Here is a 57,671-nt window from a genome sequence, read left to right on the forward strand (position 1 = left end):
TTTGCCTTGAGTAACCTTAGCAATCACATCAACAGTAAGTTGGGATTGAGAATCCATAATGATCATCCTTAGTAACCTCTAAAAGCTCACAGTGGCAATCAGAGAACTACTAAAAGTTAGATCCGTCAATTTCCCTTGGTAATTATTAAAAACGACAAAGTCGCTTGGTAGTTAAGGTACGACAAAGTCCCTTGGTGATCACATTTAGGTTCTTCGAGTAGCTAACTCATTTTTGGACAAAAATTCGTTAGATCTAAAGCTCTGGAAATGACAATTACCCATTAGATAAAGTATGGAAAGCCGAGATGTGGCAACGCCTTACTAAAACTCGGCTAACTGCCACGAAATCCAAGCAAAGCCACCGTAATCACTATACCCAATCAAGCCAAAAGCGCCAAAGGTTAGCTGTCGCTCTTAATCCATTTGTTAGGCTAAGAATTTGAAGCACATACCAAAATAGATGTTAATAGTTCTGTGAATTTAACATTCAATTTTAAATACTCAACAAATAAACTAGCCAGAACACTAATCAGAAATGAGCTAAATAATGTTAAGCCAATAGAAAACAAGGGGTATTTCTTAATAAAAGTTTCAACTCTCGACAAGAGTGGCTTACGGATCTTTTTAAGTTCCTTCTCCAAGCCTGAAACAAACCCTTCAGGTATGTTTTTTCCATTGATGAACGACTTACACTCATTACAAATACATGGACTCTCAGTGTTGTAGATGATATCAAATTTGTCCCCATTCATATCGAATAGACACCCTCTTGTATCAACATGAACAATATTGTAGGCCTCCTCACTACATACAGAATCAAGAGCAAAACTAAGTGCTACAACTTCATAAATATTCTTAATAATAAAGTTTTCTAGCGAGATGCTGTTATTCAGTAAAAGTTGGTCGACACCAGATATAGATAAGCACACTGCATTAGGGTTCAATCTATGTAGATAAAAGCCATCATCATACCGATAGTTCATAATAGCAAATGTAATATCGTTATTTTTTGGTGAACCAACCATACTACTGACTTCTTTGACAGAGTACTCTACATCCAAAAAACCATCATTTTTTTTTGCCTCAGGTAGCTTTTCTTTAGATTCAATACCAACGACTTCAAAATACTTGGACTTAAGCCCAAGTAACTTCTTTTTGTCTATTTCATGTCTAGGATGACCAAGAAATAGCAGTTTAATTCTAACCTTTTCCAACTTTATACCTTATTGTTAAATGAATGCTTTTAGCCTGACATTCGTATAGTGCGCATGCGCGTATATTTGGCAAAAAGCGCATTTAATAAATCTGTTTTCAAGCCCTACCAAAGTAAAGCTATTGATTTATAAGCACTCTACCAGAGTCGTACTAAATAAACGAGAACGAAAATTTGCAAAGTGAGCATTGATATTAATGTGTTATCGAATGTAATCAGTAACGTCATTTATCGATTAGTAAAAGTAGGTCTACTGGCTTGTTACCTAATCTGTGCAGCTTATCGCCTGAAACTGATAAAGGGGCAGAAATCAGTTTCAAATCCCAACAAGTAAAGCTAAATCGAAGAGATAGATGAACAGGTGTAGATGCGGCAGTGACCGTCCGTGACATGGCCGTTCTATGACATCCATGTCATTACGGCATTTGTGAATCCATTCACATCAGACGTCACGGCCGAGGCTATAGGGATATACTGGTGTCGTGTCACTGAAGTAGCTGCACATACCTCGCTGGAGGCGATAAGCAGCAATGAAGATACAAGATTCAACAACACACCCAACACCAATTCAGATAAAAGTTAACACATAGAAAATGTAATCAGCCTTCATTCGAAGGTTAGCTAACTTTGCGGCAGAAATTAGTCAGAAATTCGGATATTAAGTTACTGACGAAGCCAAATCGCAGAGATACTATTCTTGTAAATCAGCAAGTGAAGGTGCGGCTGCGAGCTTCCAAAACAAGGTGAGGTATCGCGTAGTGATACTCTTCGAGCGAGAGGCTGGGATGCCGAACTGGCACTTTAACAGGGAAGCTATTTGTTTTGGTAGAGACCACATGGCAGAAAATGTTCCAGACATTTTTCTGCATTTCCTCCATCCCTGGAGGTCAGACGTGCTTGCGGCGTTTCGTAGAACCTTCTCTAAGAAATAGTGCACATCCCCCGCTGGGAAGCGATAAATATCAATGAAGGTATGGTCTTAAATAACCTAACCAATACCAAATCAGCCAAATGCACCAGATCAGAAAAAGTAATCAAGCTTCATTTGAAGCTAGCTGATTCTGTGGTGCAGACTTTGTTATCAGTGAATATTATTCTTGTCTATAGATACCTTGCAGACTTTTTATCATGACTCCAATAATGGCAACGACAATCGGAACACCTGCGATACTCGTCAGCACTGAAAAAAGGGCTGGGACACTCTTTACAAACTCCATGGGGAAACCTTAGCTCATTAAATACCAAGGGATAAGATTGCATGCCGAACAGTTTTAGAGTTTGATTTTGCTCACAAAAATATTTTCTTAAAGTATTGTTAATCTAAGCGAGGTAAAAAGTTAATCTAAATCTCCACAATACGAGCCAACACGGCTTAATTGAAGGTTAGGTAACTTTAGGCTGAAACGAGTTACAGCATTTTACCAAGTAAAGCTAACCCGAAGAGATAGATGAACAGAAGCATCTGCACAAAATCTCACCGCAGGTGATAGATAACGATGAAGGTATGGTTTACAGAAATACCGCCCAAAAATAATAAACTTAAAATTAAGAAAATGTCATCAGCCTTCATTCGAAGGCCAAAAAACCTGTTATGGGGAGGAACTGTTAATCCAGTAACAACGCCAAAGCGGGTTGCTTATTGCCTGGAAAGACGCGGTACGCTTTATGATGCTTAATCAAGCTGGACTTCTTATCGCCCTGGCTCACTAATAAACCATGTTTGGCGGCTGCTTGTGCCAATAACTGCTCATCAGCGCGCACGTACAGGGTGATCGATTTAATGATTTTGTGCTCTTTGATGCGTCCTTGATACTGTTCAGCCGAGATTATCAAGCTGTTGCGTCCATCACTGGCTAATTTAAGCTTAGTGTCGACTTCGGCATCTAGAATCACCAGCCAGTCATTTTGCTCGAGTTCGGTCAGCATTGCTTGTAGGGCATCACCTAAGTGTTTTGAGCTCACTACAGCACTGTATTGCGTATTGATCCGTTTAAACATTAATGGCAGCTGAGCACCAGCGCCCATGCTTCTTGCAATGCTGATCCAGTGAGTCAGATCATCTGCGACTAATTTTGCAAAACGGCGCTCTTTTAATGCTTGAACCATCCAACTGCATAGAAAGTGACTTTCAGCTGTGGTTGTATTAATTGCACTGGTATTAGCTGATCTCTGTTCGAGCGCAGCAAGCCCTGCTTGTACGAGTTCCAAAAGGGCTTGATTATAGGTTTGCTCTGTCATTGAGTTTCTATTCAGTTCTATTCTGTTCTATGAAAGTGGGGATTATAACCTACATAGGAACTAAACTCGCTGCCGTTTCTATTAATTTTGCCGCGGGTCGCACTCTAAAGTTAGGGTTCACATATTGAAAGTGGATAAGTCCTTTTGCATCACTGATATAGATAGCGGGTACAGGTAAAACCAAGCGTTTATCACCTTCTGGCGTGACCTTGAGTAGGTTATCGAGCTTTAACTTAGCTAAGTAACGCTTGGTGGTTTTTTCACTGGTGTAGTAAGCGAGGCCAAAGGCTTGCATGGCATTAAGATCGGTGTCAGACAATAGAGTGTAGGAGAGGTCTTGATCTATCATTGAGGCTTTTAGTTTTTCAGGGCTGTCTGGGGAGATCCCGATAAGCTGAAACCCCATCTCTATTAACTTTGGCTCTATCTCTTTTAATTGACCCATTTGTGAATTACAAAATGGACACCAACCGCCACGATAGAAGAAAATAATACTGGGTTTCCCATCGGTTAAGGTTAATAGATCGACCGTCTCACCAGCGAGGGTTTTCACCTGAGCAGAGGGTAAGGTTTGGCCATTCATTAACGGCATAACATTGAGTTCATCGCTGGCAATGGGCTTAGCGACAGCATGGAAAGAGAGGCTGGTTAAACATAACAGTAGTACGGTCAGTGTTTTGGTGAACATCTTGGTTTGCTTCCTAATGAAATTGATATGCTGAACAGACCGAGGAAGCTAAGATTTTGTTGCAGTGATTTACGCTTGAGAGCTAAATCTTAAAAAGCACATACAAAAATGCCGCTCATGTGGGAGCGGCATTAATCTAATTAAGTTTGTATAAGCTTATTTAGATTTCTTAATCTTAGCGTTAGATGAGTTTTTCACTTTTACGCGGCGACCTTGCATGTTGCGTTCAGCGACAACTTGCTCAGATACGTTATCTTGACGGTGCTGTTTCTTGGCAAAACTACGACGAGTCTGTAGTTGCTTAATCAATAGCTCACGGCTGCCCACTTCATAGCCAGGGATGGTGATACGAGGTAACTTTTTACCGATAAGCTTTTCGATATCGGCTAAGGTACGTTCCTCTTCACGGCTGACTAAAGAAATCGCAACACCTGATTTACCAGCGCGGCCAGTACGACCAATACGGTGAACATAATCTTCAGCTAGGAATGGTAGGTCGTAGTTAACTACATATTCTAAATCTTGAATATCCAGACCACGAGCCGCCACTTCAGTTGCGACTAATACGCGTACTTTACCCTCTTTAAACTCACGTAATGCACGACGACGGTTACCTTGAGCTTTTTCGCCATGGACAACTGATGAAGTGATTCCATCTAAGTTTAACTCTTTGACAAGCTTGTCTGCTGCATCACGCGTTGCTGTAAAGACCAGTACTTGCTTCCAGTTTTTCTTACCGATCAACTCTGAAACTAGTTCACGCTTACGACGTTGTTCTACCGGATAAACCACTTGGCTGACAGTATCTGCGGTAGTGTTTTGCTTATCAACGCAGATGAGCTTAGGTTTAACTAATAAGTCATTAGCTAACTTTTTAACCGATGAAGAGAATGTGGCCGAGAACAACATCTTCTGGCTGCTCTTATTCACCGATTGCAGTATCTTTTGGATATCGGCAATAAAGCCCATGTCTAGCATACGGTCAGCTTCATCTAATACGAGAAAGTCGACGTTTGACAGGTTCAAGTTACACGCTTGGATGTGCTCGAGTAAACGACCTGGTGTCGCGACAATAATGTCCGCGCCACGTTTAATTTTTTGTGCTTGAGTTTCAAGTTTTACACCACCGTAGATGGTTAAAACAGACACTTCTAAATACTTACAGTAATCATTGATATTGTCAGCAATTTGGCTTGCTAGCTCACGAGTCGGAGTCAATATCAGCGCGCGAGTGTTAGAACGTTGAGTCTCACTCGGCTTATCTATCATTCTCTGTAAAATAGGCAACGCAAATGCGGCTGTTTTCCCCGTACCTGTTTGGGCACTGGCTAGCACATCTTGGCCACGACGAATGGTAGGGATCGCTTCTTGTTGAACTGGCGTCATTTTCTGATAACCACATTCAGAGATAGCGCGCAAAATCTCGGGAGCAAAACTAAAAGATTCAAATCTCATCTTGGGTTTCCTGTAATAAACCAATTCATACGCCAGCGAATTTTGTCTGGAGTTACTGAAAATGCCATCAAAATGGCGGTGGCGGAGTATAGCAAGTTTACAACGCGTTTAACAGCAATGCCTGAATGACGTTATTCCTAGGATTTGTGGGCTTAGCGACCTTGAGAAGGCCGCTTTTTATGTTGTTATTTTAAATAGCTTTAGTGGCGCTTTTCAACCACGCCAATTCATCACCTTGCATTAATGGTGATAGGTTGGTCCAAACGAGTTGGTGATAATCGTTAAACCAGATTATTTCCGCATCGGTGAGCAGGCTCTTTTCAATAAGGCGAGAGTCCATTGGGATCATCGTGAGCGCGTCAAATTCAAATATCTCCCGCTCAATACCAGCCAGTGCTTCACACGGGCGAACATAGACTAAGTTTTCCAGACGAATACCAAACTCATTAGCACGGTAATAACCGGGTTCGTTAGAGAGCACCATGCCGGGGAGAAGCGCGACATCATTGCTGTTTTTGGCGATACGCTGCGGTCCTTCATGCACACTCAAGAAGTGACCCACACCATGACCTGTTCCGTGGTCGTAATCAAACCCATGTTGCCAGAGGTACTGACGAGCAAAGCCGTCCAATTGTTGCCCCGTGGTGCCGCGAGGAAAACGTGCCTGATCCAATGCAATGTGACCTTTTAAGACCAAGGTGACCATCTTCTTTTGTTCATCACTGACCTGTCCGATGGCGATAGTGCGCGTCACATCTGTGGTGCCATCAAGATACTGAGCCCCTGAATCCACCAAGTAGATGCTGTTATTGGTCATTAATGCTGGGATACCATTATTGTGGTTGTAATGACACATGGCGGCATTACCGCCTACGGCTGAGATCGTATCGAAACTGGGCTCGCGGTACTGCGGATCGCTTAAACGGAATGTCTCCAGTTTATCGGACAGTTGGCCTTCATCATAAAAATTACCCGCTGCGACTTCTGCATCAAGCCAAGCAAGAAAGCGTGTAACAGCTGCACCATCGCGGATATGACAGGCTTTGATGCCAGCAAGTTCACTGGGGTTTTTCTGCGCTTTGGTTAACGATACCGGATCGAAACCGGCAATTAAGCTGGCACCTGCTTGCTCGGCGGTAAGCTGTGACCAAGCGTTGGCAGAATTTGGATCGGCGAGTAGTTTAACGCCTGAGAGCTCATTCAATGCCGACTGTAGCTCAGATTCGGCTCTGAAGCTGACTCCCTCTCCTACATGAGCTGCGATGCCAGCTGGCAGTTTATCCAGCTGAGTGAATAGCACCATGTCTCCGTTTGCATGAAGCAGGGCTGAGCCTAAAATCACTGGCAGACGAGGCACATCATTGCCACGAATATTCAATAACCAGCAGAAGGAGTCGAGAGCGGCAATAAGGGCCATATCTGCGCCTGATTTCGCTACAATTTTACCTATCTCAAGGCGTTTTTGTTGACTGGTTTTTCCTGCACTTTTAGCATCAAATAAGATAGCGGGTGCGTTTGATATGGCAGGTCTGTTTTGCCAATTGAGGTCAATTGGATTCTCTTCAACCGCCACAAGCTGCATGGAGGATTTGGTGAGCTCTGATAGTGCTTTTTTCTGCCAACTAAGAGGATGTAAACGTGGGTCATAACCGATACGGGCATCAGCCGTTAAGGTGTCGGTTAACCATTGAATTTGTGGCGTGTCGGTCAGGTTAAGATATTGAAACAACTCGCCATCGACCTGTAGTTTTACTTGCACGGTGTAACGACCATCAACAAAAATAACGGCGCTGTCTTTTAGCACAATAACCATGCCAGCAGAACCGGTGAAGTTGCTTATCCACTGCAGACGCTCATTGCGCTCAGGTACGTATTCACCTAAATATTCATCGGCGCGAGGGATGATAAAAGCGTCGAGGTTCTCTTTTGCCATTTCACTGCGTACTGCATCAAGGCGTGAGGCTATCGTTGGTGTCATAGAGGCTCCGGTTATGATTGATGAACTGGTTATGAGACGCTCATCACTGTTTTTCGTTATAGGATTGCGGCCGATTATCGCAGTTCAAATCAGGTGAGGGAAGTTAGCGCTTGATGATTTTTAGCCGTGTACTGACGAGATGTGTAAACTTTGAAACATTTTACTTGTTATTAATTAGTACATTTTTGTTTGAATCAATTAGATTAGAGTGAATGATAAATTGGGCTTAACGGGAGTGTTAAATGCCATTTAATGTGTGGATTTTGACCTTAGCTCAAGCTTTTGCAATGAGCGCAGCACCGATGATGATGCTGCTCGGAGGCATTATTGGTATTGAATTAGCGCCAGAACCCGGTTTGGCGACACTGCCGATTACTGCAATGGTGATAGGAGTGGCGATATCGGTATTGCCAGTGACGCAATTGATGCGTCGCTTTGGTCGTAAACCTATCTTCATCTCAGGTTCAGTGCTGGCAGCTATTGCGGGGCTTATTGCAGCTTATGCCACCTACGACAGTAACTTTACGCTTTTTTGCATCAGTGGTGTATTGCTTGGTACAGGCGGAGCCGTCGTGCAGCAATATCGTTTTGCAGCCATGGAAGCGGTGGAGCCAGCATTAGGTGCCAAGGCGGCATCTCGAGTTTTGCTCGGTGGTTTAGTGGCAGCATTTCTAGGGCCTGAACTGGCGGTTTTGGGGAGTGAGATTATCGACGTTCCCTATGTGGGCGCTTTTGTTTTTCTCACTTTTATCTGCACATTAGCGGCGATCACCCTGTGTTTTTATCGTGAACCCGCCAAGTTGAGCCACGCTCAAACGGATATAACCCACAATGATGTGCGAACGTTTGGGGCCATTTTGAGCCAACCTAAGATCTGGGTTGCCATTGCTGGCGGAATCATTGGTTTTGCCATGATGAGCTTTGTGATGACTGCCACGCCTTTGCATATGCATCATAATGAACATTACTCATTGGCGGATACTAAGTGGGTTATTCAGAGCCATATTATTGCGATGTACCTTCCCTCTCTTTTTACCGGTTACTTTGTGGCCAAATGGGGAGTCACCAAAATGATGCTTGTCGGCCTTGGCGCTTATCTGGTAACCATCGTTGTCGCGCTCATGGGCAGTGAGTTGTTGAATTATTGGAGCGCTTTGGTACTGCTAGGGCTAGGGTGGAATCTATTGTTTGTGGGTGGCACAGTGTTGCTACCTCAATGTTACCGTGAAGGAGAGGGCTTTAAGGTACAGGCGTTGAATGACACCTTAGTGTTTGGATCTCAAGCGCTGGCTTCTCTCAGCGCTGGTTGGGTTATTCATCAATTAGGTTGGCAGTTGCTGCTCAATATCTGCTTGCCTTTCATCGCATTACAACTTTTGTTGATGGCGTGGTGGCGATACGCTAAAAGCAACTCAAATGCCTTGGATGTGAGTTAACACGTGAGCTTGCTGGGTGATGAAAAAACTATTCACTGACACTTTGTATATTTTATGCTAAAAAGAGATTCTGATTTTATGACTGGTCAGCAAGGTCATAGACAAATAGCGACAAAGTCAGGAACTACGTAGCGTTTTCCTGATATAAAAAATATAAAAGGGTAAGCAGATGACCTTAGGTGTAGGCGGTTCAACCGCAGAGCAAGAGCTAGCAAAATTAACCGACATGACTCAAGGCACAGGGCCTATCAGTCATGAAGAATTTACCGGGCGTATTGAAAAAGCCCAAGCATTAATGATTGCTCAGGGAATTGAAGCTATCTACGTTAATGCGGGAACCAACTTATACTACTACACTGGCACACGCTGGTATGCCAGTGAGCGTATGGTGGGTGCCATTATTCCTGCAAAGGGTGAGCTTGAATATATCGCACCAGCATTTGAAGTGGACACGCTGCTAGGCTTTATGGTCATCGAAGGCAAGGTGAACACTTGGCAGGAAGATGAAAGTCCTTATGCTTTATTTGGTGATGTATTAGCACAGATGGGCATTGATAGCGGCAAAGTGGGCATCGATGAATCTGCTGCCTTCTTTATCTTTGATGGCGTGCGTCAAGCCCACAGCCAGTTTGATTATGTGAATGCTAAATCAGTCACAGCAAGGTGTCGTATGATCAAGTCTGCTACAGAACTTAGCCTGCTTCAGCGTGCGAAAGACATGACGTTAGAAGTGCACAAAGCCGTTGCTCGTATTCTGTGTGAAGGGATCACTGTCGGTGAAGTTGAGGCCTTTATTAATGAGGCTCACAAACGCGTAGGCGCACCTGCTGGTTCGTACTTTTGTATCGTCCTCTTTGGTGAAGACAGTGCCTATCCTCATGGGGTTAAATCACCTAAAGTACTGGATTTAAATGATACAGTGCTTATCGATACAGGTTGTCAGTTACAGGGCTATAACTCTGATATTACCCGTACATTTGTATTTGGTACTCCAAGTCCTCGCCAGCGTGAGTTGTGGCAATATGAGCAAGATGCGCAAATTGCCGCATTTGATGCCGCTAAAATTGGTGCCACTTGCGCCAGTGTAGACAGAGCTGCGCGTGACGTACTTGAAGCGGCAGGTTTTGGTCCAGGTTATAACGTACCAGGTTTACCTCATCGCACCGGTCATGGTATAGGTTTAGATATCCATGAATGGCCCTATTTAGTGCTTAATGATCAAACCCCACTTGCGGCAGGCATGTGTTTTAGTAACGAACCCATGCTATGCGTTCCTGGCGAATTTGGTGTACGTCATGAAGATCACTTTTACATGACTGACACCGGCCCAGTTTGGTTCACTAAGCCCGCTCACTCAATCGATGATCCGTTCGGTTACGAAGCGTAAAAAGTCAATATTTTTCATGGTTAAAGGCATCCAAATTTAGTGGATGCCTTTCCTGTTTTTCATGCAAATTAAATAAACTCCTTTTCTTCATTAAAACTCACCTCTAGCAATAAACAGTAAAATAATCACATTTTAAGTTATAAAAATCAGTAATTTAAAATATGTTAAATTATTGTGTTGCATATCAAGTCAAATTAAGTCTATTCTAAATAGCAGATGACAGCGTTGTCATCTAGCGCAGTAACTTACATATGTACAAAGGCAAACCAACTGAAAGGTTGGGACGCAAAGCTTCCGGTCTAAGGGGATAGTTTTGAGAAGGTCGCATTCTCAAAATAGTATTGTTCCTATGATAGCGGGGATGTTACAGGAAGTTTCTTCATGTGGTATTTGACGACACTAAGAACCGAAAAGGTCACGTCTCAGATGCTCATGGTATTAAGAATGGGTTTCACTCCTGTTCATGCTTTGCTTGCCTTATTGATAATTTATAAAAATAAAAGCAATAAGGACACCCTATGATTAACACTAAACTCTCTCTGGCAGCGCTTATCGTCACCAGTACTCTTTCCACATCAGCTTATGCTGCAACGCCAGGGAAGCCGACCATAGGTTGGGGCGAAACTAAGTTTTCCATTATAGAAGTAAACCAAGCTGCCACGGCTTATAACCAACTTGTGACAATTAAAGACGCCGCAGAAGTGTCTGTAAATTGGAACTTATGGAGTGGTGAGCTAGGTGACACTGCAAAGGTACTATTTGACGGCGTTGAGGTCTGGTCGGGCACTTCAACGGCGTCAGGTTCTGCCACATTTAATATCAGCCAAGGTGGTCGCTACCAGATGCAAGTGGCGTTATGTAATGCCGATGGTTGTACGTTAAGTGATGGGAAAGAGATCCTCGTTGCCGATACTGATGGCAGTCACCTATTACCGCTAGATACCCAATTTGGTGAGAATAATAGGCCTTATATCAATAAGTCAGGCAAGGTGGTTGGGAGTTATTTTGTTGAGTGGGGTGTTTACGGACGTAAGTTCCCTGTGGATAAGATGCCAACTAAAAATTTGACTCATATCCTCTATGGCTTCACGCCAATCTGTGGTGGTGATGGCATCAATGACAGCTTAAAAGAGATTGAAGGTAGCTTCCAAGCATTGCAGCGCGCCTGTAGTGGACGGGAAGATTTTAAGGTGGCGATTCATGATCCATGGGCGGCAGTGCAGATGCCTCAAAGTGGAGTGAGTGAGCATTCAGATCCCTACAAGGGCAACTTTGGTCAATTGATGGCGCTTAAGCAAGCGCAACCAGATTTGAAGATCTTACCCTCTGTAGGTGGCTGGACTCTGTCGGACCCTTTCTATTTTTTCGATGATGATGTGAAGCGTGCTCGTTTCGTTGCCTCGGTTAAAGAGTTCCTGCAAACCTGGAAGTTCTTTGACGGTGTCGATATTGATTGGGAGTTCCCTGGTGGTAACGGCGCGAATCCGAACTTAGGCAATCCTGAGACAGACGGTGAAACCTATGTGCTCTTGATGAAAGATCTTCGTGCCATGTTAGATACGCTGAGTGCTGAGACAGGTAAAACCTATGAGCTTACATCAGCGATCAGTGCTGGTGCAGATAAGATAGCCATGGTGGATTATCAAGCAGCGCAACAGTACATGGATAACATCTTTTTGATGAGTTATGACTTCTACGGTGCATGGTCAAACACTGACTTGAACCACCAGACTGCACTTTATGCTGCTAGTTGGAAGCCTGATACTAAGAATACCACTCAAATCGGCGTGAATGCATTGTTAGCACAAGGTGTGACGCCTGAGAAAATCGTCATCGGTGCTGCCATGTATGGTCGTGGCTGGACTGGCGTTAGCGGTTACCAAGGTGGCAATCCGTTTACAGGCACAGCAACAGGTAAAGTGAAAGGGACCTGGGAAGATGGTGTGGTTGATTACCGTCAGATAGCCAATGAGTACATGTCGGGTGAATGGCAGTATGAGTATGATGAAGTTGCTGAAGCACCTTACGTCTTTAAGCCATCAACAGGGGATTTAATCACGTTTGATAATGCGCGTTCTGTCATTGCTAAAGGTCAGTATGTTACGGCTAATCAGCTTGGTGGCCTGTTTGCTTGGGAGATTGATGCCGATAATGGTGACATCCTCAATGCTATGCATGAAGGCTTAGGTCATGGAGAGGGCACAACGCCGCCAGTGAATAAGGCGCCGATTGCCAATGCAGGCAGTGCTCAGAATGTCACCGGTCCAAGTGAAGTCGTGCTTGATGGCGGTTTGTCTCGAGATCCAGAAAACCAAGGGCTGACTTACGCTTGGACGCAAACATCGGGTCCTGCTGTGACACTTGTGAATGCTGACATGGCGCAAGCAAGTTTAAGTCTCAATGCAACCGATACTGATGTTGCTTATAGTTTCTCGCTAACGGTGACAGATCCAGAAGGCTTATCAGCAACAGCTACCACATCGGTAACCAACATGGCGCCACAAGCTAACCGAGCACCGCAAGTCTCACTCGACTCTGCAGTCACCGTAGACTCTGCTCAGCAGGTCAGTATTGCAGCGACAGCCAGTGATGCCGATGGCGATAGCTTAACCTATAGCTGGACAGTACCTGTTGGGTTAACGGCAACGGGTCAATCTAGTGATTCCCTTGTGGTGACAGCACCTGCAGTGACTGAAGATACAACTTATAGCTTAAGTGTATTAGTGTCCGATGGTGCCCTTGATGCATCGGCTCAAACCGTGTTGACCGTCAAAGCTCCCACAAATGGTGGTTGTGAGACAAGCGACCCAGATGCAGGAAATCATCCTGCTTGGGATAACGCCGTTACCTACAATGGTGGTGAGATTGTGAGCCATAACTGCTTGGTCTGGAAAGCTAAATATTGGACTAAAGGTAATGAGCCGACAGTAACGGCTGATCAGTGGACACTGCAAAGTAATGTTGAGATGGGGTGGAATGCAGGTGTTGCCTATAACGGCGGCGAGCAAACCACTCACAATGGACGTACTTGGCAGGCTAAGTGGTGGACAAAAGGTGAAGAGCCTGGTGTTGCCTCAGTCTGGAATGACCTTGGTGCCAACTAAGTTTCCATCGTTTAGTCATAGTTAGGCCATCGTTTTTCACTGTTCTTGATAACGATACTTTATGAGGGAGAAACTATTCTCCCTCATCTTTTCCCATTAAAGATTATTGAATAGAGCATGTTAAAGACTGCAATTTTCACTTTGTAGTCACTAGCTGTGGGATTTAATCAGATAGTGTTATACGCCTTGGTTTACAAAAAACGCGCCATGAAGGCGCGTTAATGTATTTCTGTAGAGAGGCTTTAACGATTAATCGATGCTGATTAATTCGACATCAAAAATTAGTACTGAGCCACCCACTATTTTACCTGTACTGCGATTACCGTAAGCTAACGTGCTTGGAATATAGAAGCGGACTTTATCACCAGCAGTCATTAGCTGAACCCCTTCAGTCCAACCTTTAATGACGCGATTTAGTGGGAAGGCAATTGGCTCACCACGATCAACTGAACTGTCAAAAACCGTGCCGTCGATGAGAGTGCCGTGGTAATGCACTGTCACTGTATCGCTAGCTTTAGGATGTACGGTGCCATCGCCTTTGGTTAAGACCTTATATTGCAATCCAGATAGAGTTTCAATCACCCCTTCCTTGTCTACGTTTTCAGCTAAAAACTTTGCGCCGATTTCAATGTTTTCCTGCGAGGCTTTTTGATTATTCATACTGGTAAAAAAGTAAAAAATTACACCTGCGATAACCACTACGGCCAAAATCATTTTCATTTTTGATGTTCATCTTAGTTGAGAGTGAGCCCTATCATAACGAATCAGCAAGAGAGGGTATAGGATTGGAATAACCATGACCTCAATTACTGGACGTTACTTATAGATTAATCTGTGACAAGAATGTTTGTCCGGAAGGCGATAGAACCCAAATTAAAGCTGCAATGTTAAAGGCAATAGTGCACCAGAGTGTGATCCTAAAGCTGACTTTTTGTGATTTGTGTCGTAACCAGTTTTGTGCAATTAGGGCTCCTGGCCATCCTCCACACAATGACATGATTTGCAGGGTACTTTCTTTAGTACGCCATTTACCTTGTCGCGCTGCCGACTTGTCCATGGCGTAGGCGATAAGGGTAATGACGCTCATCAACAGATATATTAAGGGAAAGAGTATAGGCAATCGCTGCTGGTTGACTGCTACCGCTAGAATGATAAGTAAACAGAGAATTAGAAATCCCCTTAATTTGCCATTGCTTGAGCTTTTTGAACTGGTTTTTGGGGTCTTGTCACCGAATATACTGACTTGGTTGGCAGATTCACGTCCCTGTTTATCTTTTGCTAGTGTGAAAGTGAGAGTCTCGTTAATTTGTGGTCGTCTCTGGGAATGAGTAAACGATTTTATATGGACAAAGACCTTAGTTTGCTGGCCAATCGGTTTGATAAAACCAAAGCCTTTGTCGTCATCCCACTGGACAAGTTTTCCTTTAAATTTCATCGCTAATTTAACTTTTTACTTTAGATTTCTCTAGTTTATCAGATTCGTTAATTCCTTGGGGGCATCATGCTATCGAGGGGATTTCTGAAGAGGAGCTACTCATTACTCTGAAAGTGATCACTAAGCTAATAGGGCATTTTGAACCCCATTAGCTTATCGTATCCGGCACTAGCCAGTGCCGGAATATCTGTAGGTTTAATGATTTTTGCAATTCATTGTTCAATCTTCCTTTCGCTACAAGCTGCTACTCATTATTGACTTGAGCGATGGGGGCTGAGGCTTTCGGGCTTGCGAGTTTACGCCACAGTTTCTCCAATGGTCCTTGATTAAAATACGTAAGGTACACACTGGCTAGGATTACTTGAAAGAGGGAAAAACTCAGGGCTATCATCATGTATCCAGGTCTATCTAGCGTTTGCATTAACGACGGATCGATATGCCTGAATAAAATGACGCCACAAATGGATTGAAAAATATAGAGACTAAAAGCCAGCTTTCCGACGTTCTGCAGTGGTTTCAATATTGCTGCACGATTCTGGCAAATCTTCACCACAATATGAATGTAGATAAGTGCCATAGGGATGGCGCTTGCGATGACTAAGACTTCAGAAAACGAGGCTAAATACACACTCGATGAGAATATGAATAGGTTATCTAAACTGGATAAAAACAGGGTTGCCACAGCAAATAAGATTAACTGCTTATTACTAAAGCCATGGATAAATATCCCTTTTCGGTATAGATACACGCCAAGTAACATGAGACCTGAGATAAGCCACATCAATGTAAGCGGAGTCATGAAAGCCATGGTGGCAAATATCATGAGTTGCATAAATAGTTGTTCCGAGTAGGGGCCACTCCAAATGAGGTATTGTTCCTCGAAAGCCTCTGATCCTCGTATTATTGCTGGCTCGGGTGAAAAAAGGCTCAGTGCGGTAAAAATAACAAATCCGATAATCATAAATAGAACGGACTTTTTTATGAGCATGGTGTTATCGAGTCTAATGTAACAGAGGCTTAAAAATCCGCTCAGACCATAGGCAAAAAGTATGTCACCTGACCAGATAAAAATGCCGTGTATCACACCAAAAAATATCAGCCAGCTTAATCTGGATTTGATCAACACTAACGGGTTTTTATTCTCTTTTGAAAACCGATCAAACTGAATCGCCAGCCCCACACCGAATAACATCGAAAACAGGCTGATAAATCGGGCTTCAAGGAAAAAGTTACTGAACATTTCAACGAGAATATCTCCCATGGGAGATATCTCATGTTTCGCATAGCCATCGTAGTTGTTACCCATATAGAAGATATTTAAAAAGAATATCCCCAAAAGTGCTAACCCACGTATGGCATCTATATTCGCATTTCGATGTGGTGCAATATCTACTTTATCTGGTGTGAGATGTTCCATTTCTATTCTTTCCAGTCCCTTTATTAGCAGAAAAGAATATCACCATTTGTTGTTAGCTGTTAACTGTTACCTTTGAGGCTTTTCTGAAATCCATAGCTTTATCTCACCTTTCACTACAACGATCCCATTTGAGTCATATGCGGTAACAGGAACCATGAGATCGCCTGGCACCCATTGTTCAGGATTAACCTGAGCGACACAGCGAATGTCACTGCCTGCCTTAGCGGTATAATCTAAATTCATTCCTTTGGGGATCCAGCGCAGATGATGGGGAATAGAGGCTTCTGCCATGACACCCATCGCCATCTCTAGCCCATTACAGATGGCGATGACATGCACGGTTTTAATGTGGTTATGCACGGCATGACGTTTTTTAATTAAACATTCACAGCGATGGGGCCTAAGCTCAGTAATTAGTGGTTTGATGGTACCGAAATAGGGCGCCATACGTGCCACCATGACTGAAAAGATTTTATTGCCAAAAGGTAAACGGGTGACCTTGTTATACAAAGCCATTACCTTAGTCGGTTTTTGTGTTGTCATCGCGATATAGCCTGATTATTGTTATTCTGGTCGGATGAGTTAGGTTATCTGAATAACAAGCGATTAACAATATCTGTTTGTATCGCCCCCTATCTCAATTTTGTATTCCAAAGTGGCGATATTATGGTTTTGTGTAAATTATTTTAAAAAATGAAGCAAAGTTCATTTTCACTTGTCTACCGATGAACCGTATAATCAGTTTTTTGTTATTTTAATTATTTTTCATATTAAGGATATAAATTGAATTACCTGTTTACCTATTTAAAGGGCATGGCGATGGGCGCCGCCGATGTAGTACCTGGTGTCTCTGGTGGAACCATCGCGTTTATAACAGGTATTTTAGATACCCTATTAGAAAGCATTCGAAGGATTAACCCTAAGCTAATATCCGTGGTGAGAGAACAGGGAATAAAGAAGGCATTTGAGTATATTAATGGCCCCTTTCTTGTTTGTGTGTTCGGCGGGATATTAACCAGTATTTTCTCTTTTTCAAAGCTCATCACCTATCTATTGGCCACTCATCCCATTCCCGTTTGGTCCTTCTTTTTTGGGCTTATTCTTATCTCTGTCATTCATATGCTTAAGCAAGTGAAAGGCTTTTCGTTTGTGCGACTTGTTTTGTTTGCAGTCGGTGCTGCGTTTGCTTGGGGTATCACCATGTTAAGTCCGATCTCTCTTGAGATGACTTATCTGAACATTTTCTTAGGCGGCAGCATCGCGATTTGTGCCATGTTATTACCGGGCATTTCAGGCAGTTTTATTCTGTTACTGTTAGGGCTTTATCCTCCCGTATTAGCGGCGGCTAAAAACTTCGATATTACTATTCTGGCAATTTTTGCATCTGGCTGTGTGTTTGGTTTGCTAACTTTCAGCCATCTATTATCAGCTTTACTTCGTAAATTCCACGATGCCACATTGATCTTTTTAACCGGCTTGATGCTGGGTACATTAGGTAAAATATGGCCATGGAAAGAGGTCGTCAGCTGGCGAGTTAACTCATCTGGTGAACAAGTGCCTCATCTTGAACAGAATCTATCTCCGATGCAGTTTGAACACATTACCAGCCAACCCGCTCACATTGCTTGGGCTGTGACGGCATTAATCTGTGGTATATTGCTCGTCTGGGGATTGGAGAAATTTGCAGCACGCAGTGGTATGGAAACAGACAAGCCACTTGAAGATGAAAAGAGTAAAGGTTAACTAATGAATTTGAATAAAGTACTACTTCTTACCGGACTTTTAGGTATTTCTGCTTGTGCAACATCCGTGTATGACAACGAGACCACTGATGAAAGAGTTCAACAGCAAGCCCAAGAAGATATGCGAGACCCTATGATTGAAAATAATGAGCGACTCATTAAAGAGGGAAGAGAAGATGAGTGGAAGAAAGACATTAGGAAAAACAACTAAATAAATTTCATTAAAGGTGGCTCAGGCCACCTTTAATTTTTATCTAGGTATTATTTCAACCCGCCTGACGGCTGTTATCCACTAGCTTCTTATCATAATACTCGAAGGGGAATACGTTGCGAATTCTCTGGGTAATATCATCACTGACATTCGCAGAAACATGCAGTCGAACCGATCCTGATTTTTCACATTTTACTGAACAAGTCAGTTTTTCTGCTTTAGCGATGGTGCGGCACTCTTTTTGAAACTTCTCTGGAATTTTGCCTTTATGGGAATCTAAACGGCCATTTTTGAAATGCATTTCAAAAATAGTGAGTCCCTTTTTTCCACTAAATATAAGTTTATAAACGAGAAATAATCCAATAAGAACAAAAATTACTTTGAGTACATCTGAATTCATACAGGTGTCCTTTAAATAGGCTATGAACTAAAGATACTCTTAGCATCGGTATTTTCATAGTAGATTCGATCACGTTTATACGAATCATAGTAATAGTCTGATTAAATAAAAAAACCGCCTTATGGCGGTTTTTTAGTTCTTGGATGAACTTAGAAAGCGTAGCTTATCGAACCAAGCACGGTTCCTTCGGTGTTATATAAGTCATCTTTAACCTGATTAGCGTCACTTATGTCGGTGTCTAGCCAAGCAAGTGATAAACCAATACCGGATACTTCGGTAGAGACACCAATTGAGTAGTCTGAATAGCTATCGAAACCCTCACCGTCATCAATACCATCACCGAAGTTATAGCCATAATGTAAGTCTAGGCTCCAGTTTTCATAGAACTCATAAGAGTAGTTCGCTTCAGTGTAATGTAGATCCAGATCGCTGCCGCCGTAATCATTGGTGTACCAGTAGGCGAAACGGAAGCCTTTTACATCGATTCCTGCTGACACTTCTAAATAATCTAAGTCACTGTCGCCAGGATAGTTGTAGCGATAAAGGGTAATGTCATAACTTAAATCATCATTGAGCTCGCCGTAATAACCCAGATACAGATCAAGCTCAATATTAGGACCATTATAATCCGGCTCATCAAAATCGACATTACTTGCCCAAGCTCCAGCGAAGAAGCCATTATCATGGCTCCAATCTATGCCTGCTTGTAATGCAACATCACCCGCGGTTTGTGATACACCACGAAAGCGATAGTCATTGGTAACACTTACCTCGCCAGATACTTCGGCAGAGGCAATCGGTGAGATTAGCGCTGTAGCTAAAGCTAGGCCGGTAATCTGGGCAATCCGTTTTTTATTAAATTTTTTATACACGGTCATTTCTCCATTTTACTTTATTGTTATGACCCGCTGTCACAGGGGCCAATGCTTACCAAACTACAGCGACAATGCTGAGACCTCATGGTGTATCATGAAACTTAAGTTTCAATTCGTTAAATTCGTTAAATTCGTTATTTGATTCTTTTAATATGCTTAGTTGTTAGTTTCAAACATGACGTAGATTTTTTTACACTCTTCAACCACTTCCCACGTACCAGTAAACCCTGCAGGGATAACGAAACGGCTTCCCTTGCTTACCGTCATGGTTCTGCCTGAATCGTCGGTAATGATGCTACTGCCTGCTAAGATTTCGCAGTACTCACTTTCGGTATAGCTGACTTTCCAGCAACCTTTTTCACTTTGCCAGCTACCACTGTGGAATTGATTACACGGACTGGAGAAGTGATTTTCTACCGTCTGGGCCGGGTTACCCGATATGCGTTTTTCACTCTCTAGATGATAATGTTCAACATCAGCGTCATTGGTCGAGAAATTAACAATATTTTCAATATTCAAACTCTTATGCCTCTACTTCACGGTTTCTTGATTGAATAACACAACAATGCGCAGGCAAGCTGCGCATTGAAAAGGGGTGATTACTTCATCGTCGGCATGACAAATTCAGCTTTCGCGTCATTGGATTTAGGCCAGCGAGCTGTGATTGCTTTACGTTTTGTGTAAAAACGAACACCGTCGGGTCCGTGCATATGCAGCGGGCCAAAGAGCGAGCGTTTCCAGCCACCAAAGCTGTGAAATGCCATCGGAACAGGAATAGGCACATTAACCCCGACCATGCCGACTTGAACGTGGTGACAAAAATGTCTCGCAGCTTCACCGCTTTGGGTAAAGATTGCCGTGCCGTTACCAAACTCATGCTCATTAATTAAGGCTAAAGCCTCGGCATAATCCTTGACTCGCACGATGGCGAGCACTGGGCCGAAGATCTCCTCTTTATAGATGGTCATCTCGGGGGTGACATTGTCGAACAAGCATCCTCCGAGGAAGTAACCCTGTTCGTGATCGGCCACACTGAGCTGGCGACCATCGGCCAATAAACTGGCTCCTTCAGCCACACCGGTGTCGACATAACTGTTTACTTTGGCAAGGTGTTGAGCTGAGATGAGTGGGCCCATATCCATCTCGGGTGTGACCCCGTTACCGACGCGCAGTGCTGCAATTTGTGGCAAAAGTTTCTCGACTAAGGCATCGCCTGAATCACCCACCGCCAGTACAACTGATATGGCCATGCAGCGCTCACCAGCAGAGCCAAATGCCGCGCCCATTAACGCGCCAACGGCTTGATCTATGTCAGCATCTGGCATCAATAGCATGTGGTTTTTCGCCCCGCCTAAGGCTTGTACTCGCTTGCCATGTTTTGATGCGGTTTCATAGATGTATTCAGCAATGGGCGTTGAACCTACAAAGCTAACCGCCTGAATATCTTTGTGACTTAATAAGGTGTCGACGGCTTCTTTATCCCCGTTGATCACATTAAATACGCCATCTGGCAGGCCTGCTTCGGTGAGTAGTTCGGCTAAGCGCATCACTGAGCTTGGGTCTTTTTCTGATGGTTTCATGATAAAGGTGTTACCGGCTGCGATAGCGATAGGGAACATCCACATGGGCACCATCACAGGAAAGTTAAACGGAGAGATCCCCGCCACAACCCCTAACGATTGATTGACACACCAAGCATCGACGCCACCGCCGACCTGTTCTGTGTGTTCGCCTTTTAATAGGTGGGGAATGCCACAGGCAAATTCGACCACTTCGAGTCCACGGATTATTTCGCCCTTAGCATCGTCAAGTACTTTACCGTGCTCGCGGGTGATGAGCTCAGCGAGTTCATCGATATTGTGTTCAACTAAGGCTTTAAACTTAAACAACACGCGTGAGCGGTTAAGAGGTGAAACCTGCGACCAGCTGGTATGGGCTTTTTTCGCGAGTTCGATCACACCAGCCACTTCTGCTGCACTAGCCAAGGACACACTGGCTTTTTGTTCTCCGGTTGCAGGCTCAAAAACGGGTCCTGAACGTTCACTGATTTCGCTATGAGCGCCATTAATGTAGTGGTTGATCTGTTGCATAATCTAAATCCTATAATCATAGTTTTCTCACCCCTAACTAAGGCCGGGAGTGAGCTTGGTACACTGGGTTTATTAATCGTTAACCGACGGCTCTTATGGCATCGCTTAAGGTATTTACGATTTGATCTATCTCTTGTTTGCTGACGATAAGCGGCGGAGAGATAGCGATAATATCGGCGGTGGCCCGCACTAAGGTTCCCTTGTCAAAACAGGTTTCAAAGATACCAAAGCCTCGCTTGCCGACACCTTTCTCACTAGGGGAGAACTGGATACCGCCGACTAAACCAATATTGCGTATGTCGATAATATTGGGCAGACCTTTAAGGCTATGAATCGCATCTTCGAAGTAACCTTCGAGCTCCTTGCTTCGCTCAAAGAGCTTCTCGTTCTCATAGATATTCAAACTGGCGATAGCGGCTGCAGCTGCAACGGGGTGGCCGGAATAGGTGTAACCGTGAAACAGCTCTATACCTTCAGGGCCTTGCATACAGGCATCGTAAATATCATCATCAATCAACACTGCTCCCATCGGGATTGCGCCGTTGTTTAATGCTTTTGCCGTTGTGATCATATCCGGTGTTACGTCCCAGCGTTGACTGGCAAAAGCGTCGCCAACACGACCAAATCCGGTGATCACTTCATCAAAAATTAATAAGATGCCATGTTTCTTGGTGATCGCTCGTAGACGTTTAAGGTAACCTTCTGGCGGCAATATCACGCCTGCTGAACCTGACATAGGCTCAACAATCACCGCAGCAATATTCTCTGCGCCGTGCAGAGCCACAAGCTGCTCAAGCACATCCGCTTTTTCTGCACCCGTTTTAGGCATGCCGCGAGTAAAGGCATTATTTTGCATGTCTAACGTGTGGGGGAGGTGATCGACACCGGGCAAGAGTTGTTGACTGAAGGTTTTACGATTGCCACCTATTCCGCCGACAGAGATCCCGCCGAAACCGACTCCGTGGTAACCCAGTTCGCGGCCGATAAAGCGAGTGCGGGTCGCCTCACCATTTGCTCTGTGGTAATTAATGGCGATCTTCAGCGCGCTGTCGACAGACTCTGAGCCAGAGTTAGTAAAGAAGACCTTATTTAACCCTTGTGGGCTAATGTTGGCTAAGCGTTCGGCAAGTTCGAAAGCGAGAGGGTGGCCCATTTGAAATGAGGGAGCATAATCCATCTTATTTATTTGACGGCTAACAGCTTCGGAAATCTCTTTACGTCCATGTCCCGCATTACAACACCAAAGCCCAGCAGTTCCATCGAGGATGGCACGACCAGATGTGTCTTTGTAATACATACCTTCAGCTTCTGCGAGCATTCTTGGGTTCGCTTTGAATTGTCTATTGGCAGTAAAAGGCATCCAATAGTTTTCAAGAGTCTGCGTGTCGTTATGCTTATATGTTGGAATGTCTGTCATATCATCTACCCTGATCTAGTTTAAACGTTGTTATAATGAGCGATTGATATTTGCTACTCTATGTTAGATATAATGAACATGAAAGCTTTTTGTAGAAAAAAATGTACTAAATTGAACGTTTTTGTAAAATATATTGAAACTTGTGTTGAAAATGAGTCTGCATACAGCGTAATCTTGAGGCTTATCCACTCGCGCCTATTGCATTCATCATGAGTTAAATGCCCTAGGCTGAAACCGAGTTAATCACCCGTTAAGAGGTCATCATGAGTACACCGACAAATCGCGAACAATGGCAAAACTTAGCCGACACGTTAATCACCCAAGGTGAAATAAAGGCTGATGCATTTATTGAAGGGGAGTATCAAGCTTCTTTATCTGGTGAGAGATTTGATTGTGTAAGCCCAATTGATGGCCGCGTACTTTGCCAAGTGGCCAGTTGCGATCTTGAAGATGCGAATATTGCAGTAAAGAGTGCACGTGCTGCATTCGACTCAGGTGTCTGGTCTGAGCTTTCACCGGTTAAGCGTAAAGGGATAATGATACGCTTTGCCGATCTGCTTGAAGCGAATAAAGACGAATTAGCACTACTTGAAACCTTAGATATGGGTAAGCCTATTCGTTATTCTGGCGCTGTTGATGTGGTGGGGGCTGCCCGCTCTATTCGTTGGTCCGGTGAAGCAATCGATAAAATATACGATGAAATTGCACCAACGGCACATAATGAGATTGGCATGATCACCCGTGAACCTGTTGGCGTGGTGGCTGCTATTGTGCCTTGGAACTTTCCGATCTTAATGGCCTGCTGGAAATTGGGTCCTGCCTTAGCGACGGGTAATAGTGTCATCTTAAAGCCATCTGAAAAATCGCCGTTAACGGCGATCCGTATGGCACAAATCGCCATCGAAGCAGGCATTCCTAAAGGGGTGTTGAATGTGTTACCCGGATTTGGTCACACTGTAGGTAAGGCGTTGGCGCTGCATATGGATGTTGATACCTTGGTATTTACCGGTTCAACTAAGATAGCCAAGCAGTTGATGATCTATGCTGGCGAGTCGAACATGAAGCGTGTGTGGTTAGAAGCAGGCGGTAAGAGCCCTAACATCGTGTTTAATGATGCGCCCGATCTTCAAAAAGCGGCTGAAGCTGCTGCGGCGGCTATCGCTTTCAACCAAGGAGAGGTCTGTACTGCAGGTTCTCGTCTGTTAGTTGAGGCTGGTGTTAAAGATGAACTGCTGGGACTTATCGCCAAAGAGATGCAGGCTTGGAAGCCCGGTCATCCGCTGGATCCTGCCACTACATGTGGCGCAGTTGTCGACAAGCAGCAGTTAGATAATGTGCTGAAATATATTCGAGTTGGTATCGCCGAAGGTGCTGAGCTGGTGCATGGTGGTAATCAAGTTCTGACGGAAAGTGGCGGTATGTATGTTGAGCCGACTATTTTCTCAAATGTTGAGAATAAGATGACTATCGCCAAAGAGGAGATCTTTGGCCCAGTGCTCTCGGTGATCACGTTCGATGGAATGGATGAAGCGATCAGCATTGGTAACGACAGCATTTACGGTTTAGCGGCAGGTGTATGGACCTCAAATATCAGTAAAGCTCACAAGACAGCGAAAGCATTGCGGAGCGGGATGGTATGGATTAATCATTATGATGGCGGTGATATGACAGCGCCCTTCGGTGGTTATAAGCAGTCAGGTAATGGCCGTGATAAGTCACTGCATGCCTTCGATAAATACACTGAAATTAAAGCAACTTGGATAGCATTGGATTAGAGGTAAAGTTTCTAAGGACCTAGGATCTACTGTAATGTCAGCTATTAGGTGTATCCATATGTAAAAAGCCCCATCGCATTAGCGTCGGGGCTTTTTCTGTATATAGCGGTCTTGTCTATTACTTATGTTCTGGATTGAACTTGTCCATTACCACGGCGCAGACGGCGTCGCCCGTGATGTTCAATGAGGTTCTGATCATGTCGAAGATTCTGTCCAGAGCGAATAACAGTGGTAAGCCATCAATCGGAATACCCGCAGCCAGTAATACGGCAACTACTAAGAAAGAGGGACCTGGAACACCTGCTTGACCAATGGCACCTAAGGTTGAGGTGAAGATGATAGCGGCATAAGCGGTCATCGTTAGGTCAACTTGGAACATTTGGGCAAAAAACATGGCGACTAGACCGTAATAGATAGCATTACCCGTCATGTTAATGGTTGCACCTAGTGGCAGCACGAAGGCCGAGGTGGCTTTAGAAACATTCAACTCCTGCTCACAGGTTTCCATCGTGATAGGCAATGTGGCCATCGATGACGCTGTAGACATGGCCATGGCCTGAGGTTTTTTCATTGCCGAGATAAACTTGAGCACAGGCACGTTTGATAAAAACTTCACGACTAGCGGGAAGAAGATAAAGGCGTAGATTAGAATTGAGGCGACAAATACGATGAAGAGTTTGATAACGACTTCGAGCGCTTGGAAACCGAATGTACCAACAGACTCAGCCATCAAACCAAATACACCAATTGGGGCAATGATCATCACCTTGTTTATCATCCAAATGAAGGCCTCTACAATGGTGTTTAGTCCTTGAATGATTGGCTTCGCGCCGTCACCTTTGACCTTGGTCAGTGCAATACCTAAGAAGATACAGAAGACTAAAATTTGCAGGATATTACCAGAGGTCAATGATTCGAACACATTGGTCGGGATCATGCCGATTAAGGTATCCATGGCACCCGGCAGTGCGCCTTGTTCAGCTGTCACTTGTGGAAACGCTGCACCGTGGCTACTAAAATCGACTCCTGCACCAGGTTTGAAAATATTACCCATGACCAGCGCTAACGTAACGGCTAGTGCTGAGGTGGCGATAAAGAAGCCAAATGTGCCGATGCCGATTTTTCCCGCTGATGGACTGTTACCCAAACTTGCAGCACCGGCAATAATGGATACGGCCACTAAGGGGATCACTAGCATCTTAATTAGATGGATAAATAGGGTACCTAAGGGAGCAAATATCGCAGCACCTTCTCCCATTAATAGACCGACCACACCGCCAATGATCATGGCTATAATCACTTGTAGGCCGATATTGCCCATTAACTTTTTAGCTTGAATTCCCACACTTACCTCGATACTGCATTGCTAGCAATTTGATATTGACGGTAAATTAGCATAACCCACCTCTTCACTCTGTGAAACAGCACATAGTTAATTACTAATTTGAGGTTTGTTTATTAAAACTGGAATTGTATTGTTAAATGTTCAATATAAGTGTCTATAACTGTATTATTATCAATTAAATGGCCTGTATATTCACTGAGATCAACTTATCTTTAATTGTGCTGAATAATCAAACGACTTATTTGTCATGTGTTCGGCTTAAACTGCTTATTATTAGACCAAAGGCCTAATTATCAACCTATGGTCTGTCTTTTTTAGTACAGAAAATAATTATACCAATCAGTATAAGAAGTTGATCTACTCAGAGTGTTTTTTGGCAAACTAATTCAAGGCGAATGGATGATAGAATGGTTGTTCCCTTGTGAGTTCATTCAACGCAGAAATAGGCAGCCAAAAACACTCCTTAACAGGCGAGTTTTAGCGGTTCTGATGCGGTGACTCTTAAGGAACAAAAGGGAGCTTAACCCTAGTTTCACTATGCTCTTCACTCGTTGCCTTGCCTCAGGACCGCTAAATTCTCGCTGAGCGATCAAATCTTTATACTGATTGGTATTACTGGTACGAGAGCAAGGTATCGAGTACAAGTTCAGCTTGCTTAGGCACTGAGGCTTCGAAACCATAATAGTGGCCATATTTAGGTCTTAAACTATCAGTGATATTCTTACTTGCAGCTTCAAACCATTGAGCTCCAAATACCGAATGGTTATTGTTTGCGACAGTAGAGTATTGCGCCCAATCCACTTCATTCATTGCCTTGTTTGCCGCCATCGTTAAATCACCTAAGTAAGACTGCATAAAGTCGAGATCGGCTCGGCTACCTACGTTGCCATGTCCGCCGGATAAGTGCTGCCATTTTTGTGCCGATATCAGGGCTAAGTTTTGTCGGTAGTAGGTAAAGTTTTCTGAGCCGCCAAAGCCTAACCAAGGCAGTTGATCTGGATTGATGAGATCTGGCGTATGTATTACCCCTTCATCGACGAGTAAAAGGGCTGCTGAGTCATCGGTGTGGGCAGCATGCTTAAAGCCAATGAATTTAAGCTGGGTATTTTCAAATTGGTACAGTCCGCCATCAAAGCTCACCGTCTTTGTGGGGCGAGGAAGCTGACTGTCTAAGAAGTTCATCTTATCAGCGGTGGCGTCACTGGCAACAATGGTGAGTTCAACGTCACGGCGTTTCGCTTCATCGACGAAGACTTGTGCATCACCAATATGATCTGCGTGGTTGTGTGAGTAGACCAAGGTGGTCACGGGCTTATCAGTGACCTGCTTTATCGAAGCTAATAAAGCCTGACCTGCACCAAAGGCGAGGGGATCTAACACCATGACGCCTTTATCACCCACATAGAACAGCGCGTTATAAAAATGGCTTTGAACCCAGTAAACCTTGTCTGTCACTCGCTGAACGATGGTTTCTCCTGCCATGTTACGATCAAATAAATTATCGATTTTTTTATCAATGTCGATATTAACCAAACTGCTTGGGGCTTGATAACTGGCTCCAACTGTAGAGGGGTAACCTGTTGCGGGTTTGAAATTGATCTCATGAGCATCATGGGCGAATAAACTGGTCGTTGTCATTAGCGAGCCAACGAACAGCAGTGTATTAAAGTGGGATTTCATGTTTTTACCTTGATTAAGTTTTCCTCAGTATGATAAAAATACAATCTATCCATCAATCTGATAGGTTCGATAATATATATGGGTGAAACTGATTATTTGGCCTTAGATGGTCGCTTACTGCGGTTATTCTTAACCGTATTTGATTTAGGCTCGGTTTCTGGGGCTGCCGATAAACTTGATCTCAACCAGTCGACTGTCAGTAATGGGCTGGAAAGATTAAGGCGAATCATAGGTGAGCCACTGTTTGTTCGTGCAGGGCGGGGGATCACACCGACTCAAGAAGCGAATAGGCTGGCTCCGCTTGCCAGAGAGTTATTGGCTAAGTTTGAACAGTTTGTTGAGGCTGAGGAGTATCAAGCTGAAAATGAGACGCGGCCTTTTATTGTCGCCGCCAATGACTATGAGCGAGATATTTTGCTGCCTAAGCTATTAGTCAAGTTAAGGAGCTTAGCTCCCAATGCTGGCCTTAAAGTGTTGACTGCTGGGGCAAAGGAAACGGTATTGGAGCAGCTTAGGCAAGGGGAGATAGATCTGGTTCTTTCACCCAGTATTGACGCTAATGTGGATGATCTTAAGCAGCAGTGGTTGTTTTCTGACAGCGACTCGCTTTTTTATGATGGTGAGATAATCAAAGGCCATGTCACCCTTGAGCGATATGTCGCATTGCCTCATGCCAGGATTGTGTTTGCTCATTCAGGCCGCTCCGAAATAGATGAAGTGCTAACAGGCCTTAAGCTGGAGCGGGACATTAAGCTTGAGGTGCCCAACTTCTCAGCTCTTTCATCAATGATGAAAGGGACAAACTTGATCACCACACTTCCCTCAAAAACTGGGATTTCACTGCTGAATAACATGACTAAGCAGGCCACACCTATTGCATTGAGTGATATTAATATCTATCAATTTTGGCACCAAGCTTACACTCATTCACCTAGACATAAGTGGCTTCGAGGGGTCATGAAGCAACTGGCTGAAGAGTTGTAATTTAGCTCAGAGCCAGTCAATCTTGGCTCTGAGTGATTAAGATGAAGTAAGTGGCGATCAGCAGTATCTTATACTGATTGGTATTAATGAGAATAGCTTTCAAGGCGCTCGACTAAGAGGTCAATGAATCCCGCTCTATTGATATCAAACAGTACACTGGCGTTGGTTTTGTTACCAGTGAGGCCATAACGGTCAACAACGGTCATCCCCTGAGTGTGTTCCCCTTTGGTTTCTATTCCTACCCAGCACTCATGAGCTGTGAACAGTTCAGGCTTAAGTAACCAAGCAATGGTGCAAGGGTCATGCAGCGGTGCACCGGTGAACCCCCATTTAGGATCTCTGTGATAGATAATGAAGAAATCGAGTAGATCGGCGACACATTGCGCTATCGGGTTATCTATAGCACGGATACGGGCAATGTCCTCATCCATGACCTGAGCCTGATGAGTGACATCTAGGCCGCACATGGTGATAGGAATCCCCGCTCTGAATACAATATCAGCAGCTTCAGGGTCAACAAAAATATTAAACTCAGCCGCTGGTGTCCAGTTGCCCACTCCTGCCGCACCGCCCATTAAGACGATGCGCTCAATCTTGTGGTGTAACTCAGGGTGCCCTGCCAGTAACAGTGCTATGTTGGTTAGAGGGCCAGTAGGTACTAGCGTTACAGGAACTTCACTTTCTCTTAGTTTTAGCGCCATCAATTCAACCGCAGTCATATCAAGTGGCGGGAAGCTCGGATCCGGCAGTATCGGACCATCAAGCCCAGTTTCGCCATGGACATTGTCGGCAATAATGAGGTCACGCGCCAAAGGTGTTAGAGCACCGCCAGCAACGGGGATATCGCTGCGGCCTAAAAGCGTGAGTATCCTTAGGGCATTATTGAGCGTCTTCTCTGGGGTTTGATTTCCTGCGCTGGTGGTCACGGCAAGGGGGGTAAATGCGTCGCCACTTAAGGCTAAAATAAGGGCTATCGCGTCGTCATGGCCAGGGTCACAATCAAGAATAATAGGGCGTGTCATTGTCAGTCCTCTTTTATGGGTAGAGATGCAGACTAGCATTAAAATTTATAGGAACTAGCATGACTTTTTATATTAATGTGAGTCTGAGCAGTGTGTTACATGCTTGTATATGGATTGCAGAAAGTGGGACAAAATGTTAGTCTTCGCTAATATCTGCTTCGTATAATCCCAATGATATGGTTTGGGAGTTTCTACCAAGAGCCTTAAATTCTTGATTATGAAGTCTGTACTTTACATACCCTTAGTATGATTAGTCCTTTGTGGCCTTTTTATGCTGGTACTATCCAATAAAGGTAGAGACTCATGAATTATCAAGCCTTACCCAAGATCGATCTACATTGTCACTTAGATGGCAGTGTGCGTCCGCAAACGATTATCGAACTTGCGAATCAGCAAGATGTCACCATCCCAAGTCAGGACATTAATGAGATAAGCGAATTAATGATTGCCCCTGAAACTTGCCAAAATCTTGAAGAGTACTTGATGCGTTTCGAGCTGCCACTTTCTGTGATGCAGACTGAAGCAGGAATTGAGCGTATCTCTTTTGAACTGTTTGAAGATGCAGCTAAAGAGAATGTGAAATACTTCGAGGTGCGCTTTGGTCCTCAACTGCATCAATTGCAGGGGTTAAGCTTCGACCAGATCATTGGCAGCGCGGTGAAAGGGATGAAACGTGCAGAAGCCATGTACGATATTAAAGGCAATTATATCCTCTCTATTCTTAGAACCATGGATAAAGGCAATATTAATCAGGTTATCGATGCGGGTGCCGCTTATCTGGATCATGGCGTTGTCGCATTTGATTTGGCGGGCGCTGAGCTCCCTGGTTTCTGCCACGAATTTATCCCTTACGCAAAATACGCCATCGAAAAAGGCTACCGCATTACCATCCATGCGGGTGAACAAGGTGTAGGTCAAAACGTATTTGATGCTGTGTCTCTGCTTGGTGCAGAGCGTGTTGGTCATGGTATCCACATTAAGGGACATCAAGAAGCTTACGACTTAGTGAAAGAGAAGTCGGTCGCACTTGAGACTTGCCCGAGCAGCAACATTCAAACTAAGGCTGTTGACGCGCTAAGTAACCATCCGATTAAAGACTTCTATAAAAATGGTGTCTCTATCACCATTAATACTGACAATCGCACGGTATCTAATACCACGATGACAGATGAAGTACGTAAGGTGATGGAGGAGTTTAATCTGACACGTGAAGATTATTTCGCTATCTATAAAGTGAGTGTTGAGCAGTCTTTTGCCTCCGATGCTGTCAAACAAGCCCTGCTTAAGTTTGCAGACTGGTATTTATAATCCTCTCTACTTTCAATAAATGTCATATCAACCAATCACATTAAAATATACCTTGATGTGATTGGCTCCTCTTTCCCGCTTTTTGCTGAAACTCATCACTCTTTTCTTTTATAGCGCTTAAGGCTTAGGTCATTTGGGTTATTAAAAATTCAATGCGATTATTTTAAGTTATCATTTCCTATGAAAAGTAATTGAAATGATTAAAGTACTTAACAATAAGCCCAAGTAAGGCAGTGCTTCTTTTTTTATCGAATCCTCACTGAAGAGTGAACTCTGGCTGGGTGAGTAGATCTTTAGTTCAATGGGGATTAATGTTTAGGAGAAAGAAAATATTACTTTCGGTTAATGAATTTACACATGAAATGAGAATATTTACCCAGATCAAAAACGCAACAAAAAAAGAACAATTAGAGCGTTTTGCGATCGAATATTGATCAGGAATAGGGTTGGATCAGCTTTATGACTGTAATGCCAAAGCGTAAATCTGAACTCATGCAATTTGTTTTAATTATAAGCATTTAAGTGATTGGTAATATTACATATTGTAATGCTACTTTATTTAGCGATACTTTTTGTAATACCAAATCAACTCAGATTACTTTTTATATTATTTGTATCAAACTGTATCTTCTATTTCATTGTATTTACAGTTAATTAACTTTAACAAATGTATCACTTCTTGAGTTCAGGTGGTGTAAGCCTTTTAATATATTCTGTTAGCAATGTGTAACAGTGGTCTTCTTTTAATTTAACTGTCTGTATTTAACAAGTTGGCTGCATTAGGAAAGACGTGTTTTCAATTAATTGTATAGTCATTAGATATGTGTTAATTAAATAGCTGCAAACTACCTTGTGCATTTTCTTCTTAAATATAAAACCTTTCATAATGGTATTTTGTAAGTTGGTTTTACGCTTCTATATAATGACTTAATTTATATGGAAATAAGAGACTTCAACTGGTTGATAAACAGTGTTAATTAAACGGAGTTGGGTATTATGACGAATGAAAAAAAGATAAGTAATGGGAGAATAGGTGTATTCGCACTGGCAATGTTAAATGTCGTTGCAGTTGTTAGTTTACGCGGTCTCCCTGCAGAAGCTGAATATGGTTTAAGTTCGGTGTTTTATTATATATTTGCAGCCGTTGTATTTCTTGTTCCTGTTTCTCTCGTTGCAGCAGAGTTAGCAACGGGCTGGTCTGAGAAAGGGGGTATATTTCGTTGGGTAGGTGAAGCTTTTGGTCCTAGGTTTGCCCTTGTCGCGGTATTTATGTTGTGGATTGAAGTCACTGTTTGGTTTCCTACCGCATTAACTTTTGGCTCGGTATCGCTCGCATTCATTGGTCCTGATACGACGTGGGATCAAGCGTTGTCAGAAAATAAATTCTTCATATTATCGATAGTATTAGGAATTTATTGGTTTGCCACTTTTGTCGCCCTTCGTGGTACGTCAGCATTTGCCAAACTGGCTAAATGGGGTGGTTTAATCGGTACAATCATACCTGGTATCGTGTTAATCGTGCTTGGTTTTTCTTATATGTTGTTCTCTGGTCAACCTTCACAAATTGAGATGACTTGGGGCAATCTAATCCCTGATTTTTCTAACTTTAATAATATTGTACTCGCGGCAAGTATATTTCTGTTCTACGCAGGTATGGAGATGAACGCCATTCATGTGTCAGAAGTTGATAATGCTGCGCGTAACTACCCTATCGCGATTGCCATTGCGGCAATTGGTACTGTATCCGTATTCGTTTTAGGTACCTTGGCTATTGCCTTTATCATCCCTCAACAAGACATCAGTTTAACCCAAAGCCTCTTAATCGCTTATGACAAGTTGTTTGCTTGGGCTGGTATCGGTTGGGCTTCACCTGTTGTTGCAGCTTGTCTTGCGCTTGGTGTGCTTGCTGGAGTGGTTGGTTGGGTAGCGGGTCCATCTTCTGCACTGTTAGTTGTGGCTAAAGGCGGGTATTTACCGCGATTTTGGCAACATACCAATAAGAATGGCATGGCAACCCACATTATGTTGGCACAAGCCATATTAGTGACCTTAATCTCGACCATATTTGTGGTATTGCCATCGGTTCAAGCTGCTTACCAAATACTGAGTCAGTTAACGGTTGTTCTGTATTTGATTATGTATTTGATGATGTTTGCTGCTGCTATTTATCTTCGATACAGTCAGCCAAACCGACCTCGTCCCTATAAGATTCCTGGTGGTGATTTGGGTATGTGGCTCATTGCTGGTTTAGGCTTTATTGGGTCATTAATTGCGTTCCTATTTTCATATATCCCACCTGCTCAAATCTCAGTTGGTAGCCCTGAAGAATTTGTCGGGTTTCTTATTTTGTTGACCGTGTTTTTCGTTTCAATGCCACTTGTTATTTACCAGATCCGTAAACCACATTGGAAAGATGAATCTGTAACCGATTTTGCGCCATTTACTTGGGAAATCGAAGGGATACATCCTGGAATTATAAACACTTCAGATAAAGTCACTCATGAATTAAATAAGTAGCTTAAGGAAAGTACCATGTCTTCTTTAAATTCAAACATTGCGGCAGTAATGAAACAAGCCGTTGAGCAGTGCAAAGATAATAAAGGTGGAGAGAACGCTTCATATATTCCATTTTTATCATCTGTTCCATCAGAGTTAATTGGATTAGCGTTTGTCTCAGTGACTGGAGAAGTGATTAAAATTCAAGATGCTGATTATAAATATGCGCTTGAGTCTATTTCAAAAGTATTAACTTTGGCTTTAGCATTGGAGGAATCAGGTGCTGATGCTATTCATACAAAAGTAGGGGCTGAGCCAACAGGCTTACCGTTTAATTCTGTGATGGCGTTAGAGCTACACCAAGGCATGCCGTTAACCCCGCTTGTTAACGCTGGTGCAATGGCCACGGTGAGTATGATTGAAGCCACAGATAAAGAGCAGAGATGGAATAAGATCCTAGATTTTCAATCTGAACTGACCAATAGCAAAATCGAGTTGTCTGATGAGGTCAATCAATCAGAACAAACGACTAATGAGCATAATCGTGCGATTGCTTACTTGCTTCAATCATCGGGGAGAATGTATTCAGAACCGATGGAGGCGTGTGATGTGTACACCCGTCAATGTTCAACACTGATTAACAGTGTTGAATTGGCAACGGTAGGCGCAACCTTGGCTAACGGTGGGGTGAATCCACTGTCAGGTAAGCAATTAATCAAAACCGAAAACATCCCACATATTCTCGCTGAAATGGTGATGGAAGGCCTTTACGACACGTCTGGAGACTGGGCTTATGATGTCGGTTTACCGGGGAAAAGTGGCGTAGGTGGCGGGTTGCTTACGGTTATTCCTAATGTGGGTGGGATTGCTGCATTTTCGCCGCGCCTAGACCCTTATGGCAATAGTGTGCGCGGGCAACAGATGATTAAACATGTTGCAAGAACAATGGGCTGGAATCTTTTTACCAGTCAGAAACACTAGCCATAGAGGAACAAGTCAGCGCTTAAAACCCATTAGGCGCTTACTCGAAGTTTGTAGAACTAAAGATGAAAGGGAAGAGACAATGAATAAGACACTTATTGCTACATCTATCGCTATCCTCATGGCATCACCTTCGCTATCTGCTACCGAAATTTACAAGGACGCAAAAAACCAACTGACGTTGGGCGGGTATGGTGACTTTAGTGTGTTGAACACTAACGGTACAACGGAGGTTGTGAATAACGCTTCACGTATCAACTTCCAGTTTAGCCATCGACTCGATAATGGCTTGAAAGCATTTAGCACCATGGAGTGGGGGATTAACCCCTTTGATTCAAGTTTGGTCTATAACCGTGAGAGTCTGTTTTCATCGCAAAATAGTGACCTGTTAAAAAGCCGCTTGGCCTTTATCGGCGTTTCCTATAACGAATACGGTAGCCTCACATTTGGTAAGCAGTGGAGTGCTTGGTATGACGTAGTTGGCGGCACAGATAATGCCTTTGTTTGGGGGGGAGCTGCAGGTGGTGAATATAGCTTGGATGGTTCTGGTGGCATAGACGGTGTGGGACGAGCTGACAAAGCGGTTCAGTACCGTAACACCATCGGAAATTTAAGCTTTACTTTGCAGGCGCAGTTACAGGATAACACCATTGATCTTACGGGCTTTGATAACGTCGATCCTAATGGTGTAAGCAGTCTGACTTACGGTAATACTTATGGTGGCTCAGCCACTTACGATGTCAATGACAAACTCAGTTTTTCAGTGGGTGGCAATCATGGTGAGTTTAAAGGCTTTGATAGTACCACCAATGAAAAAATTGACACGTCAGATGAAATCTATGGTGCCAGTGTTTCTTGGGGTACGCTGTCAGGCGATGGTTTATACCTGTCTGCCAACTACAACAAAAATAAGTATCATGAGACTGATAATAACGGACGATTAATTCCCGAAGCTGATGGTATCGAGGCGATGGTGTCTTACTATGCTGACAACATTCGCTCTTATATTGTTTATAACTCACTGTCTGCAGATAATTACTCCTTCACCGGTGACGGTGGGGTTGGTCAGAATGTGACTGAGTATCATGAGCAGTCTTTGGTACCTGGGATCGCCTATATCTGGGATTCAACGCTCACTACTTATATCGAAGGTAAAATCGACATGAGTGACTATGTCACTAACGGTGTTAAGTCTGACGGCGACAGCGCGGTCGCTGTGGGTATTCGTTACTACTTATAATCAATACTTGCTGCACTCAAGTTCAATATCCTTTGATGTTGAATTTCTAACATAAAAAAGACCATTAACTTGGTCTTTTTTATGCCTTCCGATCGAGAATAAACCAGATTAAAGTGCCAAGCGCACACCCTCCTTAGCGACGTTAAAGCCTTTTGATTTAACCTGCTGACTCTCTTTACTGTCGGGGTTCAATAATGGGTTGGTGTGATTGAAATGAATAAACCAGATTTTCTGTTTCTGCTTTAATGGCAAATCGTTAAATATCGCCATGCTTTCAGACACCAAAGGGTGGGGCACTTTAGACATATCACGGCCTTTGAGCTCACCATCAGCAAAGAATGTGGCATCAATAAGTACGTAATCAACGGTACTGATGAGATCGACGATGCTCACCTTCCACTTTGACCATTTATCGATGTCAGGAATAAAGAGCGCAGACTTATTGGGCCCTTCAATGCGGTAGCCGACGGTTTCGGAGTATTCATCGCGATGAGGGACTAAGAAGGGCGTGATCTTAATGTCATCGAACACTTGGGGTTGATTATCCTCAAGTGGACGCAGCGCAATATTGTGATGGCTGACCAACTGGCTCCAAGGGCCATTGGTTTTTAAAAACTGGCTCATTTTAGGCATCGCGTATACAGGGATATCTTTTGCGCCCATCGCTTCATGTCCCAAAAACATTAAACCAGCATAATGGCCAATGTGTGCGTGGGTGATAAATAATCCGGCGAATTCGAATCGCTTATTTGGGGCTTCTTGATCCAGTTTAAACAGCTGTTCAGGGAAGTTTGGCGTCGCTTCAAACATATATTTCTTATTGGACTTGGGGTCGATTAATCCAAGTGAAACAGCCCCACGCCTAAGTTTCACATCATTCCATCCCGGCATGCAGTGCTCTGCATAACAGCCTGTTTGAGGATAACCAGCATCTTGAGCCACCCCCAAAATATAGAGGTACGGGCTTTTATTTTCTGCGTGGAGTGAAAAACTCATGACGGTTAAAGCACAATTCACCACCACAAAGATAATACGTAATAACCCCATCAACCACTCCCACAAAGATAAAAAAGCAACGTTGACCCTAACCTAGCAGTCGCGCTATCTAGCATCAAGGCTAGCTTCTAACTAATGAGTTTGAAGGTAATTGGAATGCAGCATATTACGATGAGAGAACGCCATACTGGCGAGTCATAAAATGTAGTGGCTAAGCGAACACCGAACATGGCTTGGAGCAAAGTGAATTGCTTCAGCAGTACGATGGCTACACCGCTGAGGATAAAAGTCAGTATGGTTACCATAATGCCTTCTAGAATCATCGGCAGTTGATAGCGGGTTAAGCAGTACGCCACCACAATGATAATGGTTTGATGAAAAATATATATTGGAAATACCCAAGGGTTGAGCTGATTGATGATGGCAGATTTTTCACTCAGAAAACGACTGGCAATAGAGACCACGGCAAAGACAGGCAGAGTTTTCGCCAGCGTATAGATAAGTAAGCCAATCGCGACAGCAGTGGTATTATTTTGTAGGGGGTCTGATTGCCAAATAAATTCAAATGCACCTTGAAGTAAAACAAGCGCGGTGAGGGCAAAGAGTGATATTGACGCCCAAGAGGCTTTGAGCTGCTGCCAAAACGGGGGGTGACTTCCGAACAGAAATCCAAATAACAGAAAATAGAGGCCATAAACTTCTCTAATTTGCTCGCCTGCTAACAGTGTTTCAATTAACGCCACTGACAGTATTGATATCCCGAATTGAATCTTTAGGTGTTTACTCAGAAAGTGAGTCACTTTCAAGCCCCATTTGCTGGTTAAGAGTGGGGATGCAAGTAATATCATCACACTGAACTGCCATAGGGAGCGTAAAAACCATAAGTGATTAACATCGAAATGTGGCCAAATTCCACTCTGGTAATCGTCGAAATAGTGCTGTGGGTCGACATAGAGTGCAAACAGAAATGGGCCAAAATCCAAAGGCATTTTCCCAGCTTGAGTCATCTCAATATAGAGCTGAGGTGGGATCACCAGCAATATTCCAATGAGGAGTGGAAACAGCAATTGAATACTTCGGGTTAATATTAATTGCCAATCTCGGCGTTTATTCCACATAAACCTAAGGGCCACACCTGAGATAAACCAGAGTAACCCCATCCTCCAAGGCGATATGATCAGCAGCAGATTTTTTAATTGATCCGATGATGCTTCATGTTTGAAATGAAAGCCCCAATCAGGCACGTAAACCATGCCGATATGGAACAACATCAGCACCCCAACAGCAATCACTCTGAGCCAGTCTAGTTGGTGAAGTCGATTAGATTGCATCATGTTTCTCTCTTATTCTTTAGCCAAATCCATAGAAGGTGACTTGTTTACCGTAATAGTATTCTGCAAACTGTATCGATAAACAGGGTTGGCCTTGTCGCTACTTCGCTGAAATGAAAGAAATTAGTGATAAGTGGTGGGATATAGGGATAAAAGGAAAGGTTGGAAGATGCTATTTACTCCGCTTCATTTTCAAAATAATAAAATGCGTTATGAAACGATTGCCTTGTTGCTGTATTTCTTTATCAACGCCAGCATAAATGCCACTTCCGTGGTCATGGAAGCCAATCGAACTGACATGACAGATTTTGCTGTGTGGGAACCGTTTGTGTGGGAGTTCTCAAGTGCGATTTCAACCTTAATATTATTCCCATTGATCGCGATGTTTATGTCAAAGCAACCTTGGCAATGGCAACAGTCTAGGTCTTCATTATTGACCTATTTGGCTGCAGCGTTAGTGTTCTCTTTTTGTCATATTGGGTTAATGGTCTGTATAAGAGAGGTCAGCTACCTGTTTTCATCCCTTAATTATGACTTTGCAACATCTGCTTCTGAGCTCAGATATGAACTGACTTATGAGTTAAGAAAAGATGTCTGGAGCTTCTGTTTTTTTGTCATCGTTATCGCCGCTTATCGGCAAATCCTAGGGCAATATTTGGGGGATGTCCGCTGTATTGATAACCACCAAAATGAAACCAAGTCACTGACAAAACATCTGCTGGTCAAAAAGCTAGGTAAAGAGTTTTTGATTAAAACCAAACAAATAGAGTGGGTTCAATCGGCAGGAAACTATGTCAATTTACATATTGAAGGCCAAGTTTACCCAACTCGAAGTACATTAGCGGATTTTATTGAGCGGGATGCCACAGATTTTTTATGTCGAATTCACCGCTCCTTTGCGGTTAATTTAAATTACGTTAATTACATTGAATCCATGCCAAGCGGTGATGCTGAAGTGACGATGCATTCAGGAGATAAACTGCGTGTTTCTCGCCGTTATAAAGAGGAGTTTCATCGAATGAAAACACATTCAGTGACATGAGTAATAGACGCTTTAACGTGAAATTTAAAACCTAAGTTCCGGTTACTCGGTGATCGGGTTCGACATTGCTGACGGGATTTCGATTACTCAGTATTTCCCTAGAAACCCAGCTAACTTCATCATCATTATCAAGAGCATCTCGATCACCTTTCCCTAAGATAAAACCCTATATTTTCTTAAGCTTGATGGCACATTTCCGTTAATGTTAAATTTATGGTTTAATATCATTTGTAGTATTAATGTGATTATTTAAATTGGTAGATGGAAATACCTGCTGTTGGATAAAGGAGTCAAATAAAAATAAATAGAGGATTTCTATGAAAGTAAAACAATTATTCAGAGGCTTAGGATGCACGTTATTAGCCTTAACGGGATCATTTTTAAGTGTCCCAACAGTGTCTGCAATGGATGAAGTGAAAACCCCTCCTTCAGGAGCTATTATGCGGGGCAAGGGGCCTTCAGGTATCAGTTATTGCGATCCTGCAAGAGGAACGAATATAGACGGTGGCTATTGCCAGATACTTTGGAAAGACCTGCAGACCGGACGATTCAGTCTTAAAAAGTATAATAGTAAGCCGAATTCACAACAGAAAAATGCTTACCTTGAAAGTAAGTTCAATTTTACACTCATTGAACAAGCACTAGCAGCTGCTAAGACGCTAAATAGTTCAAGGCCAGCTAATGTTGATAAATTTAAGGTATTGCTGAGGATCCGTGCTGGTGTAGATGCCCCTCAGTGGGTTAAGAGCAAGAGTGGCACTATCGACTGGTATTTTAAAAGTTTTGCAGACAGTCAAAAGTATCAACTACCTGTATTTTGGAACAAGGCATATCAAGATTCATACTTGTCACTCATGAGAGGTTTAGCCATCAAGTATGACGATAACGAATTAATCGGCATGGTCGCCGCCTCTATGTGCATGACAACTCATGCTGAAATCATGTGGAATCGTACTGGGCGTAAGAAAGATGCTGACGGTAACGAGATCCGCAATGGAGATGGGAAAAACCCTCGTCAGGTGAATATTGCTACGATGACGGACTCGTCCGTCTTAGGGAGTGATGTCTACACCAATCCTAAGGATTATGCCTGTTTAGAAAAGCAGGTGGATATTCACAATAATACTTGGAAGCGTACGCCAAGTATTTTTGGTAGTCACCTTTACCAAAAATATTACCTGACTGAAAAAGCCGCAAATGATGCTGCCGATAATGAGGGTAAAAGTCGCGGTAAAATTGATGCTGGTGACGCTACAACAGTACTTGGAAAGACTCGAGATATCTTCAATTATTGTCGTGATGAGTTGGGAGACCGTTGTGTGTTGGGCAACAATAGCCTAAGAGACGATGAAGTCGCCACGGGTAATAATATTTACGATGTGCTGCTTGAGATGGGCCCACCCTTGTACTTCCAGACCAATGTCTTTGGCTCTGTGGATGATGGTAAAGACCCCAAAGATGCCTTCAGTTATGAAGATATGCTCGGTGCAATGACATTAGCGGGGAATTGGGGAGCCTTTATGGTGGAGATGGCCATGGGCTGGGATTGTGATAATGAATACGATAAAACAGGCTGTAATAAAGCAGACACTCACTCTGAAGCTAGCAACTTCGCTACACCGCGTAGTGTGTTAAAGCAAAACAGCACAACAGAGTAAGTATTGCCTTAGCAGGTTAATGGCTGAAAGGCGGCGTTTATCGCCGCCTTTCTCATATAAAAGCTATAAATAAATCGACTATCTATAGCAAATGGATACACGATTAATAGAGAGTTCTATAGCTGGATATTGAGTGAAGAGCTTTCTATCAACATTACTTTCTCATCGATGTATCAAGCTGTTGTTTAATATCTTGGTATATCTTTAATTGGTGTGTTGTTGGTTGTTCAATTTTTAATAACTGCTCCTCGACAAAGAATTGGGGATTGGTTTTTAACACTTCAGCGTTGTCATTGAATACACGCAGTAGCTCACTGTTATTCACGTCAATCGTAAACTTATCATCAAACTTCTGGATATCTAATCGTGGAATGCCAGCATTGGCAATCGCAGCAAACAGTTCTTCATTATTCCTATATTGACCGAAATCTGCATTTCTCAAAAATAGATCAATCCTACGTTCTTGGCTTCCGCTGCCACCGTTAATTGTGGTCGCGATTAATGCATATTTTCCATCGGGGTCGCAGTAACTGCTCGCGACGCCTTTAAAGCGGTTACAGATGATATTATTTCTGGCATTAGTTGAAATTGTTGAACCGGACTTGTGTGTGTCGACAAGGTTATTAATTCTGAACTTTAAAGAGCTAACTTGATAGTGGGGGAGCTCAGGCCAATCATCGCTATTTAAACGATTAAGAGTTGGCAATGATGTTGTCGCAAGAGCAGACAGGTATAACCCACCGGTATCTAAACCTGCTTCGACTAAATCGACGGTAAGTGTTACTCGTTCAATCAGTACGCGATCAGCACTATCATTTTTATTCTCTATGTCAGTGATGAGGTCATTGAGTGAGCCAAGATCAGAATGTCGCTTTAGTTCACTGACCGGATAAGGGGCATTCGCCGATAAAGCGTGAAATGATAATGTGTTAAGGATGATGAGAAGTATGAGTTTATTCATTTTTAACCTACGGCTTTGGAAGATCATAAGGGTTATCATTTTTATCGTCGCTGCTTATAACATTTATTTGAGGGGCTTCTTGCTCTAGCATTGTGATGTGGCCCGGTTCCAGTTTAAATTCTCGAGTGGCAGCAATAGAAATGAGTATTGCTGCAAATAAAAAACAGGCTAATCCAGGTGCTGTTGCCGACATCACCACTTTCGCTTCTCCATGGGTCGCGTTTAATTTAAAAGCGCCATCTGCACCAATTAAAAACAGTGCAAAGCCAATCGCGATAAAAGAGAATGCTGAACCTATGCAGACTATGATAATTGATTGTTTGTTAATAATGCCTTTCATTATCAATGTAATATTGATGGCATGAACTCTTAGCTTTTGGTTATTTGATTGTATAGTGGAATGCAGTGGCCCATCACTGACACTTTTTATCACATTGATATCTTCTGATGAAATGGGCAGTTGATTAAGAGCTTTGTCGGTTTCGTACCAAACCAAACCTAAGTTAGCAATAACAATTAAAGCCGCTCCTAATAAAATCCATGCTCTGGCCTTATTAGAAAGCCCCTCATATACAGGCATATAAACTCCATTTTATTGACTCGTAGATACGTCTACCTTCCCTATTAAACATTACTCGCAAAGGGGAATGATAGGATTCTGCGTTAACAGTTTGTTGTTTTTTGCTTTAATTCTCTAAGATAACGCATAAAGGGGGAATAATGGAAATGAGAATAATGAAACCGTTATTCATTATCTGGAAGGCTATGTGCGTATATAAATTTAGTGCTCTATATTAGTTGCTCTAATTATTCATGACCATTCTGTAATCGGGTGTAATACCTGTCTTTTTATTTAGATACTACGCTTATTCTTACATGTTAACGCCATGCCGTGAGCCTGAAGCTTTATACGGTGTGTCAATGGAAGGAGCGTCGTTATCAATAAACTAATCGTGAGTATAGGTCTGGTGGGTCTTAGTTACCTCTCGTGGGGAGTCACAGCGGAAGAGCAGGGTGTGAATACGAAAGTAGAAAATACCTGCAGTGGCACTTACCCGAGTTACTGGCAAGATGTACAACCCAAATTCAGCGAAATGTGGGCCGGTCAAACAGTCAGCAATGCACCGAGTGTTGCTTGGACCGACCCCGTGTTTCAACTATCTGATCGTTATCCTAGGCAACCTGTAGATGATGCTAGGTATCAAAAATGGCGCGATAAGAAATTCGATGCGCTATTTAAAAGCAATACTAGCCAAGCGATCAAAAAAGCCTTAGCTGATGAATATGCTTGGCTTGTGTTTGAATATGTTTTGGCTGGCAACATTAATCAACCTGAGCAATTGGACTTTGGGGTTTGCCGTAATCCCGTTCGTCCTTGGTACCACATACCATTCCAAACTTATGATGCAATGAGTGGTCGTGAATTTACCCATGGTTTAACCCGCGAAGCTCCAGTGACTTTCTCTGTGAATAATGGAACAGGTACCGACAGCTCGACCATGTGGGCGGTGGGGATCTACAATGCCACCGCCGCATACACACTCGGCACAATGTGGTCTGCAAGCGGTGAAGCTAAGATCCCCACAAGCGATATTTCCTTTGATGAAGGTGCGGTGATCGCCAAGCCTCTATTCAATACCTCTACAGTTGAACAGTTGCCCGTACTAGCAAATATGCCCAGCTGGAATGCCAACATTTCAGATCCGGCTTATTGTAATTGTACTTCTGCAAAAGGTAAAAACCACGAATGCACCTTGGTCGAAGAGAGTAAGCAGTGCAAACGTAGTTATGCCAAATGGCAGGAGGTGAAGTTATTGCAATTTGATATTGCTATCAAAGACAGTCGTGCTGAAGGTACAAAATGGGTCTATGGTACGTTTGTCGCCGATGGTCAGCAAAAAGCGACAGAGAAAGAACCGTGGAAGCGTGTCAGTTTATTAGGGCTTATGTGGGGTAACGACACACCGCCTGAAGGTCAGCTAGCTTATAACTACCCTGTTAATCCAAGACAAAATGGCTTCGAAGACGCTGTCATTGATTGGGAGACTGTTGATGGATTAAACCGTGTCAGTGGTGAAGGAGTCATGCGTCAATTGGGGCATTTAGGCTGTAACCAGCGACTCAATGGCCCTGCTGATAATGCCAACTCCTCATGTATGTCTTGTCACGGAACAGCTTCGGTACCCGACCAGTATCTCGTCACGCCGCCAATGATCTCGCAATTTTCATCAGCAACTGACTATTCAGCAAAACAAACTCAAGAGTGTGTTGCGCCTATATTGAAGAATCCCATGATCGGAATGGACCGCGCTGGTGATACGGCAGCAGTAAGTAATGATGTGAGCTTTGCAGCGTTAGACTCCCTTTATTTCGCCAACGTGGAAGCTGGCGTCCCGTTCAACACAATGGCTAAAACCGCTAAAGGTGAAGTCAATATCATGGGCGAAGGCGTCCCTGCTTATTCCAGCGGTCGTAAAGAGTGGATCTCCCTTGATTATTCACTGCAATCATCCATCGCACTTAAGCAATGGATGCAGTGGCAAAACAATCAATCGATTGAAGCTAAAAAGCGAATAGTGGATAAAGAACTTCGTCGTAATCGCTAACATCAAATTGGGGAGGGGGTGAGAACCCCCGTTTCCTAGCCTTATTGTTAGACTGCGTCTAACAACTAACGTCGTGGGTTTCCCACCCACACCCGGGCAAGGAGGACTGCTCGTCCTTATCCTCCTTGCATCCTCCATAACGCCCCAGCGAAGTTGTACTCCTACATGAGTTATTGAAAATACCTAACGATTTCGATGGGGCATCCAAGCCCCCCGAAACCTAGTCTCACATCCATGTGAGCCTCACGCTATTTCCTGCTACTCATTCCGGCAACTTCCAACGGGGAGCTATCGTACTTGCTGGCCGTAGGTGATAGTTCTCCCGTATGAGTCAACAGACTTTATATATTTACACAGCGATCAAAAACAATTCACGACCTTAGTCTATCAAGCTGTCTCCAATCGTCACATTGTATTGATACGAGTTGATACAAAGCTATATATTTCAAATGAATAGGTACTGTATATTGAATGCCATACGGAAACTAAGGTATTGTACCCGCCATTAAGGGATGAAGTTGTAAACCAAATCAGTGCGTAGCAGTCAGTTAATCGACCAAGTTTGTGCTCCCTAATCTCTGTCTCTTTTTATAAAGTGAATTTCCTGAAAATAAGTAATCAGTTAGCCATTAAAGATGGCTAGCACTGTTAATTAGGATGAGAAATGAACTATATATTAATTACTTACATACTGCTTAGTGTTGTAGCAGTCTTTATTACAGCTACCTTACTGGCAATTCGAAAATCTTCAAAATTAAGTAAGAACCTATCAGAAGTAGAACTTCAGCTTGTTGAGTTATCTGTAAAAATTAAAGAATACGAAGATAAATACTCTGAGATTATTGATATTGAATATGAATGTGTAAAAGCTAAAAATGAACTCATTGAAGATAAAACAAAAATTGAATTGGAATCTCAACTTAAACTTGATGAATTAGAGGCTAAAAAGGAAAAATCCAACTGTGAGAAACAGTTAATCGAAGACCAAATCAAAAATCTGCGAATTGACTATAAAAGTAATAAGAACACGTACGACTCCCTTACGAAGCAAATCGCGATTTTCAGTGAAGATATTGAGTTAATCGAGCTAGGCTTTTACGAACCTAAGTTTGATTTCGATTCTTCAGAGACATTCAAGGAAGAAATCCGTAGCTGTAAAGACAGACAGAAAGCCTTTCTTAGAGAGAAAGACTCGAATGGGGCTATCTATTGTTCAACAGAATGGACTGTCTCAGGGTCTAAAGCTGAAGGTCGTAAGATGACTAATAAAGGCATTAAGTTGACCGCGAGAGCATTTAATAATGAGTGTGATTCTGCAATTGCAAATTGTACTTGGAAAAATGTAAACAAGATGCAAGAGCGTATAAAGAAAGCATTTGATGCAATTAATAAGCTGAATGAGACTAATTCCATCATAATAACTTTTCAGTATTTAGAAGAGAAACTTAAAGAGTTACAGCTGACTTATGAATACCATGAAAAAAAGCAGCATGAAAAGGAAGAGCAAGCAGAGATTAAAATGCAAATGCGTGAAGAGGCGAAGGTAGAAGCTGAAATTAAGAAAGCTGAAGCTGATGCTATCAAAGAGGAGAAGCGGTACAAGAGTGCGATTGATTTAGCTAGAAAAGAGCTAGAGAAAGCGTCTGATGAAATGAAATTTGGACTAGAAGCCCAAATTGCTCAATTGCAATCTGATTTAAGTGAAGCTGAGATGAAGCACCAAAGAGCTCAGTCAATGGCTGAGCAAACAAAGCGAGGGCACGTCTACGTTATTTCAAATATCGGATCATTCGGTGAAGAAGTCTACAAGATAGGTATGACACGTCGCTTGGAACCTACAGAACGGGTGAAAGAACTAGGTGATGCTTCTGTGCCATTTATTTTTGATGTTCATGCCATGATACATACAGATGATGCGCCAACCTTAGAGAAAAGCTTGCACCGTCAATTCGACAGCCGACGATTAAATATGGTCAATCGTAGGAAAGAGTTTTTCAATGTATCTTTAGCTGAGATCAAACAAGCAGTTCACGAATTAACTGACGCTTCAGTTGAATTTATTGAAACAGCAGTAGCTCAAGATTATTACGAAACACAGGCTATACGAAATTTGCAATTATTCAGGGAAGGAAATCTGGAGGGAGATTCAATTTTGAAGTCCAATTCAATACCGGAATTTGCAGATGCATTAGATTAGTTTAAAGTATTAATCTTCTGAATTACCCTAAAGAAAAACTCTAATCGAAGAGATAAACACTCAGGTGTGAACGCGGCTGTGACCTTCCGTGACAGGGATGTCACGGCAGAGCCCACAGGGACTGTGCTTGCGGCGTGTTACAGAAGTGATTACACGTTCAGTGAGCCGCAGGCTATAGATTAAAGCGAAGCCTTGGTATTCAGCAAACCAGCCAAGTACCAAAACCGTAAAATGAACGCAACCCAAAAGATACTTCAAACTTGTTATCTGACAAGTTAAAAAAGATCCTTCATTCGATGATAAATCATCCCTGCTGCTAACATGGGTGACCGAAACACTGGTCCACCGGGGAAGGTCATGTGTTGTACTCTGTCGAAGATGTCGAATCGTTCAGCTTGAGCGGTCAGCGCTTCGGCGATTAACTTGGCGGCCATGTGGGTGGCGTTGACCCCGTGACCTGCGTACGCCTGAGCGTAGAGGATATTAGGGCAATCCGGTAGACGGCCTATCTGAGGTAGACGGTTGGCGCCGATGCCAATCATGCCGCCCCATTCAAAATCGATTTTAACGCCTTTCAATTGTGGGAACACTTTCTCTAAGTTAGGACGCAGCGCAGCTTCGATATCTTTAGGATCTTTGCCTGAGTAGGTACAAAGCCCACCGAAGAGTAGGCGGTTATCTTCTGACAGATGAAAGTAGTCGAGATCGATGCGTAAATCAGCGAAGGCCATGTTTTGTGGGATGATGTCTTTGCACTGCTCATCGGTGAGTGGCTCAGTGGCGAGCAGATAGCTGCCAGCGGGTAACACTTTGCCGCCAACATAGCTGTTGAGTTCATGACCGATATAGGCGTTGCCCGCCATTACCACGTATTGGGCATTAACTCGGCCTTTGGCGGTGATGACCAAAGGTTTATCGCCTTTGACTATCTTTTCTGCGGCGCTGTATTCAAACATTCTCACCCCAAGTGCCTTGGCAACCTTTGCTTCTCCGAGCGCCAAGTTTAGCGGGTGCAGGTGACCACTGTTCATATCAACCAGCGCTCCTTGGTAGCAATCTGAGCCAATGACCTGTTGTATATCTTGTTTCTGTAGCAAGCTGAAACCTTCGCCTCTGCCCTGAGATAACAGCTCATCATAGTCTTCTTGTAACTCAGTCATGTGGCGAGGTTTAATGGCTAAGTCGCAATAACCCATCTGCAGATTACAATCGATATTATGTTCTGCAACGCGTTGCCTGACGATGTTGACCGCCTCGTATCCCATTTGATTGATGGCTTCAACACCCTCTGTGCCGATGATGCTTTTGAATTGAGCAACATTGTGGCCAATGCCTCGAATGAGCTCGCCGCCATTTCTGCCTGATGCACCCCAACCAATGCGTTTAGCTTCCAGCAGGACAACGGAAAAACCTTTTTGTGCCAGCTCGATAGCGGTATTGATGCCGCTGAAACCGCCACCAATGATGCAGACATCAGCACTGATCTGTTCTTGCAGTTGTGGGTGTTCGTGTAGCTCTTTGGCTGTACTGAAATAGTAGGATGAGGGGTATTGATCGCTGTGAACTGGGTTTTTGGCGGACATCATCTCTCCAGACATTATTATTGTTATTCGCTTTCGTGATTAGTTTTAGTTATATAAGTTTGTATTTTGAGACTTTTTTGGACTAAGTAAGGTGTACATTTTCTCTTAGTCCTATATAATTCACGGGTGTTGATTATATTTAACATGCTTTTTTGTTAGATACAAATTAGTATGAAGAATAAACTGAGTGTTTTTGATACAAATGTTGATAAATTTTAACTTGGTAACGTGTTTTGATAGGGAGAGATACATTTGGATATTGGAGCTAGTCTCAAGACTATCCGCAAAATGAAGGGGTTATCCCAGCGCGAGCTTGCTAAAAGAGCTGGCGTCACCAATAGCACTATCTCTATGATTGAAAAGAATAGTGTGAGCCCATCGGTCAGTTCGTTGAAGAAAGTGTTATCCGGACTGCCTTTATCTTTAGTCGACTTCTTCTCTATGGAAGATACAGCGGCAAGTGAGCCGAAAGTGGTCTATCGCAGTGACGAGCTGCTTGATATCGGCGATGGCAATTTAGATTATAAGCTGGTGGGTAAAGATTATCCCAACAGAGCGATGTCAGTGATGAGCGAAGTTTATCCTCCAGGTTCTGACACTGGAGAAGAGATGCTGAAGCATGAAGGTGAGGAGGCTGCCATGGTGATTAATGGTAAGTTAGAACTCACTGTTGGCGAAGAGGTGTTTATTCTTGAAGCGGGAGATAGCTATTATTTTAATAGTGAAAGTCCCCATCGATTCAGAAATCCTTTCGATACAGATTGCCGAATCGTAAGTGCCACGACTCCCGCCAATTTCTGATCTCGTCATGAGCGAGATTGAGTGAAGATAAGGGCAACAGCAGTTTGCCCTTTTTTATGGTCGTTGTTGTCAATTTTCCTGTTTTTTTACTTTTATTAACGATTTTTTAGATAAGAAGCCTCGCTTTTGTGTTTGTTTTTTCTTCGCTTGTTCCCTTTCAATATGTCTCAAATAGTAAAGTCGTTGGTTATTCATACTAGATGTTATAAATAATCTAGTGCTAACAACTGTTTAAGTATCTTCTGTTGTGCTTTTTATATGCAATCTATGTAAATAATATTGTGCATAATAACGGTTTTGTTATGAACTTAATCAGGCTAAATTTAATTCGATATACGCCATAAATAGTGCTCTTAATTATCAGTGAATTGTCTCGTAAAACCTCGAAATCCATCATATCTATATGTTTTAAAATAACTTTATTTATATTCGAACATGATTATAAATAGTATTCATTTATGCGCTTGCCTGTATGCTTTTTTCAGTGTAGTGTTTGATAAAGTGAACAACCTGTTAAGGCTTGTTTCGATAAAACAGCTCTTATAAACATAATAAAAACGAAATTATAACGAGAAAGGTGATTTATGTCGGATGAAGGACTTGCTGTCATTGGGGTGACGTCGTGCAATCAAGAATTAGGCTTACATCCTTTTAATGTCGTAGGTGAAAAGTATCTATTAGCCATTGCCGATGCGACAAAAGCTTGGCCATTGGTGATACCTTCACTTGGACATTGTCCAGCAGAGTCTATTCTCCCTCGACTCGACGGCGTGTTATTTACTGGTTCGCCATCCAATATCGAACCACATCATTTTCAGGGCCAACCCAGTGCAGCGGGGACAGACCATGATCCTAAGCGAGATGCGACCACACTCCCTTTACTCAAAGCGGCCATTGATGCAGGTGTGCCTGTGTTGGCTATCTGCCGCGGTTTTCAAGAGATGAATGTGGTTTATGGTGGCACTTTGCACCAAAAACTACATGAATTGGATGGTTATATTGAACATAGAGAAGATAAAACTAAGCCTGTAGAAGTGCAATATGGGATCTCCCATGAGGTACAGATAGAACCTGGAGGCTTGCTCCACGAGGCGTGGGGTCGTAGCTCCGCAGAGGTGAACTCTGTGCATACTCAAGGCGTTGACCGCCTGGGTGTAGGGTTACGACCAGAAGCTTTCGCGTCAGATGGTTTAGTAGAGGCTTTCTCTATTAACAATGCTAAAAATTTCGCATTAGGCGTGCAGTGGCATCCAGAATGGAGGGTGCTTGATAACCCTTTTTATACCTCCATTTTTAAGTTATTCAGTGATGCCTGCGTACGTCGTGCAAGAAACCGAGTGAGATAAAATGAAGAAGTTAACTGCTTATTTAAAAGAGCATAAAATTACCGAAGTTGAGTGTGTGATCAGTGACATGACTGGTATCGCCCGTGGCAAAATTGCCCCTGTTGGCAAGTTTATCGACGAGAAAGGCATGAGAATGCCCGAGAGTGTGCTGCTGCAAACCGTTACCGGTGATTATGTTGAAGATGAGCCCTACGATGAGCTACTGGACGAGGCTGATATCGATTTCATCTGTGTACCCGATGAGAATGCCGTGTTTATGTTGCCGTGGACCATCGAAGCGACAGCCCAAGTCATTCACGACACGTTCGACAAGATGGGTAATCCTATTGAGCTTTCACCACGTAATGTGTTGAAAAAAGTGCTTAAGCTTTATGAAGAGAAAGATTGGAAGCCCGTTGTTGCACCAGAGATGGAGTTTTATCTGACCCGCAGAAATGCAGATCCAGATCAGGCGCTGATCCCACCAGTTGGTCGCAGCGGACGTCAAGAGTCAGGCCGTCAATCTTTCTCTATTGATGCCGCCAATGAATATGATCCGCTTTTTGAAGATATGTACGATTGGTGCGAAATTCAGGGACTCGATATTGATACCTTGATCCATGAAGAGGGCACGGCCCAGATGGAGATTAACTTCAGCCATGGCGATGCGTTATCACTGGCTGATCAGGTGTTTGTGTTTAAACGTACCTTACGTGAAGCGGCGCTTAAGCATGATATCTGTGCCACCTTTATGGCTAAGCCTGTGGCTGATGAGCCGGGCAGTGCCATGCATCTGCACCAGAGCATTGTTAATACTAAAACAGGTAAGAGTATTTTCTCACAGGAAGATGGCACTAAGAGTCCGCTGTTTTTCAGTTTTATTGGTGGTCTGCAAAAATACATCCCTGAATTCCTTCCTCTATTAGCCCCCAATGTAAATTCATTCAGACGTTTTCTGCCGGGAACATCAGCACCCATTAATCTCGAATGGGGCGAAGAGAACCGCACTTGTGGACTTCGAATTCCAGAGTCTTCGCCACAAAACCTCCGCATTGAAAACCGTATCGCCGGTGCTGATTCCAACAGCTATTTAGCGATAGCGGCCAGTCTGTTGGCTGGGTATATCGGCATGGTCGATGATGTTAAACCATCAACAGAAGTGAAAGGCAGAGCGAACGAGACACGTCAAAGTATTAGCTTACCGCTGACACTTGAGGAAGCTTTAGCTGTGATGGCTGAAAGTTCCGCTTGTAATGAGTACTTGGGTGAAGCCTTTACCAAAGGTTACATCGCTGTAAAACAGGCTGACTTGGCCAGTTATAAGCGAGTGATTAGCTCATGGGAGCGTCAGTTCCTACTGCTAACAGTATAACGATTTAGTTGCCTGGTTAGGTATCGTCCAGCCAGGCAAAGATTGACTGTGTGAACTATCGATGCGGTTTTACAGGTGTAGCATTGGTATAAAACCGGCTTGACCGGATAACAATGACTGACAACAGTTTTTGACTGTTGCTACGCTAAATTTAGGAGATAGCATGAAGCTTTTAAAAAAAATAACTACGTTAGCTTTAATTGGTGCCGGAGTATTGGCGAGCACGAATGTAATGGCTGAAGAGGTGGTTAGAGTTTATAACTGGTCTGATTATATTGCCGAAGACACTTTAGCAAATTTTGAAAAAGAGACCGGTATTCGTGTTGTTTACGATGTATTTGATAGTAATGAAGTGGTTGAGGCTAAGTTGTTGTCGGGTCGTTCAGGTTATGACTTAGTTGTACCCTCGAATAATTTTCTGGCTAAGCAGATTAAGGCGGGTGCCTTTCAAAAGCTGGATGTGGCTAAGTTAACCAATCATAAGAACTTGAAAGCTGAGTTGATGAAACAGCTCGAAGCTGCCGATCCGGGGAATGAATATTCTGTGCCTTATTTATGGGGTACAACTGGCATTGGTTACAACGAAGGCAAGGTAAAAGAGATATTGGGTGAAGATGCGCCTACCGATTCGCTGGAGTTATTGTTTAACCCCAAATATGCTGAAAAACTGTCTAAGTGTGGCTTGACCATGCTCGACTCTGCCGATGAGATGCTGCCTATGGCGCTGGTTTATCTCGGACTCGATCCAAACAGCAATAAGAAAGATGATTATAAAAAAGCCGGTGAAGTACTGGATAAGGTACGTCCCTTCGTGACCTACTTCCACTCATCACGTTATATCACTGATCTTGCCAATGGCGATGTCTGTGTTGCATTTGGATACTCAGGCGATGTATTCCAAGCTGCTGCGCGCGCCGAAGAAGCGGGTAATGGTCAGGTAATTAGTTATTCGATTCCAAAAGAGGGCGCTAACCTTTGGTTCGACATGTTGGCAATCCCTGCCGATGCGGCGAATGTTGGCAATGCTCACACCTTTATTAACTACATTCTGCGTCCAGAAGTGATAGCGCCTATTACGGATTACGTTGCTTACGCTAACCCGAATACCGCAGCAGAACCTCTTGTTGATAAAGAGATCCTCAATGATCCCTCCATCTACCCTACGGCAGAAGTACTTGAGCGACTCTATGTTGCAGAAGTACGCCCGATGAAAGCTCAACGCGCCATGACACGTGTTTGGACCAAAGTTAAGTCAGGTTACTAACCGCTTAAGTGGGGCAAGACCTCTTGCCCCTGTTCGACCTTTTACCTGATCTGTATTAAATGCCGAAGATGCCTTAAAGATAAGGCACCTTTAGTGGAGAAGTATTATGGCTAGCACCTTAAGCGTCCCGAATAAACCGACAACAAAGACGCAGAAAAAAGTCCTGCTTAAGATAGAGCGGGTGAGTAAGTTATTTGATGAAGTTCGTGCGGTAGACGATGTGTCTTTGAACATACATCAAGGGGAAATATTTGCCCTGTTAGGAGGTTCCGGTTCTGGAAAATCCACCTTGCTGCGTATGTTGGCAGGTTTTGATAAGCCCTCTGAAGGCCGCATCTATCTCGACGGCGTCGACATTACCGATATGCCGCCACACGAGCGACCGATTAACATGATGTTTCAATCCTATGCGCTGTTTCCCCATATGTCAGTGGAGCAGAATATCGCCTTTGGATTGAAGCAAGATAAGTTACCTAAAGATGAAATTACCACCCGTGTTAACGAGATGCTTAAGCTGGTGCATATGGAGGAGTACGCTAAGCGTAAACCTGCTCAGTTATCTGGTGGTCAGCGTCAACGTGTGGCGTTGGCGAGATCGTTGGCGAAACGTCCAAAACTCTTATTGCTCGATGAGCCGATGGGCGCATTGGATAAAAAGTTAAGAACTCAAATGCAACTTGAGGTGGTGGATATACTCGAAGCCGTTGGAGTGACGTGTGTCATGGTGACCCATGATCAAGAGGAAGCCATGACCATGGCTGAGCGTATCTCGATTATGAATGAGGGCTGGATAGCGCAAACGGGTTCTCCGATGGACATCTATGAGAGTCCTTCATCACGAATGGTGGCGGAGTTTATTGGTTCGGTAAACTTGTTTGAGGGTGAAATTGTCGTCGACAAAGCCGACCATGCGATTATTAAAGCGCCGAATCTGGATCAGCAATTCTATATCGGACATGGTGTGTCAACCAATGTAGAAGATAAAACAGTGTGGCTGGCAGTGAGACCTGAAAAAGCCCGTATTACTCGTGAACAGCCAGAAGGTGAGTACAACTGGTGCCAAGGTGTGGTTGAAGATATCGCCTATTTAGGCGGGATTTCTGTTTACTATATTCGCCTAACCAATGGTCAAGTTATCCAATCGGTGATGACCAACAGTGATAGACGTTCAGATCCTCCCACGTGGGAAGATAAGGTCTTCATCAGTTGGGAGGCCACCAGTGGAGTGGTCCTCAGATCATAGGAGGGCATGTTATGAAAAAGCCATTAACGTTTAAACTGCCCAAAGGGCAATGCTGGACCATAGGCGTTCCCTATTTCTGGCTACTACTCTTCTTCGTACTGCCATTTGTTATTGTTTTAAAAATCAGTCTATCAACCGCTGCCATCTCCATTCCCCCTTATGATTCCTTAGTCAGCTATGCCGATGAATCGCTGAATATTCTGTTGAATTTAGGCAACTACCTGCTTGTTTTCGACGACTCGCTGTATCTATATGCTTATCTTGGCTCATTGAAGATGGCGTGTATTACCACCATTGGTTGCCTGTTGATTGGATACCCGATGGCATATGCCATTGCCAGAGCGCCGAAGGAGAAGCAAACTTTACTGATTTTGTTGGTGATGTTGCCCTCATGGACGTCGTTTCTGATCCGAGTGTATGCCTGGATGGGGATCTTGAGTAACAATGGTGTGATCAACAATGTCTTGATGTGGCTGGGGGTGATCTCTGAGCCTATTCAGATGCTCAATACCAATTTTGCCGTCTATATCGGCATTATCTATACCTACCTTCCTTTTATGATTTTGCCGCTATATGCAACCTTATCACAGCTGGATGTGAGTCTGCTTGAGGCTGCATCGGATCTGGGCTCTCGTTCGCTCAATACCTTTTGGAAGGTCACGTTACCTCTGTCTAAAGGTGGGGTTATCGCAGGCTCTATGTTGGTGTTTATTCCGGTAGTGGGAGAGTTTGTTATTCCTGAACTGCTTGGTGGACCCGATTCTCTGATGATAGGTAAAGTCTTGTGGCAAGAGTTCTTTAATAATCGAGATTGGCCAGTGGCATCTGCGCTCGCAATTGTGATGCTAGGTTTGTTGATTATTCCAATTACCCTGTTCCATCGCTACCAATCTAGAAGTATGGAGAAAGACGCATGAGTAACAGATTAACGAAAATGAGCTTTTCTACCATCATGCTCTGGGCGGGGATGTTTTTCCTCTATGTGCCGATGTTCATCTTAGTGTTCTACTCCTTTAACGAGTCGAAACTGGTGACGGTTTGGGGCGGTTTCTCACCTAAATGGTACGGTGAACTGTTCCGAGATCAACAGATTTTAGATGCAGTATGGACCAGCTTACGGGTCGCTTTTTTTGCATCAACCATGGCGGTGATATTGGGCACGATGGCGGCATTCGTGATGACACGATTTAAGCGCTCATGGGGCAAAATGACGCTCTCGAATATGATCACCGCACCTTTGGTCATGCCAGAAGTCATTACAGGTCTTTCATTACTCTTGCTGTTCGTTCATATGGCCGATCTGTTTGGTTGGCCTGCTGAGCGTGGCATGTTAACGGTGTGGATAGCCCATTCGACCTTCTGTTCGGCATATGTTGCCGTGGTGGTGTCGGCTAGGCTGCGTGAACTCGATAGATCAATTGAGGAGGCGGCGCAAGATTTAGGCGCAACTCCACTAAAGACATTTTTCTACATCACAGTGCCGATGATCACCCCTTCACTGCTGGCGGGTTGGTTACTCTCATTTAGCTTATCGCTAGACGATCTGGTGATCGCAAGCTTCGCTTCAGGCCCTGGGGCGACAACCTTGCCTATGGTGGTGTTCTCCTCTGTACGAATGGGCGTTTCACCTAAGATAAATGCCTTGGCGACACTGATCATTCTGACGGTCTCCTTGATAGCCTTTATTTCATGGTATTTTGCAAGGCGCAGTGATAAAAAGAGTTTAGTGCCGGCGATGTAAGGTTTTGATATTTAAAAATAAGAAGGTGCATTAAGCGATGGTGGCTGAGTGCTTCTTTTTCAATCCCCATACTAGGCAATGTACTTAGTGTGGGGGCCAACAAACACAATGAAAGTAGGTAAAGGTTATGACAAGCATACCTCATGCAGATTCCTATTATGCGGCATCGGCTAATGACAAAGTAGAGCGGGCTCAACTCGTCGATAATATCGAATCGGACGTGTGTATTATCGGTGCTGGTTACACTGGCCTATCCACTGCACTGCACCTGCTAGAGCTGGGCTTTAGCGTGACAATACTGGAGGCAGCACGTATCGGGTGGGGCGCTTCAGGACGTAACGGCGGGCAGATCGTTAACAGTTTTAGTCGTGATATAGATTCGATTGAAAAAACCGTCGGCAAAGAGAAAGGCAAGCTATTTGGTGAGATGGCATTCGAAGGTTCTCGCATCATTAAAGAATTAATTAATAAGCACAACATACAATGCGACTTAAAAGATGGTGGCGTGTTTGCAGCGTTAAACCCTAAACAGATGGGGCATCTTGAAGCGCAAAAAATCCTGTGGGAAAAGCATGGTCACATGGGCCACCTTGAGCTGCTGGACGCTAAAGGGATCCGCTCTGTTGTGGGCTCTGAGCAATACATTGGTGGTTTATTAGATAAAAGCGGTGGTCACATTCATCCGCTGAATCTGGCCTTGGGGGAAGCGGCTGCGGTTGAGTCCATGGGCGGGGTGATCTATGAAGACTCGGCGGTTATTCGCGTCGAACAAGGAGATAATCCGGTTATCCATACCGCAAAAGGGTCGGTGAAGGCTAAATTTGTGGTGGTCGCGGGCAATGCCTATCTCAATGGCTTGATGCCGGAGCTGCAAGCTAAGTCTATGCCCTGTGGTACTCAAGTTCTCACAACTGAGCCATTGAGTGACGAATTAGCCAACAGTTTACTGCCGCAGGACTACTGTGTTGAGGATTGTAACTACCTGCTGGACTACTTTAGGTTGTCCGGCGACAAGCGCCTTATCTATGGCGGCGGCGTGGTTTACGGCGCTCGGAATCCTGCCGACATTGAAGCGATTATTCGCCCAAAGATGTTAGCCACCTTTCCTCAGCTTAAGGATGTGAAGATAGATTTTACGTGGACGGGTAACTTTTTGCTGACGCTGTCTCGTTTGCCTCAGGTAGGGCGTATCGGCGATAACATATACTACTCTCAAGGCTGTAGTGGTCATGGTGTGACCTACACGCATCTGGCTGGCAAGATATTAGCTGAAGCGATAAATGGTCAGGCGACTCGATTCGATCTGTTTGCTGGTTTGCCACATTATCCTTTCCCTGGTGGGCATATGTTTAAGATACCTTTCAGTGCCATCGGTGCTTGGTATTACACTATGCGGGATAAACTTGGGATCTAATATTTTCATTCATTTAATACCAGTTCCATTAAATGAGTGATCAATTCAGAGCCGCTCAGGCTTTTCAATTCAAGGCACATTGATGAAGAAATGGTTATTCCCTTTTAAGTTAATGTAAAGCAGAAGTGGAATGCCTGAGAGGCTCACGTAGTGCGGGTTTCAAAGCCCTTTATGCTACGTTAGAGGCTTTTGATATAGAATAACTATTAGCTTCAAGCCT

Annotated in this window: 46 protein-coding genes and 2 riboswitches; of the genes, 23 read left to right on the forward strand and 23 right to left on the reverse strand. The window is 43.5% G+C overall.

Features of this window, described 5'->3' with window-relative positions; all coding sequences use genetic code 11:
* Window positions 1-431: 431 nt before the first annotated feature.
* From FN961_RS20015 to FN961_RS20035, 6 genes are all read right to left on the reverse strand, one after another.
* Window positions 432-1,214 carry a hypothetical protein gene (locus FN961_RS20015; RefSeq protein WP_144041943.1) on the reverse strand — a complete coding sequence of 261 codons (783 nt, stop codon included), beginning with the start codon at window positions 1,212-1,214 and terminating at the stop codon, window positions 432-434.
* Window positions 1,215-2,304: 1,090 nt separating this feature from the next.
* Window positions 2,305-2,430: a hypothetical protein gene (locus FN961_RS26215; protein ID WP_268241160.1), complete on the reverse strand. Its 126-nt coding sequence runs from the start codon at window positions 2,428-2,430 to the stop codon at window positions 2,305-2,307.
* A gap of 388 nt (window positions 2,431-2,818) precedes the next feature.
* Window positions 2,819-3,451 (reverse strand): DUF2913 family protein, encoded by a 633-nt coding sequence (locus tag FN961_RS20020; protein ID WP_144041944.1) that lies wholly within the window; start codon window positions 3,449-3,451, stop codon window positions 2,819-2,821.
* A 49-nt stretch (window positions 3,452-3,500) separates the two neighbouring features.
* On the reverse strand, window positions 3,501-4,139 hold the full coding sequence (locus FN961_RS20025) for a peroxiredoxin-like family protein (RefSeq protein WP_144041945.1): 639 nt from the start codon (window positions 4,137-4,139) through the stop codon (window positions 3,501-3,503).
* Window positions 4,140-4,295: 156 nt separating this feature from the next.
* The gene (locus tag FN961_RS20030) at window positions 4,296-5,594 is read right to left on the reverse strand and encodes a DEAD/DEAH box helicase (RefSeq protein ID WP_144041946.1); all 1,299 of its coding nucleotides are present in this window, start codon (window positions 5,592-5,594) and stop codon (window positions 4,296-4,298) included.
* A gap of 190 nt (window positions 5,595-5,784) precedes the next feature.
* On the reverse strand, window positions 5,785-7,572 hold the full coding sequence (locus FN961_RS20035) for an aminopeptidase P family protein (RefSeq protein WP_144041947.1): 1,788 nt from the start codon (window positions 7,570-7,572) through the stop codon (window positions 5,785-5,787).
* 242 nt (window positions 7,573-7,814) lie between these two features.
* On the opposite strand from FN961_RS20035, the gene FN961_RS20040 reads away from it, so the two are divergent.
* The 3 genes from FN961_RS20040 (at window position 7,815) to FN961_RS20050 (ending at window position 13,499) form a co-directional block, all read left to right on the forward strand.
* Window positions 7,815-9,008 carry an MFS transporter gene (locus FN961_RS20040; protein WP_144041948.1) on the forward strand — a complete coding sequence of 398 codons (1,194 nt, stop codon included), beginning with the start codon at window positions 7,815-7,817 and terminating at the stop codon, window positions 9,006-9,008.
* 169 nt (window positions 9,009-9,177) lie between these two features.
* The gene (locus FN961_RS20045; RefSeq protein WP_144041949.1) at window positions 9,178-10,395 is read left to right on the forward strand and encodes a M24 family metallopeptidase; all 1,218 of its coding nucleotides are present in this window, start codon (window positions 9,178-9,180) and stop codon (window positions 10,393-10,395) included.
* A gap of 250 nt (window positions 10,396-10,645) precedes the next feature.
* A riboswitch (cyclic di-GMP riboswitch) is annotated at window positions 10,646-10,764 on the forward strand.
* 149 nt (window positions 10,765-10,913) lie between these two features.
* Window positions 10,914-13,499, forward strand: a complete 2,586-nt coding sequence (locus tag FN961_RS20050; RefSeq protein WP_144041950.1) for a glycosyl hydrolase family 18 protein — start codon at window positions 10,914-10,916, stop codon at window positions 13,497-13,499.
* 249 nt (window positions 13,500-13,748) lie between these two features.
* On the opposite strand, the gene bamJ is transcribed toward FN961_RS20050, so the two are convergent.
* The 4 genes from bamJ to FN961_RS20075 all read right to left on the reverse strand — a co-directional run bounded on the left by bamJ (window position 13,749) and on the right by FN961_RS20075 (window position 16,894).
* Complete coding sequence (gene bamJ, locus FN961_RS20055) at window positions 13,749-14,219, reverse strand: BamJ family beta-barrel-assembly machinery protein (RefSeq protein ID WP_144041951.1); 471 nt, start codon at window positions 14,217-14,219, stop codon at window positions 13,749-13,751.
* A gap of 100 nt (window positions 14,220-14,319) precedes the next feature.
* Complete coding sequence (locus FN961_RS20060) at window positions 14,320-14,934, reverse strand: DUF1294 domain-containing protein (RefSeq protein ID WP_144041952.1); 615 nt, start codon at window positions 14,932-14,934, stop codon at window positions 14,320-14,322.
* Window positions 14,935-15,178: 244 nt separating this feature from the next.
* A complete protein-coding gene (locus FN961_RS20070; protein WP_144041953.1) occupies window positions 15,179-16,351 on the reverse strand; it encodes a DUF418 domain-containing protein in 1,173 nt (390 codons plus the stop codon).
* Between the two features lie 66 nt (window positions 16,352-16,417).
* Complete coding sequence (locus FN961_RS20075) at window positions 16,418-16,894, reverse strand: hotdog fold domain-containing protein (RefSeq protein ID WP_144041954.1); 477 nt, start codon at window positions 16,892-16,894, stop codon at window positions 16,418-16,420.
* A gap of 240 nt (window positions 16,895-17,134) precedes the next feature.
* On the opposite strand from FN961_RS20075, the gene FN961_RS20080 reads away from it, so the two are divergent.
* Together FN961_RS20080 and FN961_RS20085 are read left to right on the forward strand one after the other, a co-directional pair.
* Window positions 17,135-18,094: a polyprenyl-phosphate transporter gene (locus tag FN961_RS20080; protein ID WP_144041955.1), complete on the forward strand. Its 960-nt coding sequence runs from the start codon at window positions 17,135-17,137 to the stop codon at window positions 18,092-18,094.
* 3 nt (window positions 18,095-18,097) lie between these two features.
* Window positions 18,098-18,304 carry a hypothetical protein gene (locus FN961_RS20085; protein ID WP_144041956.1) on the forward strand — a complete coding sequence of 69 codons (207 nt, stop codon included), beginning with the start codon at window positions 18,098-18,100 and terminating at the stop codon, window positions 18,302-18,304.
* Window positions 18,305-18,359: 55 nt separating this feature from the next.
* On the opposite strand, the gene FN961_RS20090 is transcribed toward FN961_RS20085, so the two are convergent.
* The 5 genes from FN961_RS20090 to aptA form a co-directional block, all read right to left on the reverse strand.
* The gene (locus FN961_RS20090; protein ID WP_144041957.1) at window positions 18,360-18,704 is read right to left on the reverse strand and encodes a DUF3634 family protein; all 345 of its coding nucleotides are present in this window, start codon (window positions 18,702-18,704) and stop codon (window positions 18,360-18,362) included.
* 149 nt (window positions 18,705-18,853) lie between these two features.
* Window positions 18,854-19,576 (reverse strand): TorF family putative porin, encoded by a 723-nt coding sequence (locus FN961_RS20095; RefSeq protein WP_144041958.1) that lies wholly within the window; start codon window positions 19,574-19,576, stop codon window positions 18,854-18,856.
* A 159-nt stretch (window positions 19,577-19,735) separates the two neighbouring features.
* Window positions 19,736-20,098, reverse strand: coding sequence for a cupin domain-containing protein (locus FN961_RS20100; protein WP_144041959.1), 363 nt, complete (start codon window positions 20,096-20,098; stop codon window positions 19,736-19,738).
* Between the two features lie 80 nt (window positions 20,099-20,178).
* Window positions 20,179-21,669: a CoA-acylating methylmalonate-semialdehyde dehydrogenase gene (locus tag FN961_RS20105; protein WP_144041960.1), complete on the reverse strand. Its 1,491-nt coding sequence runs from the start codon at window positions 21,667-21,669 to the stop codon at window positions 20,179-20,181.
* Between the two features lie 79 nt (window positions 21,670-21,748).
* Window positions 21,749-23,086: an omega-aminotransferase AptA gene (aptA, locus tag FN961_RS20110; protein WP_144041961.1), complete on the reverse strand. Its 1,338-nt coding sequence runs from the start codon at window positions 23,084-23,086 to the stop codon at window positions 21,749-21,751.
* Between the two features lie 263 nt (window positions 23,087-23,349).
* Here aptA and FN961_RS20115 point away from each other — a divergent pair, with 263 nt between their 5' ends.
* A complete protein-coding gene (locus FN961_RS20115; protein WP_144041962.1) occupies window positions 23,350-24,861 on the forward strand; it encodes an aldehyde dehydrogenase in 1,512 nt (503 codons plus the stop codon).
* Window positions 24,862-24,979: 118 nt separating this feature from the next.
* On the opposite strand, the gene FN961_RS20120 is transcribed toward FN961_RS20115, so the two are convergent.
* Both FN961_RS20120 and FN961_RS20125 read right to left on the reverse strand, forming a co-directional pair.
* Window positions 24,980-26,182 carry a dicarboxylate/amino acid:cation symporter gene (locus FN961_RS20120; RefSeq protein WP_373293452.1) on the reverse strand — a complete coding sequence of 401 codons (1,203 nt, stop codon included), beginning with the start codon at window positions 26,180-26,182 and terminating at the stop codon, window positions 24,980-24,982.
* 636 nt (window positions 26,183-26,818) lie between these two features.
* A complete protein-coding gene (locus FN961_RS20125; RefSeq protein WP_144041963.1) occupies window positions 26,819-27,886 on the reverse strand; it encodes an MBL fold metallo-hydrolase in 1,068 nt (355 codons plus the stop codon).
* A 78-nt stretch (window positions 27,887-27,964) separates the two neighbouring features.
* Here FN961_RS20125 and FN961_RS20130 point away from each other — a divergent pair, with 78 nt between their 5' ends.
* Entirely contained in the window at window positions 27,965-28,870 is a 906-nt protein-coding gene (locus FN961_RS20130; protein ID WP_144041964.1) for a LysR family transcriptional regulator, read from the forward strand.
* 83 nt (window positions 28,871-28,953) lie between these two features.
* Here FN961_RS20130 and rihA read toward each other — a convergent pair whose 3' ends face one another.
* Window positions 28,954-29,892: a pyrimidine-specific ribonucleoside hydrolase RihA gene (rihA, locus tag FN961_RS20135; protein WP_144041965.1), complete on the reverse strand. Its 939-nt coding sequence runs from the start codon at window positions 29,890-29,892 to the stop codon at window positions 28,954-28,956.
* A gap of 138 nt (window positions 29,893-30,030) precedes the next feature.
* Window positions 30,031-30,130, forward strand: a riboswitch (purine riboswitch).
* Window positions 30,131-30,195: 65 nt separating this feature from the next.
* Here rihA and add point away from each other — a divergent pair.
* The 4 genes from add to FN961_RS20155 all read left to right on the forward strand — a co-directional run bounded on the left by add (window position 30,196) and on the right by FN961_RS20155 (window position 35,917).
* The gene (gene add, locus FN961_RS20140; protein ID WP_144041966.1) at window positions 30,196-31,200 is read left to right on the forward strand and encodes an adenosine deaminase; all 1,005 of its coding nucleotides are present in this window, start codon (window positions 30,196-30,198) and stop codon (window positions 31,198-31,200) included.
* A gap of 996 nt (window positions 31,201-32,196) precedes the next feature.
* Window positions 32,197-33,717, forward strand: a complete 1,521-nt coding sequence (gene gadC, locus FN961_RS20145; RefSeq protein WP_144041967.1) for a glutamine/gamma-aminobutyrate antiporter GadC — start codon at window positions 32,197-32,199, stop codon at window positions 33,715-33,717.
* Window positions 33,718-33,732: 15 nt separating this feature from the next.
* Window positions 33,733-34,677 (forward strand): glutaminase A, encoded by a 945-nt coding sequence (glsA, locus tag FN961_RS20150; protein ID WP_144041968.1) that lies wholly within the window; start codon window positions 33,733-33,735, stop codon window positions 34,675-34,677.
* Between the two features lie 82 nt (window positions 34,678-34,759).
* Window positions 34,760-35,917: a porin gene (locus FN961_RS20155; RefSeq protein WP_185972854.1), complete on the forward strand. Its 1,158-nt coding sequence runs from the start codon at window positions 34,760-34,762 to the stop codon at window positions 35,915-35,917.
* Between the two features lie 108 nt (window positions 35,918-36,025).
* Here the strand turns inward: FN961_RS20155 and FN961_RS20160 are convergent, their stop codons facing one another.
* Both FN961_RS20160 and FN961_RS20165 read right to left on the reverse strand, forming a co-directional pair.
* The gene (locus FN961_RS20160; protein WP_185972855.1) at window positions 36,026-36,964 is read right to left on the reverse strand and encodes an MBL fold metallo-hydrolase; all 939 of its coding nucleotides are present in this window, start codon (window positions 36,962-36,964) and stop codon (window positions 36,026-36,028) included.
* A 77-nt stretch (window positions 36,965-37,041) separates the two neighbouring features.
* The gene (locus FN961_RS20165) at window positions 37,042-38,247 is read right to left on the reverse strand and encodes an acyltransferase family protein (RefSeq protein ID WP_144041970.1); all 1,206 of its coding nucleotides are present in this window, start codon (window positions 38,245-38,247) and stop codon (window positions 37,042-37,044) included.
* A 166-nt stretch (window positions 38,248-38,413) separates the two neighbouring features.
* On the opposite strand from FN961_RS20165, the gene FN961_RS20170 reads away from it, so the two are divergent.
* Complete coding sequence (locus tag FN961_RS20170; RefSeq protein ID WP_144041971.1) at window positions 38,414-39,286, forward strand: LytR/AlgR family response regulator transcription factor; 873 nt, start codon at window positions 38,414-38,416, stop codon at window positions 39,284-39,286.
* Between the two features lie 317 nt (window positions 39,287-39,603).
* Complete coding sequence (locus tag FN961_RS20175) at window positions 39,604-40,944, forward strand: hypothetical protein (RefSeq protein ID WP_144041972.1); 1,341 nt, start codon at window positions 39,604-39,606, stop codon at window positions 40,942-40,944.
* 154 nt (window positions 40,945-41,098) lie between these two features.
* On the opposite strand, the gene FN961_RS20180 is transcribed toward FN961_RS20175, so the two are convergent.
* Complete coding sequence (locus FN961_RS20180) at window positions 41,099-41,905, reverse strand: hypothetical protein (RefSeq protein WP_144041973.1); 807 nt, start codon at window positions 41,903-41,905, stop codon at window positions 41,099-41,101.
* A gap of 7 nt (window positions 41,906-41,912) precedes the next feature.
* Window positions 41,913-42,485: a hypothetical protein gene (locus tag FN961_RS20185; protein WP_144041974.1), complete on the reverse strand. Its 573-nt coding sequence runs from the start codon at window positions 42,483-42,485 to the stop codon at window positions 41,913-41,915.
* Window positions 42,486-42,921: 436 nt separating this feature from the next.
* Here FN961_RS20185 and FN961_RS20190 point away from each other — a divergent pair, with 436 nt between their 5' ends.
* Both FN961_RS20190 and FN961_RS20195 read left to right on the forward strand, forming a co-directional pair.
* Window positions 42,922-44,511, forward strand: coding sequence for a hypothetical protein (locus tag FN961_RS20190; RefSeq protein ID WP_144041975.1), 1,590 nt, complete (start codon window positions 42,922-42,924; stop codon window positions 44,509-44,511).
* Between the two features lie 664 nt (window positions 44,512-45,175).
* The gene (locus tag FN961_RS20195; protein ID WP_144041976.1) at window positions 45,176-46,708 is read left to right on the forward strand and encodes an SNIPE associated domain-containing protein; all 1,533 of its coding nucleotides are present in this window, start codon (window positions 45,176-45,178) and stop codon (window positions 46,706-46,708) included.
* A gap of 275 nt (window positions 46,709-46,983) precedes the next feature.
* Here FN961_RS20195 and FN961_RS20200 read toward each other — a convergent pair whose 3' ends face one another.
* On the reverse strand, window positions 46,984-48,291 hold the full coding sequence (locus FN961_RS20200) for an NAD(P)/FAD-dependent oxidoreductase (protein WP_144041989.1): 1,308 nt from the start codon (window positions 48,289-48,291) through the stop codon (window positions 46,984-46,986).
* A 252-nt stretch (window positions 48,292-48,543) separates the two neighbouring features.
* On the opposite strand from FN961_RS20200, the gene FN961_RS20205 reads away from it, so the two are divergent.
* The 8 genes from FN961_RS20205 (at window position 48,544) to FN961_RS20240 (ending at window position 57,451) form a co-directional block, all read left to right on the forward strand.
* Entirely contained in the window at window positions 48,544-49,092 is a 549-nt protein-coding gene (locus tag FN961_RS20205; RefSeq protein WP_144041977.1) for a cupin domain-containing protein, read from the forward strand.
* 584 nt (window positions 49,093-49,676) lie between these two features.
* Window positions 49,677-50,438 carry a gamma-glutamyl-gamma-aminobutyrate hydrolase family protein gene (locus tag FN961_RS20210; RefSeq protein WP_144041978.1) on the forward strand — a complete coding sequence of 254 codons (762 nt, stop codon included), beginning with the start codon at window positions 49,677-49,679 and terminating at the stop codon, window positions 50,436-50,438.
* Window position 50,439: 1 nt separating this feature from the next.
* Window positions 50,440-51,789 (forward strand): glutamine synthetase family protein, encoded by a 1,350-nt coding sequence (locus FN961_RS20215; protein WP_144041979.1) that lies wholly within the window; start codon window positions 50,440-50,442, stop codon window positions 51,787-51,789.
* Window positions 51,790-51,952: 163 nt separating this feature from the next.
* On the forward strand, window positions 51,953-53,053 hold the full coding sequence (locus FN961_RS20220) for a polyamine ABC transporter substrate-binding protein (protein WP_144041980.1): 1,101 nt from the start codon (window positions 51,953-51,955) through the stop codon (window positions 53,051-53,053).
* A 106-nt stretch (window positions 53,054-53,159) separates the two neighbouring features.
* Window positions 53,160-54,296: a polyamine ABC transporter ATP-binding protein gene (potA, locus tag FN961_RS20225; RefSeq protein ID WP_144041981.1), complete on the forward strand. Its 1,137-nt coding sequence runs from the start codon at window positions 53,160-53,162 to the stop codon at window positions 54,294-54,296.
* Window positions 54,297-54,307: 11 nt separating this feature from the next.
* The gene (locus FN961_RS20230; RefSeq protein WP_144041982.1) at window positions 54,308-55,213 is read left to right on the forward strand and encodes an ABC transporter permease subunit; all 906 of its coding nucleotides are present in this window, start codon (window positions 54,308-54,310) and stop codon (window positions 55,211-55,213) included.
* On the forward strand, window positions 55,210-56,037 hold the full coding sequence (locus FN961_RS20235; protein WP_144041983.1) for an ABC transporter permease subunit: 828 nt from the start codon (window positions 55,210-55,212) through the stop codon (window positions 56,035-56,037). The genes FN961_RS20230 and FN961_RS20235 overlap by 4 nt, the downstream gene beginning before the upstream one ends.
* Before the next feature lie 127 nt (window positions 56,038-56,164).
* On the forward strand, window positions 56,165-57,451 hold the full coding sequence (locus FN961_RS20240; RefSeq protein ID WP_144041984.1) for an NAD(P)/FAD-dependent oxidoreductase: 1,287 nt from the start codon (window positions 56,165-56,167) through the stop codon (window positions 57,449-57,451).
* Window positions 57,452-57,671: the final 220 nt, after the last annotated feature.

The sequence above is a fragment of the Shewanella hanedai genome (assembly GCF_007197645.1).
GTDB lineage: Bacteria > Pseudomonadota > Gammaproteobacteria > Enterobacterales > Shewanellaceae > Shewanella > Shewanella hanedai.

Coding starts and splice junctions, on each gene's coding strand:
- glsA (WP_144041968.1), top strand. CDS start 33,733: ATGTCTTCTTTAAATTCAAACATTGCGGCAGTAATGAAACAAGCCGTT.
- FN961_RS20160 (WP_185972855.1), bottom strand. CDS start 36,964: ATGGGGTTATTACGTATTATCTTTGTGGTGGTGAATTGTGCTTTAACC.
- rihA (WP_144041965.1), bottom strand. CDS start 29,892: ATGACACGCCCTATTATTCTTGATTGTGACCCTGGCCATGACGACGCG.
- FN961_RS20090 (WP_144041957.1), bottom strand. CDS start 18,704: ATGAATTCAGATGTACTCAAAGTAATTTTTGTTCTTATTGGATTATTT.
- FN961_RS20105 (WP_144041960.1), bottom strand. CDS start 21,669: ATGCAACAGATCAACCACTACATTAATGGCGCTCATAGCGAAATCAGT.
- FN961_RS20020 (WP_144041944.1), bottom strand. CDS start 3,451: ATGACAGAGCAAACCTATAATCAAGCCCTTTTGGAACTCGTACAAGCA.
- FN961_RS20240 (WP_144041984.1), top strand. CDS start 56,165: ATGACAAGCATACCTCATGCAGATTCCTATTATGCGGCATCGGCTAAT.
- FN961_RS20230 (WP_144041982.1), top strand. CDS start 54,308: ATGAAAAAGCCATTAACGTTTAAACTGCCCAAAGGGCAATGCTGGACC.
- FN961_RS20125 (WP_144041963.1), bottom strand. CDS start 27,886: ATGAAATCCCACTTTAATACACTGCTGTTCGTTGGCTCGCTAATGACA.
- potA (WP_144041981.1), top strand. CDS start 53,160: ATGGCTAGCACCTTAAGCGTCCCGAATAAACCGACAACAAAGACGCAG.
- FN961_RS26215 (WP_268241160.1), bottom strand. CDS start 2,430: ATGGAGTTTGTAAAGAGTGTCCCAGCCCTTTTTTCAGTGCTGACGAGT.
- FN961_RS20195 (WP_144041976.1), top strand. CDS start 45,176: ATGAACTATATATTAATTACTTACATACTGCTTAGTGTTGTAGCAGTC.
- FN961_RS20185 (WP_144041974.1), bottom strand. CDS start 42,485: ATGCCTGTATATGAGGGGCTTTCTAATAAGGCCAGAGCATGGATTTTA.
- FN961_RS20070 (WP_144041953.1), bottom strand. CDS start 16,351: ATGGAACATCTCACACCAGATAAAGTAGATATTGCACCACATCGAAAT.
- FN961_RS20170 (WP_144041971.1), top strand. CDS start 38,414: ATGCTATTTACTCCGCTTCATTTTCAAAATAATAAAATGCGTTATGAA.
- FN961_RS20210 (WP_144041978.1), top strand. CDS start 49,677: ATGTCGGATGAAGGACTTGCTGTCATTGGGGTGACGTCGTGCAATCAA.
- FN961_RS20130 (WP_144041964.1), top strand. CDS start 27,965: ATGGGTGAAACTGATTATTTGGCCTTAGATGGTCGCTTACTGCGGTTA.
- FN961_RS20050 (WP_144041950.1), top strand. CDS start 10,914: ATGATTAACACTAAACTCTCTCTGGCAGCGCTTATCGTCACCAGTACT.
- FN961_RS20165 (WP_144041970.1), bottom strand. CDS start 38,247: ATGATGCAATCTAATCGACTTCACCAACTAGACTGGCTCAGAGTGATT.
- FN961_RS20180 (WP_144041973.1), bottom strand. CDS start 41,905: ATGAATAAACTCATACTTCTCATCATCCTTAACACATTATCATTTCAC.
- FN961_RS20200 (WP_144041989.1), bottom strand. CDS start 48,291: ATGTCCGCCAAAAACCCAGTTCACAGCGATCAATACCCCTCATCCTAC.
- add (WP_144041966.1), top strand. CDS start 30,196: ATGAATTATCAAGCCTTACCCAAGATCGATCTACATTGTCACTTAGAT.
- bamJ (WP_144041951.1), bottom strand. CDS start 14,219: ATGAAAATGATTTTGGCCGTAGTGGTTATCGCAGGTGTAATTTTTTAC.
- FN961_RS20035 (WP_144041947.1), bottom strand. CDS start 7,572: ATGACACCAACGATAGCCTCACGCCTTGATGCAGTACGCAGTGAAATG.
- FN961_RS20060 (WP_144041952.1), bottom strand. CDS start 14,934: ATGAAATTTAAAGGAAAACTTGTCCAGTGGGATGACGACAAAGGCTTT.
- FN961_RS20075 (WP_144041954.1), bottom strand. CDS start 16,894: ATGACAACACAAAAACCGACTAAGGTAATGGCTTTGTATAACAAGGTC.
- aptA (WP_144041961.1), bottom strand. CDS start 23,086: ATGACAGACATTCCAACATATAAGCATAACGACACGCAGACTCTTGAA.
- gadC (WP_144041967.1), top strand. CDS start 32,197: ATGACGAATGAAAAAAAGATAAGTAATGGGAGAATAGGTGTATTCGCA.
- FN961_RS20025 (WP_144041945.1), bottom strand. CDS start 4,139: ATGTTCACCAAAACACTGACCGTACTACTGTTATGTTTAACCAGCCTC.
- FN961_RS20155 (WP_185972854.1), top strand. CDS start 34,760: ATGAATAAGACACTTATTGCTACATCTATCGCTATCCTCATGGCATCA.
- FN961_RS20120 (WP_373293452.1), bottom strand. CDS start 26,182: ATGGGCAATATCGGCCTACAAGTGATTATAGCCATGATCATTGGCGGT.
- FN961_RS20040 (WP_144041948.1), top strand. CDS start 7,815: ATGCCATTTAATGTGTGGATTTTGACCTTAGCTCAAGCTTTTGCAATG.
- FN961_RS20235 (WP_144041983.1), top strand. CDS start 55,210: ATGAGTAACAGATTAACGAAAATGAGCTTTTCTACCATCATGCTCTGG.
- FN961_RS20215 (WP_144041979.1), top strand. CDS start 50,440: ATGAAGAAGTTAACTGCTTATTTAAAAGAGCATAAAATTACCGAAGTT.
- FN961_RS20030 (WP_144041946.1), bottom strand. CDS start 5,594: ATGAGATTTGAATCTTTTAGTTTTGCTCCCGAGATTTTGCGCGCTATC.
- FN961_RS20115 (WP_144041962.1), top strand. CDS start 23,350: ATGAGTACACCGACAAATCGCGAACAATGGCAAAACTTAGCCGACACG.
- FN961_RS20045 (WP_144041949.1), top strand. CDS start 9,178: ATGACCTTAGGTGTAGGCGGTTCAACCGCAGAGCAAGAGCTAGCAAAA.
- FN961_RS20175 (WP_144041972.1), top strand. CDS start 39,604: ATGAAAGTAAAACAATTATTCAGAGGCTTAGGATGCACGTTATTAGCC.
- FN961_RS20085 (WP_144041956.1), top strand. CDS start 18,098: ATGAATTTGAATAAAGTACTACTTCTTACCGGACTTTTAGGTATTTCT.
- FN961_RS20220 (WP_144041980.1), top strand. CDS start 51,953: ATGAAGCTTTTAAAAAAAATAACTACGTTAGCTTTAATTGGTGCCGGA.